Annotated in this window: 55 protein-coding genes and 2 tRNA genes (1 of these 57 only partly in view); 46 read left to right on the forward strand and 11 right to left on the reverse strand. The window is 68.2% G+C overall.

The features are described from left to right. The 3 genes from ACIOTO_RS11960 to ACIOTO_RS11970 form a co-directional block, all read left to right on the forward strand. Positions 1–686, forward strand: partial view of an ABC transporter permease gene (locus ACIOTO_RS11960; RefSeq protein ID WP_400857958.1) — the 3' portion only. 163 nt of this gene lie to the left of the window's left edge; the window shows 686 of its 849 coding nt (coding positions 164–849); its start codon lies off the left edge, out of view; the stop codon is at positions 684–686. A gap of 109 nt (positions 687–795) precedes the next feature. Continuing rightward, positions 796–2,175, forward strand: a complete 1,380-nt coding sequence (locus ACIOTO_RS11965; protein ID WP_400857959.1) for an NtaA/DmoA family FMN-dependent monooxygenase — start codon at positions 796–798, stop codon at positions 2,173–2,175. Beyond that, positions 2,168–3,052 carry a ribokinase gene (locus ACIOTO_RS11970; protein ID WP_400857961.1) on the forward strand — a complete coding sequence of 295 codons (885 nt, stop codon included), beginning with the start codon at positions 2,168–2,170 and terminating at the stop codon, positions 3,050–3,052. The genes ACIOTO_RS11965 and ACIOTO_RS11970 overlap by 8 nt, the downstream gene beginning before the upstream one ends. A 4-nt stretch (positions 3,053–3,056) precedes the next feature. Here the strand turns inward: ACIOTO_RS11970 and ACIOTO_RS11975 are convergent, their stop codons facing one another. Next, positions 3,057–3,659 (reverse strand): PadR family transcriptional regulator, encoded by a 603-nt coding sequence (locus ACIOTO_RS11975; RefSeq protein ID WP_400857963.1) that lies wholly within the window; start codon positions 3,657–3,659, stop codon positions 3,057–3,059. A gap of 102 nt (positions 3,660–3,761) precedes the next feature. Between ACIOTO_RS11975 and ACIOTO_RS11980 the strand changes: the two genes are divergently transcribed. The 3 genes from ACIOTO_RS11980 (at position 3,762) to ACIOTO_RS11990 (ending at position 5,260) form a co-directional block, all read left to right on the forward strand. Further along, a complete protein-coding gene (locus ACIOTO_RS11980; protein ID WP_105710407.1) occupies positions 3,762–4,271 on the forward strand; it encodes a flavin reductase family protein in 510 nt (169 codons plus the stop codon). After that, positions 4,268–4,696, forward strand: a complete 429-nt coding sequence (locus tag ACIOTO_RS11985; protein WP_400857965.1) for a riboflavin kinase — start codon at positions 4,268–4,270, stop codon at positions 4,694–4,696. Before ACIOTO_RS11980 ends, ACIOTO_RS11985 begins: the two co-directional genes overlap by 4 nt. A 90-nt stretch (positions 4,697–4,786) precedes the next feature. After that, complete coding sequence (locus ACIOTO_RS11990) at positions 4,787–5,260, forward strand: hypothetical protein (protein ID WP_400857966.1); 474 nt, start codon at positions 4,787–4,789, stop codon at positions 5,258–5,260. A 27-nt stretch (positions 5,261–5,287) separates the two neighbouring features. Here ACIOTO_RS11990 and ACIOTO_RS11995 read toward each other — a convergent pair whose 3' ends face one another. Next, positions 5,288–7,003 carry a GAF domain-containing protein gene (locus ACIOTO_RS11995; protein ID WP_400857967.1) on the reverse strand — a complete coding sequence of 572 codons (1,716 nt, stop codon included), beginning with the start codon at positions 7,001–7,003 and terminating at the stop codon, positions 5,288–5,290. A gap of 281 nt (positions 7,004–7,284) precedes the next feature. Between ACIOTO_RS11995 and ACIOTO_RS12000 the strand changes: the two genes are divergently transcribed. Continuing rightward, a complete protein-coding gene (locus ACIOTO_RS12000; RefSeq protein ID WP_029260981.1) occupies positions 7,285–7,929 on the forward strand; it encodes a response regulator transcription factor in 645 nt (214 codons plus the stop codon). Between the two features lie 442 nt (positions 7,930–8,371). Here the strand turns inward: ACIOTO_RS12000 and ACIOTO_RS12005 are convergent, their stop codons facing one another. After that, a complete protein-coding gene (locus tag ACIOTO_RS12005) occupies positions 8,372–9,886 on the reverse strand; it encodes a PucR family transcriptional regulator (protein WP_400857969.1) in 1,515 nt (504 codons plus the stop codon). Positions 9,887–9,983: 97 nt separating this feature from the next. Between ACIOTO_RS12005 and gabT the strand changes: the two genes are divergently transcribed. The 8 genes from gabT (at position 9,984) to poxB (ending at position 21,018) form a co-directional block, all read left to right on the forward strand. Beyond that, positions 9,984–11,345 (forward strand): 4-aminobutyrate--2-oxoglutarate transaminase, encoded by a 1,362-nt coding sequence (gene gabT, locus ACIOTO_RS12010; protein WP_029260983.1) that lies wholly within the window; start codon positions 9,984–9,986, stop codon positions 11,343–11,345. Between the two features lie 79 nt (positions 11,346–11,424). Next, complete coding sequence (locus tag ACIOTO_RS12015; protein WP_400857970.1) at positions 11,425–12,807, forward strand: flavin monoamine oxidase family protein; 1,383 nt, start codon at positions 11,425–11,427, stop codon at positions 12,805–12,807. Further along, positions 12,807–13,691, forward strand: coding sequence for a universal stress protein (locus ACIOTO_RS12020; RefSeq protein WP_105710401.1), 885 nt, complete (start codon positions 12,807–12,809; stop codon positions 13,689–13,691). The genes ACIOTO_RS12015 and ACIOTO_RS12020 overlap by 1 nt, the downstream gene beginning before the upstream one ends. After that, entirely contained in the window at positions 13,691–15,238 is a 1,548-nt protein-coding gene (locus ACIOTO_RS12025; RefSeq protein WP_105710400.1) for an APC family permease, read from the forward strand. Before ACIOTO_RS12020 ends, ACIOTO_RS12025 begins: the two co-directional genes overlap by 1 nt. Before the next feature lie 22 nt (positions 15,239–15,260). Next, a complete protein-coding gene (locus ACIOTO_RS12030) occupies positions 15,261–16,727 on the forward strand; it encodes an NAD-dependent succinate-semialdehyde dehydrogenase (protein WP_105710399.1) in 1,467 nt (488 codons plus the stop codon). Positions 16,728–16,752: 25 nt separating this feature from the next. Then, positions 16,753–18,117 carry an NAD-dependent succinate-semialdehyde dehydrogenase gene (locus ACIOTO_RS12035; RefSeq protein ID WP_400857971.1) on the forward strand — a complete coding sequence of 455 codons (1,365 nt, stop codon included), beginning with the start codon at positions 16,753–16,755 and terminating at the stop codon, positions 18,115–18,117. Between the two features lie 528 nt (positions 18,118–18,645). Continuing rightward, the gene (locus ACIOTO_RS12040; protein WP_400857973.1) at positions 18,646–19,182 is read left to right on the forward strand and encodes an endonuclease domain-containing protein; all 537 of its coding nucleotides are present in this window, start codon (positions 18,646–18,648) and stop codon (positions 19,180–19,182) included. Positions 19,183–19,293: 111 nt separating this feature from the next. After that, positions 19,294–21,018 (forward strand): ubiquinone-dependent pyruvate dehydrogenase, encoded by a 1,725-nt coding sequence (gene poxB, locus ACIOTO_RS12045; RefSeq protein ID WP_029260989.1) that lies wholly within the window; start codon positions 19,294–19,296, stop codon positions 21,016–21,018. A gap of 8 nt (positions 21,019–21,026) precedes the next feature. Here poxB and ACIOTO_RS12050 read toward each other — a convergent pair whose 3' ends face one another. Together ACIOTO_RS12050 and ACIOTO_RS12055 are read right to left on the reverse strand one after the other, a co-directional pair. Next, positions 21,027–23,825, reverse strand: a complete 2,799-nt coding sequence (locus ACIOTO_RS12050) for a hypothetical protein (protein WP_400857975.1) — start codon at positions 23,823–23,825, stop codon at positions 21,027–21,029. A 24-nt stretch (positions 23,826–23,849) separates the two neighbouring features. Continuing rightward, positions 23,850–25,673 (reverse strand): HSP90 family protein, encoded by a 1,824-nt coding sequence (locus tag ACIOTO_RS12055; protein ID WP_400857977.1) that lies wholly within the window; start codon positions 25,671–25,673, stop codon positions 23,850–23,852. Positions 25,674–25,868: 195 nt separating this feature from the next. Between ACIOTO_RS12055 and ACIOTO_RS12060 the strand changes: the two genes are divergently transcribed. From ACIOTO_RS12060 to ACIOTO_RS12085, 6 genes are all read left to right on the forward strand, one after another. Next, a tRNA-Trp gene (locus ACIOTO_RS12060) sits at positions 25,869–25,941 on the forward strand. A 40-nt stretch (positions 25,942–25,981) separates the two neighbouring features. Continuing rightward, positions 25,982–26,254 carry a preprotein translocase subunit SecE gene (gene secE / locus ACIOTO_RS12065; protein ID WP_029260992.1) on the forward strand — a complete coding sequence of 91 codons (273 nt, stop codon included), beginning with the start codon at positions 25,982–25,984 and terminating at the stop codon, positions 26,252–26,254. Positions 26,255–26,296: 42 nt separating this feature from the next. Further along, complete coding sequence (nusG, locus tag ACIOTO_RS12070; protein ID WP_400857979.1) at positions 26,297–27,340, forward strand: transcription termination/antitermination protein NusG; 1,044 nt, start codon at positions 26,297–26,299, stop codon at positions 27,338–27,340. A 282-nt stretch (positions 27,341–27,622) separates the two neighbouring features. Further along, positions 27,623–28,054, forward strand: a complete 432-nt coding sequence (rplK, locus tag ACIOTO_RS12075; RefSeq protein ID WP_017829145.1) for a 50S ribosomal protein L11 — start codon at positions 27,623–27,625, stop codon at positions 28,052–28,054. Between the two features lie 11 nt (positions 28,055–28,065). Continuing rightward, positions 28,066–28,755, forward strand: coding sequence for a 50S ribosomal protein L1 (rplA, locus tag ACIOTO_RS12080; protein WP_029260994.1), 690 nt, complete (start codon positions 28,066–28,068; stop codon positions 28,753–28,755). An 83-nt stretch (positions 28,756–28,838) separates the two neighbouring features. After that, positions 28,839–29,192: an iron chaperone gene (locus ACIOTO_RS12085; protein ID WP_400857980.1), complete on the forward strand. Its 354-nt coding sequence runs from the start codon at positions 28,839–28,841 to the stop codon at positions 29,190–29,192. 4 nt (positions 29,193–29,196) lie between these two features. Here ACIOTO_RS12085 and ACIOTO_RS12090 read toward each other — a convergent pair whose 3' ends face one another. Beyond that, positions 29,197–29,859 carry a LysE/ArgO family amino acid transporter gene (locus ACIOTO_RS12090; RefSeq protein ID WP_400857981.1) on the reverse strand — a complete coding sequence of 221 codons (663 nt, stop codon included), beginning with the start codon at positions 29,857–29,859 and terminating at the stop codon, positions 29,197–29,199. Between the two features lie 70 nt (positions 29,860–29,929). Between ACIOTO_RS12090 and ACIOTO_RS12095 the strand changes: the two genes are divergently transcribed. Continuing rightward, positions 29,930–30,874 (forward strand): LysR family transcriptional regulator ArgP, encoded by a 945-nt coding sequence (locus tag ACIOTO_RS12095; RefSeq protein ID WP_262001300.1) that lies wholly within the window; start codon positions 29,930–29,932, stop codon positions 30,872–30,874. On the opposite strand, the gene ACIOTO_RS12100 is transcribed toward ACIOTO_RS12095, so the two are convergent. Continuing rightward, on the reverse strand, positions 30,813–31,301 hold the full coding sequence (locus tag ACIOTO_RS12100) for a MarR family winged helix-turn-helix transcriptional regulator (RefSeq protein WP_105710390.1): 489 nt from the start codon (positions 31,299–31,301) through the stop codon (positions 30,813–30,815). The genes ACIOTO_RS12095 and ACIOTO_RS12100 overlap by 62 nt on opposite strands. Then, positions 31,288–33,024, reverse strand: a complete 1,737-nt coding sequence (locus ACIOTO_RS12105) for an MDR family MFS transporter (protein ID WP_400857982.1) — start codon at positions 33,022–33,024, stop codon at positions 31,288–31,290. The genes ACIOTO_RS12100 and ACIOTO_RS12105 overlap by 14 nt, the downstream gene beginning before the upstream one ends. Before the next feature lie 273 nt (positions 33,025–33,297). On the opposite strand from ACIOTO_RS12105, the gene ACIOTO_RS12110 reads away from it, so the two are divergent. The 5 genes from ACIOTO_RS12110 (at position 33,298) to ACIOTO_RS12130 (ending at position 36,278) form a co-directional block, all read left to right on the forward strand. Then, positions 33,298–33,855 (forward strand): SipW-dependent-type signal peptide-containing protein, encoded by a 558-nt coding sequence (locus ACIOTO_RS12110; protein WP_262001297.1) that lies wholly within the window; start codon positions 33,298–33,300, stop codon positions 33,853–33,855. Between the two features lie 62 nt (positions 33,856–33,917). Then, positions 33,918–34,487 carry a SipW-dependent-type signal peptide-containing protein gene (locus tag ACIOTO_RS12115; protein ID WP_258134110.1) on the forward strand — a complete coding sequence of 190 codons (570 nt, stop codon included), beginning with the start codon at positions 33,918–33,920 and terminating at the stop codon, positions 34,485–34,487. A gap of 8 nt (positions 34,488–34,495) precedes the next feature. After that, positions 34,496–35,101, forward strand: coding sequence for a signal peptidase I (locus ACIOTO_RS12120; protein WP_400857983.1), 606 nt, complete (start codon positions 34,496–34,498; stop codon positions 35,099–35,101). Then, complete coding sequence (locus tag ACIOTO_RS12125; RefSeq protein ID WP_400857984.1) at positions 35,098–35,739, forward strand: hypothetical protein; 642 nt, start codon at positions 35,098–35,100, stop codon at positions 35,737–35,739. The genes ACIOTO_RS12120 and ACIOTO_RS12125 overlap by 4 nt, the downstream gene beginning before the upstream one ends. Continuing rightward, a complete protein-coding gene (locus ACIOTO_RS12130) occupies positions 35,736–36,278 on the forward strand; it encodes a hypothetical protein (RefSeq protein ID WP_400857985.1) in 543 nt (180 codons plus the stop codon). Before ACIOTO_RS12125 ends, ACIOTO_RS12130 begins: the two co-directional genes overlap by 4 nt. 15 nt (positions 36,279–36,293) lie before the next feature. Here the strand turns inward: ACIOTO_RS12130 and ACIOTO_RS12135 are convergent, their stop codons facing one another. Continuing rightward, the gene (locus tag ACIOTO_RS12135; protein ID WP_029261004.1) at positions 36,294–36,977 is read right to left on the reverse strand and encodes a YqaJ viral recombinase family protein; all 684 of its coding nucleotides are present in this window, start codon (positions 36,975–36,977) and stop codon (positions 36,294–36,296) included. A 269-nt stretch (positions 36,978–37,246) separates the two neighbouring features. Here ACIOTO_RS12135 and ACIOTO_RS12140 point away from each other — a divergent pair, with 269 nt between their 5' ends. From ACIOTO_RS12140 to rplL, 3 genes are all read left to right on the forward strand, one after another. Further along, a complete protein-coding gene (locus ACIOTO_RS12140; protein WP_400857986.1) occupies positions 37,247–38,218 on the forward strand; it encodes a hypothetical protein in 972 nt (323 codons plus the stop codon). A gap of 362 nt (positions 38,219–38,580) precedes the next feature. Then, entirely contained in the window at positions 38,581–39,069 is a 489-nt protein-coding gene (gene rplJ, locus ACIOTO_RS12145) for a 50S ribosomal protein L10 (RefSeq protein ID WP_029261006.1), read from the forward strand. Positions 39,070–39,117: 48 nt separating this feature from the next. After that, positions 39,118–39,501, forward strand: a complete 384-nt coding sequence (rplL, locus tag ACIOTO_RS12150) for a 50S ribosomal protein L7/L12 (protein WP_029261007.1) — start codon at positions 39,118–39,120, stop codon at positions 39,499–39,501. A gap of 80 nt (positions 39,502–39,581) precedes the next feature. Here rplL and ACIOTO_RS12155 read toward each other — a convergent pair whose 3' ends face one another. Beyond that, the gene (locus ACIOTO_RS12155; RefSeq protein WP_400857987.1) at positions 39,582–40,586 is read right to left on the reverse strand and encodes a LacI family DNA-binding transcriptional regulator; all 1,005 of its coding nucleotides are present in this window, start codon (positions 40,584–40,586) and stop codon (positions 39,582–39,584) included. A 287-nt stretch (positions 40,587–40,873) separates the two neighbouring features. Between ACIOTO_RS12155 and ACIOTO_RS12160 the strand changes: the two genes are divergently transcribed. The 8 genes from ACIOTO_RS12160 (at position 40,874) to ACIOTO_RS12195 (ending at position 49,884) form a co-directional block, all read left to right on the forward strand. Next, on the forward strand, positions 40,874–42,190 hold the full coding sequence (locus ACIOTO_RS12160) for an ABC transporter substrate-binding protein (protein WP_105711389.1): 1,317 nt from the start codon (positions 40,874–40,876) through the stop codon (positions 42,188–42,190). 103 nt (positions 42,191–42,293) lie between these two features. Next, the gene (locus tag ACIOTO_RS12165; protein WP_400857988.1) at positions 42,294–43,433 is read left to right on the forward strand and encodes a carbohydrate ABC transporter permease; all 1,140 of its coding nucleotides are present in this window, start codon (positions 42,294–42,296) and stop codon (positions 43,431–43,433) included. Further along, positions 43,430–44,389 (forward strand): carbohydrate ABC transporter permease, encoded by a 960-nt coding sequence (locus ACIOTO_RS12170; RefSeq protein WP_400857989.1) that lies wholly within the window; start codon positions 43,430–43,432, stop codon positions 44,387–44,389. Before ACIOTO_RS12165 ends, ACIOTO_RS12170 begins: the two co-directional genes overlap by 4 nt. Positions 44,390–44,486: 97 nt before the next feature. Beyond that, the gene (locus ACIOTO_RS12175) at positions 44,487–45,863 is read left to right on the forward strand and encodes a cystathionine beta-synthase (RefSeq protein ID WP_400857990.1); all 1,377 of its coding nucleotides are present in this window, start codon (positions 44,487–44,489) and stop codon (positions 45,861–45,863) included. 72 nt (positions 45,864–45,935) lie between these two features. Next, positions 45,936–47,090 carry a cystathionine gamma-synthase gene (locus ACIOTO_RS12180; protein WP_400857991.1) on the forward strand — a complete coding sequence of 385 codons (1,155 nt, stop codon included), beginning with the start codon at positions 45,936–45,938 and terminating at the stop codon, positions 47,088–47,090. A 107-nt stretch (positions 47,091–47,197) separates the two neighbouring features. After that, on the forward strand, positions 47,198–48,592 hold the full coding sequence (locus tag ACIOTO_RS12185) for a multidrug effflux MFS transporter (RefSeq protein ID WP_400857992.1): 1,395 nt from the start codon (positions 47,198–47,200) through the stop codon (positions 48,590–48,592). A 31-nt stretch (positions 48,593–48,623) separates the two neighbouring features. Then, positions 48,624–49,253, forward strand: coding sequence for a phosphatase PAP2 family protein (locus ACIOTO_RS12190; protein WP_036302883.1), 630 nt, complete (start codon positions 48,624–48,626; stop codon positions 49,251–49,253). Between the two features lie 28 nt (positions 49,254–49,281). Further along, positions 49,282–49,884, forward strand: a complete 603-nt coding sequence (locus ACIOTO_RS12195) for a GNAT family N-acetyltransferase (RefSeq protein ID WP_400857993.1) — start codon at positions 49,282–49,284, stop codon at positions 49,882–49,884. Between the two features lie 103 nt (positions 49,885–49,987). Here ACIOTO_RS12195 and ACIOTO_RS12200 read toward each other — a convergent pair. Next, a tRNA-Ser gene (locus tag ACIOTO_RS12200) sits at positions 49,988–50,075 on the reverse strand. A 198-nt stretch (positions 50,076–50,273) separates the two neighbouring features. On the opposite strand from ACIOTO_RS12200, the gene mpaB (ACIOTO_RS12205) reads away from it, so the two are divergent. From mpaB (ACIOTO_RS12205) to mpaM, 8 genes are all read left to right on the forward strand, one after another. Beyond that, positions 50,274–51,320 (forward strand): daptide biosynthesis RiPP recognition protein, encoded by a 1,047-nt coding sequence (mpaB, locus tag ACIOTO_RS12205; RefSeq protein WP_400857994.1) that lies wholly within the window; start codon positions 50,274–50,276, stop codon positions 51,318–51,320. Continuing rightward, entirely contained in the window at positions 51,317–52,369 is a 1,053-nt protein-coding gene (mpaB, locus tag ACIOTO_RS12210; RefSeq protein ID WP_400857995.1) for a daptide biosynthesis RiPP recognition protein, read from the forward strand. The genes mpaB (ACIOTO_RS12205) and mpaB (ACIOTO_RS12210) overlap by 4 nt, the downstream gene beginning before the upstream one ends. Beyond that, a complete protein-coding gene (gene mpaD / locus ACIOTO_RS12215) occupies positions 52,366–53,625 on the forward strand; it encodes a daptide-type RiPP biosynthesis aminotransferase (RefSeq protein WP_400857996.1) in 1,260 nt (419 codons plus the stop codon). Before mpaB (ACIOTO_RS12210) ends, mpaD begins: the two co-directional genes overlap by 4 nt. A gap of 95 nt (positions 53,626–53,720) precedes the next feature. Then, positions 53,721–54,830, forward strand: coding sequence for a daptide-type RiPP biosynthesis dehydogenase (mpaC, locus tag ACIOTO_RS12220; RefSeq protein WP_400857997.1), 1,110 nt, complete (start codon positions 53,721–53,723; stop codon positions 54,828–54,830). Then, positions 54,814–54,948, forward strand: a complete 135-nt coding sequence (gene mpaA1, locus ACIOTO_RS12225) for an MpaA1 family daptide-type RiPP (RefSeq protein WP_258134203.1) — start codon at positions 54,814–54,816, stop codon at positions 54,946–54,948. The genes mpaC and mpaA1 overlap by 17 nt, the downstream gene beginning before the upstream one ends. A 42-nt stretch (positions 54,949–54,990) precedes the next feature. Continuing rightward, positions 54,991–55,116 carry an MpaA2 family daptide-type RiPP gene (gene mpaA2, locus ACIOTO_RS12230; RefSeq protein ID WP_258134202.1) on the forward strand — a complete coding sequence of 42 codons (126 nt, stop codon included), beginning with the start codon at positions 54,991–54,993 and terminating at the stop codon, positions 55,114–55,116. A 35-nt stretch (positions 55,117–55,151) separates the two neighbouring features. Then, positions 55,152–55,271, forward strand: coding sequence for an MpaA3 family daptide-type RiPP (gene mpaA3 / locus ACIOTO_RS12235; RefSeq protein ID WP_308737268.1), 120 nt, complete (start codon positions 55,152–55,154; stop codon positions 55,269–55,271). Between the two features lie 62 nt (positions 55,272–55,333). Continuing rightward, the gene (mpaM, locus tag ACIOTO_RS12240; protein WP_262001285.1) at positions 55,334–56,161 is read left to right on the forward strand and encodes a daptide-type RiPP biosynthesis methyltransferase; all 828 of its coding nucleotides are present in this window, start codon (positions 55,334–55,336) and stop codon (positions 56,159–56,161) included. The last annotated feature ends 8 nt before the right edge of the window (positions 56,162–56,169 follow it).

Consider the following 56,169-nt stretch of genomic DNA (forward strand, 5'->3'; position numbering starts at 1 on the left):
CGAACCCGTACGTGCTCCCCACGCTGGAGGCGATCGGCGGAAGCCTAGTCGACGACGCCGGCATGTACTGGTCGAACTTCCTGGTCACGCTGCTCGAGGTCGTGGTCGGCGCCTCCGCCGGCATCCTCGCCGGATTCCTGCTGGCGGTGATCATGGCCGAGTTCCAGATCATCGAACGGGCCGTGATGCCGCTCGTGATCATCGTGATGGTGACCCCGATCGTGGCGATCGCCCCGGCGCTGGTCGTGGCCTTCGGCTTCGGCATGGTGCCGAAGTTCATCGTGACCGGCCTCGTGGTGTTCTTCCCGATGCTCGTGAACTCGCTCGCCGGCCTGCGTGACGTCGACCAGAAGGCGCTCGACGTCTTCAAGACGCTGCATGCCTCGCGGTGGGAGATCTTCCGCGAGCTGCGCTTCCCCGGCAGCATGCCCTACGTGTTCGCGGGTCTCCGCATCGCCCTGCCGCTCGCCGTCGTCGGCGCCGCGGTCGCCGAGTTCGTCGCAGCGGGACAGCAGGCCGGCCTCGGCTCGCTCGTCACCACCTCCGCTGCACAGGCGAACCTGCCCGTCACCTGGGCCAGCATCGCGCTGCTCTGCCTCCTCGGCGTGCTCCTGATCATCGTCCTCGCCCTGGTGCGCAAGCGCGTGCTCTGGTGGAGCGACGGCGAGGTCACGGCCAAGGGCTGACGCGGCATCCGGATCCCGGGGCGGGCGCCCCACCCGCCCCGGGGTTCCTCCGGCGTGCCCGGAATCCACTCGAGAACGACCAGAACCACCCACCAGGAAGGCACCGCACATGACCGATCAGAACACCGTCAAGCCGCTGCGTCTCGGCCTCTTCGAGAACGCCCAGGCGAACGACTCCGGCACCGCGACCTGGCGGCACCCCGACAACGGGCGCTACCTGTTCGACAAGCTCGAGTACTGGCGCGACACCGCGCGCATGGTCGAGGACGCCGGGTTCGACTTCCTGTTCCTCGCGGATGCCTGGGGCTGGGCCGACGTCGCGGGCGAACGCCCCGACATCTGCTCCGTCGAAGGGCTCGATCTGCCTCGCCTCGACCCGGCGATCATCCTCGCCGCCCTCATCCCCGAGACCACGCGTCTGGGCCTCGTGGCCACCGGCTCGACCCTCCTCGAGCCGCCCTACTCGTTCGCGCGCCGGATGGCGACGCTCGACATCCTCTCCGGCGGCCGCATCGGCTGGAACGTCGTCACCACCGGCACGGCCGACACCGCGGTGCAGGGCTTCGGCGTGCCGATGGTCGGTCATGACGAGCGCTACCTGATGGCCGACGACTTCATGCAGGTCGTCTACAAGCTGTGGGAGCAGGCGTGGGAGGAAGGGGCGCTGGAGCGCGACAAGTCCGGCCGTTTCGCCGACCCGTCCAAGGTGCACCGCATCGCGCACGACGGCCCCTACTTCCGTTCGCACGGCTACGGCAACACATCGCGCTCGCCGCAGGGCACCCCGGTGCTGTTCCAGGCCGGGGCGTCGCCCGCCGGCCGGGAGTTCGGCGGCAAGCACGGCGAGGCGATCTTCGTCGGCAGCGGCTCGGTCGAGCAGCTCCGCGCGCACTCCTCGGCGATCCGCGAGGAGGCCGTGAAGAACGGCCGCGGAGCCGACGAGGTCAAGATCATGTCGGCGTTCGCCGCGATCGTCGGCAGCACGGAGGAAGAGGCGCAGCGCAAGTATGCCGAGGTCGCCGACGCGCAGAACCCCGACGTCACCGTCGCCTCCTACGCCTGGTTCACCGGGCTCGACCTGTCGGCGTACGCGCCGAACACACCGATGTCCGAGCTCAGCACCGAGCTGTCGCAGACCCAGGTTGCCCGCTTCGCCGACAAGACCGTCGGCGACGTGCTCGGAGACTGGCACGCGCACGGTGTCGGCGCCCGCCCGATCGTGGGCACCCCCGAGCAGGTGGCTGACCGCATGATCGAGCTCGCCGACGGCGCCGACCTCGACGGATTCCTCTTCGCCCCCGTGATCCCGCCGGCATCGACCGTCGACTTCATCGAGCACGTGCTGCCGATCCTCAAGGAGCGCGGCGCGATCGTCGAGCCGTCGTCGGAGCCGCAGTCGCTGCGGGAGCGCCTGATCGGCACGTCGACTCCGGCACTCGCCGATTCGCACACCGGATCGCAGTACCGGCGGACGATGTCGCGTGTCTGACACCCTCACCGGTGTCGCCGTCGTGGGGAGCGCGAACCTCGACCTCGTGGTCGAGGTCTCGCGGCCCCCACGCGTCGGCGAGACCCTCCTCGGACGAGCCGGCGGACGTTTCTCCGGCGGTAAGGGGCTGAATCAGGCCGTGGCGTCCGCCCGCAGCGGGGCGCCCACGACGTTCTGCGCGGTCGTCGGAGACGATGAGGCGGCCGACGTGCTCGAGCGGACCCTGTCGGATGCGGGAGTCGTGGCGGCGCTCCGCCGCAGTGACGCTGCTCCGACCGGAGTGGCTCACGTGCTCGCCCTCGACGGCGGGGACAACAGTATCGTCGTCGCGGCGGGTGCCAACGCCGATCTCACCCCGGAAGACGCGGTCGCCGGGATCGCAGGAGCCGGGGTCGTGCTCGCGCAGCTGGAGGTGCCCGTCGAGAGCGTGGCCGCAGGGCTGCGTGCCGGGCGCGCTGCCGGCGCACTGACGATCCTCAACGCCGCCCCCGCGCATGCCGCGACGATCGGGATGCTCGCCGATGTCGATGTTCTCGTCGTGAACGAGACCGAGTGCCTCGAACTCGGCGGCGTCGACCGCCTCCATGCGGCCGGTGCGCAGACGGTGGTTCTCACGCAGGGTGCCGGGGGAGTGACGCTCCATCGCTCGGGAAGCGATCCCGTGCACGTCGCCGCCTTCCGGATCGATCCGGTGGACACGACGGGAGCCGGCGATGCCTTCTGCGGTGCGCTCGCCGCCGCGCTCGCCCAGGGAATGGCGATCGAGGATGCCCTGGTCAGAGCCTGCGCGGCGGGAGCCGTCGTGGCTCAGCACCGCGGGGCGACCACGCCGCAATTGACGCCCGGATCGATCGCGGCGTTCGTCGACTCGCGCTGAGCCGCTACTGCGCAGGGGGCGTGGCGGGCGATGCGACCTCTTCCGTCTCGCCGGCGAACGTGTACTCACCCCCGCGCAGGCGCTCCAGCAGGTCGAGCAGCCACTGCTTCTCGGCGGTGAGGCGGGCGGTGGAGAGGTCGAAGATCTCCCGCACGTACTTCGGTGTCGTCTCGGAGCGCAGAGTGTCCTGCACGTCGAAGCCGTTCTGGGTGATGATCGCGTCGCTCTTGATGAGGCGGTGCTCGAGGCCGGCGATCACCTCCTGGCGGCTCAGCACGAACATGAACGAGGCCACGGTCATGACGGCCTGGGTGTCGAAGGCTGCGACGTTCCAGAGGTTCTCGCGCAGCATGCGCTGCAGCTCGACCTCGCCGGCTGGAGTGATGCGGTAGGTCGTGCGTGCCGGGCGCTTCCCCTCGGCTTCGGTGCCGCTCTCGGCGATGTAGCCGTCGACCTCGAGGGCGCGCAGGGCGTTGTAGATCGAGCCGGGCTGGATGTGCGCCCATTCGTCGACGTGCCACGTCATGAGCTCGCGGCGGAGGAAGTAACCGTGCACGGGCTGGAACTGCTTCACGGCACCGAGGACGACGAGGCGGGTGGTCGACATGCCCCTCATGCTAACGGCTGGTGTCCACATTCTTATTGTTTGCATGATCAAACTTGTCTATTATGAGTACTAGTCAAAGTTGACTAACGAAAGGAAGCCGAAATGACGACTGCCGTGACCGACGCCCTGCCGCGCGACCTCGCCCTCCGCCGGGCGTTCTCGGTGTATCCGACCGGCGTCGTAGCCCTCGCCGCGCATGTCGATGACCGTGCTGTCGGGATGGCGGTCAATTCCTTCACCTCGATCTCGCTCGAGCCCGCGCTCGTCGCGATCAGCGCAGCGCGTACGTCGAAGACGTGGCCCGTGCTGAGGGCGGTACCCGAACTCGGTATGAGCGTACTCGCCGCGCACCACGAGCCTCTGAGCCGCTCGCTCTCCGCCCGCGAAGGGGACCGGTTCGGTGGCCACGAGTGGCACCGAACCGAGGGTGGGGCGGTGCTCATGTCGGATGCGGCGCTCTGGCTCACCTGCCGCCTGCGCAGCACGTTCGACGGCGGTGATCACGAGATCGCGTTGTACGAGATCGCCGACATCACCCTGTTCGAGGACGTCGAGCCGCTCGTCTTCCACCAGAGCCGCTATCGGTCCATCGCGGGCTCCGAGAGCGTGTGAGTACTCCGCCGCTCACGACCATCGTCGGCGTGGTCGTGCCCGGTGATGGTCGGGGACGAGAGCTCGGCTTCCCGACGGCGAACCTGGCGCTGGACCACAGCGACCTGCCCGCCGATGGGATCTACGCAGCGTGGACGCGTATCGACGATGACCCGGAGGTCTGGCAGGCGAGCGTGAGCGTCGGAACGAATCCGACTTTCGCAGGCGACCGGGAAAGGCGGGTCGAGGTGCATCTGCATGATGTGAACCTCGATCTGTACGGTCGGACGCTGGCGGTGACGCTCGTCGCCCATATGCGCCCGACGCTGCACTTCGAGGGAATCGATGCGCTGGTCTCGCAGAGCGAGGCCGATGTCAGCCGCTGTCGACGGCTTCTGGCCGATCGCGATCAGGGTGGAGAGCGTGTGAGCCCGACGGGCGGATGATCTTCGTGAACGGCTCTGGCCGAGAGTACTGTTTTACATTTCACTCCTGTGGTACTTTCTCCGCATCACCGACGATCCGGAGGAAGACCCATGCTCGCCCGCAAGAAGACCGCTTTCTTCACGTCCGCCGTCGTGGCCCTCACCCTGTCACTGACAGGTGTGTCATCGGCTCATGGCGCCACGGGCTACGCCACCCCCGAGCCCGTGGCTGCGACGAGTGCCGGGCTGCAGGCCGCGGCGGACGAGACCGACCTCGATCCTCGCCTCGCGTCGTCGACCGACCTGGAACTGCTGCTCCTTGTCATGACGGGACGCGGAGCCCTCGCCGATGCGCACCCCGAACTGATCGCCGAGCTCGGCATCACTGTGTCCACACAGGCGCAGGCCGACGCGATGGCGGCCATCGCCGCGCAGTTCCTTACCGTCTCTCCCGCATTCTCCGCGACATGGGCGCCCGCGATCAGGAGTACCGACCCGGCCGTGAGGGATCAGGGCATCTCCGGATTCATGACGGACTTCATGGCTTACGTGATGTCGCACTGCCGACCCTCGTGCACCGTGTGAGCGGTCGGCCCACACCGCAGCGGATGCTCACTCCGGCGAGGTGCCGCGCGGCAGCTGGTGCCGGGTGCCGCCGTCACCGCGGCGACGCCCCGTCGGAGGAGGCCCCTCGTCGGAAAGCACGGTGCGGGGGACGCTCCAGCGTGCCGTGGTTCCGCGCTCCGTCCGCTGATCCAGTGTGAAGGTGCCGCCATGCAGCGCCGCACGTTCGGCGAGGTTCTCGGTCCCTCCGGGGTCGCCGAGGGACTCCGCGATCCCGTCACCGTCGTCCTGCACCGAGACGATGACCTCTCTCTCCGAGACGGCGACCGTCACGGCGCAGGTGCTGGCCTGGGCATGGTGGGCGACGTTGGCGAGCGCCTCGCGGATGACGGCGATGACGTCATCCGCGAGCTTCCCGGTGACGACCGGATCGACCGGCCCCACGAAGGTGATCGTCGGCGCGGACGGCAGCGCGGGAGTGAGTTCGGTGATCACGTCGAGCGCGCGCCGGCGCACAGGACGGTCTTTTCTCTTCACGCGGCGCGTCCGGAGCGAGAATATCCCGGAGCGGATGTCGGTGATGGCCGCGTCGATCTCCGCGACGTGCTGCTCGAGTTCTTCGGCGTGGGCGGGGTCGGTGGCAGCGAACGCCTGCAGGCTCATCCCCGTCGCGAACAGCCGCTGGATGACGTTGTCATGCAGGTCGCGGGCGATGCGGTTGCGCTCTTCGATGATGTCGAGGTGCTGCCGATCCTCTCGAGCCCAGGCGAGTGAGGTCGCGAGACCCGCCTGGGCGACGAAATCGGAGATCGCGTCGATCTCGCTCGGGGAGAAGTCGCTACCGGATGCCACTCGCGTGACGCACAGCGCCCCGATCGCATGCCCGGCAGCCACCAGGGGGACGGCCACCGTGGGCCCTGCCGCATCCTGGTCTCCGGCCAGGCTGGCGTGGGTGTCCTCATCGGTGAGGCTTCCGCTCACCACCCTTCCGCTGGCGATGGCGTGCGCGGCGACCGAGCTCGCCGCCGGGAGGACTCCGTGTTCGTATGCGGCGGACAGCGGTCCGCGGGCGGCGTCGATGCGGAGACGGTCGGCATCCACGTGGACGACGATCGTCACCAGGTCGCAGGCGACCACGTGAGTGACGCGCTCGGCCATGACGTCGAGGATGTCCTCGCGCTGAGGGGTCAGGAGCACGGCGCTCACGTCCGAGAGCGCTCGATTCAGTCGCTGCTGGCGACGAGCCTCTTCGGCCGCGCGGGCGTTGTGGATGGTGATTCCCGCGGTCGCGGCCATCGACTCGATGAGCTCCTCATCCTCGAGCGTGAAGACACCGGTTCGCCGATTCGACAGCACGAGGACGCCGCACACCTCGCCGTGGCTTCGGACCGGGACCCCGAGGAACCCCTCCATGGCAGGGTGATGCGGGGGGAAACCCGCGGACCGAGCGTCGTCGCTCATCTGGTTCAGACGGATCGTGCGTCCGCTGTCGACCACCGCGCGGAACAGAGTCCCCGGCTCGGGCGGATCGGCGATCGCGGCCGCACTTTGCTGGTCGATGCCCACGTGGATGAATCGCTCGACAGCGCCGGCCGCGTCGATCACGATCAGCGCGCCGTATCGGGCTTGGATGAGGTCGGCGGCAGCTCGGACGATGCGTGTGAGAATCCTGTCGGCGTCGAGTTGGTCCGCCGCGTCCGGCGAGAAGTCGACAAGACCGCGGAGCTGGCGGCGGGTGGCGAGGAGCCGAGGTGCGCGTGTCACGGGAGCGTCGTCCCCGTCGTCCTGCTGGGGGCCGGGCGTAATATGCGTCTGTCGGCATCTGTCCTGCATCCCTCCACCTTCCCCGGAGACCGACCGCTCTGCAACGCTCAGCCGGTATATGGCAGGCGCGTCGCCGGCAGGACTCCCGCTGCCGGAGGCCCGCTTTCCCGATCGAGCGGGGACCATGGTCCCGGCCGAGGCCGCGAAACGCCCGTTACGGTGCGAGAGACGTGCCTGGGCAGACCGGGCGAGCGAGCAGGCAGGAACGGGAGAGTGCGGGCATGACCTCAGTGTTCCTGGTCGACGATCATGAGATGGTGCGCAGGGGTGTCGCCGCTGTGATCCAGGCCACCCCGGATCTCGATGTCGTCGGTGAGGCGGGGGGCTATCGGGAGGCGACGAGGCGGATCGCGGCCACTCTTCCCGATGTCGTGGTCCTCGATGTGCACCTGCCGGACGGCAGCGGGATCGACCTGTGCCGGGCGATCCGGCAGAAGCATCCGGGGATGCGGTGCCTGATCCTCACGGCCTACGACGACGACGACGCGGTGATCGCGGCCGTGATGGCGGGGGCGGACGGGCATCTGCTCAAGACGGTGCGCGCTGCGGACCTTCCCGAAGCGGTGCGTGCCGTCGCTGCCGGACGTCGGCTGCTCGATCCCGCCACGGTGCGTCGGGCGACGGGCCAGGTCGCCTCGGGGTCGGCTGATTCCGCTGATCCCCGGTTCGCGTCCTTGACCATGCGCGAACGGCAGATCCTCGCTCTCATCGCCGACGCCCTGACGAACCGTCAGATCGCGGACCGGCTCGGTCTCGCCGAGAAGACAGTCAAGAACTACGTCACCTCGATGCTCGGGAAGCTGGGTTTCACCCATCGGACGCAGGCGGCGGTCTTCGAGCTCTCGCGGATGCACGACGAAGGCTGACGCGCGGACGAGGATCCTCCCGGCGGGAGGCCGAGGGACGAAGGGCCCTAGAGCGCTGCTGTCTTCTGAGTGAGGGTGGCAGAGGACGATCTGGAGTCAGGCGAAGGGACGAGACGGTGAGCATTGCGATGCACAGCGACGCCGGGGGACTTCGGGCGCGAGGGGTGGAGGGCGGAGCGAACGACGATGGGGGCGTTCGCCCGGTGATGGGGACTGCGTGGGTGGCCGGGGGAGCCGTCCGAGCGGTTGCGGGGCTGTGCGGGTGGCTGTGGGAGCTGCGCGGACGGCTGTCCGGGGTTGCGGATGGCGGGGGCGCCGTCCGGGGATGTGGACGGCTGTGGGAGCGGTCCACGGGTGAACGGATGGCTGTGGGGAGCTGTTCGGGCAGCGAGGGGCGGGCAGGCCACCCGCCCCTCGCTGGTCGTCCGCGAGTCGCGCGAGGTCAGTCCCGTGCCGTCTGCAGGAGGGTCCACAGTTCAGCCCGTGCGGGAAAAGTCGAGAGGTCGATGTCGAGCAGGCCTCCGGCCTGAGCGATGCGGGACCGCAGGGTGTGCCGATGCACGCCGAGTGCCGTCGCCGCGGATTCCGCCTTGGCGTCGTGCTCCAGCCAGGTGCGCAACGAGCGCTCCAGCTCGGCGCCGGTGCGGGCATCGTGCTCGCGCAGCGGCGCGAGACGTGACTCCGCGACGAGGCGGGCCTCATCGGTCGCCAGCGCGGTGAGGATGCTGGAGCCCACCGTCTCGGAGTATCGTGCCGCCCCGTGCGTTCCCTGCTGGCGAAGAGCCGTCAGTGCTTGCGCGTGCGCCCGGGCGAACGAGTCGTACCCGTCGGGATCGGAGACGCCGATGCGGATGCCGAAACGCGTGGCGACCTCGTCGAGCAGTGCTTCCTCGCCTGCGGAGACGCACATGGTCACGCCGTCCTCGGATTCGGCGAGGAAGACGGGAGTGCCGTGCTCGGAGCGATGCCGCTCCCACCATTCGCCCAGCGGACCGGCCGGGGCATCCGCGGCGACGGCCACGATCACCGGAGCGGGGGGCAGACCGCCGAGCACTCTTCTCGCCAGCGTGGGATCGTCGGCGAGCAGGGAGCCGAGGAGCTGGGCGTGCAGGCGCCGCCGGCTCCGTGCGAGCTGCTCGCTCTGCTCCATCGCGAGTCCTGCCATGGCGATCACCGACGTCACGACCGACCGGGCCTCCGGATCGAGCGCATCGAGCGCCAGCGCGATCACCCCTCGCAGATGCCCTCCGCGGCCCACGGTGAACAGCATGAACGCGTGCTCGCCGAGGGTGAGCGACTGACTCGCTTCCAATCCGCGCGTGAGGATCTCCATCACCCGCCCGCTCAGGGCGTCGAGCATCTCGGCGTGGAGGCAGTCGCGCGGGTGGGCGGCGACGACCGCGCCCGCGGCATCGAACATCCCCGCCCAGACGTCGAGGCGTCGTCCGAGTTCCGCGATGGTCGCCTCGAGCCCGCTGGGGCGGAGAGCTGCGAGGGCGAGGGCGCGCTGGGTGTCGAGCGCCCACGATCGCCGGGCGTACGCCTGAGCGGCGATCGCCTCGGAGTGGGCGCGGGCCACAGCGATGAACGGCGTGCGATACGGCACCGCGAACAGCGGCATCCCGTGTGTGGCGCACGAGGCGACGAGCTCCTCCGGAATACCCGACCGATGGACCTCCGTGCCGAAGCCGAGCCCGAGGACGCCCCGGTCGGCGAGGCGTCCCACGTAGGTGTCGATATCGATCGCCCGGTCGAACTGCGTACCCGTGGTCAGCAATGCCAGGTCCTCGGAGAGGAAGGGGGTCGGGTCTGCGAGGTCGGAACTGTGCACCCAACGCAGCGGGCGGTCGAGAGCACCCTCGGGCAGGTCCTCCTCGAGCGGCACGAGTGCGAGCCCGAGGTCCCGACGGCGCAGCAGCGCCCGTAGAGTCGGCTGCTCCGGTTCGGTGGCGGCCATGAGAAACCTTTCGGCTGTACAGTCGGGCGAACCCATCGCCTAGATTGTACAAGTTGGCTAGTGCGGCGGCCTCCATTGCCGCCGTACGCTCGCGAACATGGCACTCCTCGACACCGCAGCCCCCGCAGTCCCTCTCGGCGGACCCGACCTCCCGCAGGAGCGTCGCCTGGTCACGGACCTCCCCGGACCTCGCTCGGCCGAGATCCTCGCACGCAAGGCGGATGCCGTCGCGGCCGGTGTGGGGCACACCGTGCCGATCGCGGCCGTGGCAGCCGGCGGCGGAGTGATCGTCGACGCGGACGGCAACTCGCTCATCGACCTCGGCTCCGGTATCGCCGTGACCACGGTCGGCAACGCGCACCCCAAGGTCGCGGCAGCCGTAGCCGCGCAGGCCGCGCAGTTCACGCACACTTGCTTCATGATCTCGCCCTACGAGTCGTACGTCGGCGTCGCCGAGGCCCTCAACCGCGTCACCCCCGGCGACTTCGCGAAGAAGAGTGCCCTGTTCAACTCGGGTGCGGAGGCCGTCGAGAACGCGATCAAGATCGCCCGCAAGCACACCGGACGTCAGGCGGTCGTCGCCTTCGATCACGGCTACCACGGGCGCACGAACCTGACCATGGCGCTCACCGCCAAGTCGATGCCGTACAAGAGCGGCTTCGGTCCGTTCGCCCCGGAGGTGTACCGCGCTCCGATGTCGTACCCGTTCCGCGATGGGCTCGACGGAAACGAGGCCGCGGCCCGCGTCATCCTCCAGCTCGAGAAGCAGATCGGCGCCGACAACCTCGCCGCGGTCATCATCGAGCCGATCCAGGGCGAGGGCGGCTTCATCGTCCCGGCCGACGGTTTCCTGCCGGCGATCGTCGACTGGTGCCGCGCGAACGGCGTCGTCTTCATCGCGGACGAGGTGCAGACCGGATTCGCCCGCACCGGGCACATGTTCGCGAGCGAGATCTTCGGCATCGAGCCCGACCTGATCACCACGGCCAAGGGCATCGCCGGCGGTCTCCCGCTCGCGGCCGTCACCGGTCGCGCCGAGATCATGGACGCCTCGCACTCCGGCGGCCTCGGAGGTACCTACGGCGGCAACCCGATCGCCTGCGCCGCCGCCCTCGCCTCGATCGATGTGTTCGAGAACGACGGCGTGATCGAGCGTGCCCGTGAGATCGGGGCGACCCTCACGCAGCGTCTCACCGCGATCCAGCAGAACGACCCGCGCGTCGGCGACGTCCGCGGCCACGGTGCGATGATCGCCGCCGAGTTCGTCGACCCCGAGACCCAGGCCCCGGATGCCGCTCTCACGGCCGCGGTCGCCAAGGCCTGCATCGCCCAGGGCGTCGTCGTCCTCACCTGCGGAACCTACGGCAACGTCATCCGCTTCCTTCCCCCGCTCTCGATCGGCGACGATCTGCTGAACGAAGGACTCGACATCGTCGCTGCGGCGCTCGCCGCGGCATGACACCCCTGTCCGGTCGCGACCCCGATCGGGGGATTTCGGGTCGCGACCGGCACTGTTTCACCCAACGAAGGAGTTGCAGATGGCTGAGATCACACGCGACGTACTGATCATCGGTGCGGGAGCCGCAGGGCTCACGGCGGCGAACGACCTCCGCAAGGCCGGCCTCTCGGTCGCCGTGCTGGAGGCCCGTGACCGCGTCGGCGGGCGCCTGTGGACCGACGTGATCGAGGGCGCCATGCTTGAGATCGGCGGCCAGTGGGTGTCGCCCGACCAGGACGCGCTCAAGGACACGATCGAGGAGCTGGGGCTCGAGACCTACAGCCGCTACCGCGAAGGCGACAGCGTCTATGTCGGCCCCGACGGGAAGGCACACCGCTTCACGGGCGAGATGTTCCCGGTGGCGCCCGAGACCGAGGCCGAGATCGCCAGGGTCACCGAGATCCTCGACGCACTGGTCGCCGAGATCGACCCGGACCGTCCCTGGGCCCACCCCAGCGCCGAGGACTGGGACACGATCACCTGGGACGCCTGGCTGCGCTCGCAGACCGACGACGACGAGGCCGTGCGCAACCTGGCCTTCGCCACCGGTTCCGCGATGCTCACCAAGCCCACTCACTCCTTCTCCCTGCTGCAGTCGCTGCTGATGGCCGCGTCCGCAGGTTCCTACTCGAACCTCGTCGACGCCGACTTCATCCTCGACAAGCGAGTGGTCGGCGGTCTGCAGCAGGTTCCGCTGCGCCTCGCTGAGCGCCTGGGCGACGACGTGCTGCTGAACCAGCCAGTGCGCGGCCTCGAATGGTCCGACACGGGTGTCGTCGCCACCACCGATCAGCACACGGTGCGCGCCCGCCACGCGATCCTCGCGCACGCGCCGGTGCTCTACAGCCGCATCGCGTTCGACCCTCCGATGCCGCGCCGACAGCATCAGCTGCACCAGCACCTGTCGATGGGCTTCGTCATCAAGGTGCACGCCGTGTACGACCGGCCGTTCTGGCGCGAGCAGGGCCTCAGCGGCACCGCCTTCAGCCCGTACGAGCTCTCGCACGAGGCCTATGACAACACCAACCACGGCGACGAGCGCGGCACCCTGGTCGGCTTCGTCTCCGACGCCAACGCCGACGGCGTGTTCGAGCTGTCGGCCGAGGAGCGCAAGGAGCGCATCCTCGAGTCGCTGTCGCACTACTACGGACCCGAGGCCAAGAACCCGGTCGTCTACTACGAGAGCGACTGGGGCAGCGAGGAGTGGACGCGCGGCGCCTACGCCGCGAGCTTCGACATGGGGGGCCTGCACCGCTACGGCGCGGACCTCCGCACGGCGGTCGGCCCGATCCACTTCGCGTGCAGCGACATGGCCGGCGCCGGGTACCAGCACGTCGACGGGGCGATCCGCATGGGCCACCTCGTCGCATCGAACATCGTCGACGCGAGTCGCGACGCCGGCGCTGTCGAGAGCGGCAGCTGATGACCGGCTCGGTCGTCGTCGGATACACGGCGACGGACGCGGGAGCGGATGCCGCGGCACTCGGCGCCCGGCTCGCTCGCAGCCTCGGTGCGACCCTGCACCTGGTGATCGTGCTGCCGAACGAGGGCACGCGCAGCGCGGCAGTCCCACCGGAGCGCGCGTACGAGGAGCACATCAAGGCGCAGGCGCGGCAGTGGCTCGCGGACGCCGTGGTCCGGCTCCCGCAGGAGCTGACCCGCAGCGGTCACGTGCGCTTCTCCGAATCGTTCGCCGAGGGCCTGATCGCCGCCGGCGAGGAATTCGGCGCCAGGGTGATCGTGATCGGCGCGGCCGGGGGCGGCATCTTCGGACGCCACCGTCTCGGCAGCGTCGCCTCCGAGCTGCTGCACTCATCGACCATTCCGGTGGCGCTCGCGCCCGTGGGCGCCGCCCAGCAGGACGATCACGTCCTGCCGCGCGTGACGGTCGCCGTCGGATCCCGACCCGGTGCCGACGCCCTCCTCGACGAGGCCGTCGCGCTCGCCGGAGACAGCGGTGTCGACCTCCGGCTCGTATCCCTCGTTCCGTTCGACGTTCCCCCCGGACTCGACACCGGAGCGATCCGCACGGTCGGCGACACCCACGGCCAGGAGGTGCTCGCCGTCGCCGCGGAGTTGCTGCCGGACGGTCGCACGGCCGCGGTCGAGAGGGCACCGGGCGACTCGGTCGAAGACGCCGTCGCCCATCTCTCCTGGCTTCCCGGCGAGGTCGTCCTGGTCGGCTCCAGCCGGCTGGCGCAACCGCGTCGTCTGTTCCTGGGCTCCACGGCAGCGAAGATGCTGCACGAACTGCCCGTTCCCATGATCGTCGTCCCGCGTACCCGCAACGAAGCAGGAGACCGCTGATGAGCAGCACGAACCGGGCGACGGAGCCCGAATCCGGTGTCACGACCGGCATCTCCACCAAAGGCTTGAGCGCCGGAACGGTCGGCCTGATCGGCGCGGTCGTGATCGGCATCTCGTGCATCGCCCCCGCGTACACCTTCACCGCCGCCGTCGGCCCCACGGCATCCGAGGTCGGGGCGCAGATCCCGGCCATCATCCTCGTCGGCTTCATCCCGATGCTCCTCGTCGCCTTCGGCTACCGCGAGCTCAACAATCGGATGCCGGACTCCGGCACGTCGTTCACCTGGGCGGCCCGAGCGTTCGGACCGTGGGTCGGCTGGATGGCCGGCTGGGGTCTGGTCGTCGCGACGATCCTGGTGCTGTCGAACCTCGCCGGCGTCGCGGTCGACTTCCTCTTCCTGCTGCTGTCGCAGATCACCGGGAACCCGGAGATCGGCGACCTCGCCGGTGTCACCTGGATCAACATCGGTGTCTGCCTGCTGTTCATGCTCGGTGCGACGTGGATCTCGTATCGCGACATGCAGACGACGCAGAAGCTGCAGTACTGGCTCGTCAGCTTCCAGATCCTGGTGCTGGTGTTCTTCGCCGTCGCGGCCATCGTGCAGGCGGTGAACGGCAACGGCTTCGACTACCAGCCGTTCGACCTGAACTGGTTCAACCCGTTCGCGATCTCCTCCTTCAGCGCGGTCGCCGCGGGCCTCTCGCTCTCGATCTTCATCTTCTGGGGCTGGGATGTCACCCTCACCATGAACGAGGAGACCAAGGATCCGGAGAGGACACCGGGTCGCGCGGCCACCGTCACGGTGCTCACGATCGTGTCGCTGTACCTGCTGCTCGCGGTCGCGATGATCATGTTCGCCGGCGTCGGCACCGGGGCGCTGGGGCTCGGCAACGCGGACATCCAGGAGAACGTGTTCTTCCACCTCTCCGGCCCGATCCTGGGGCCGCTCGCGTTCCTGGTGTCGCTGGCCGTTCTGACCAGCTCCGCGTCGTCGCTGCAGTCCACGTTCGTGGGCCCGGCGCGCACACTGCTGGCCATGGGGCACTACGGCGCACTGCCGAAGGCGTTCGCGAAGGTCAGCCCCCGCTTCTTCACGCCGGGGTACGCGACCATCATCTCGGCGATCGTGGCCTCCGCGTTCTACGCCGTCATGCGCGTCGTCAGCGAAGACACGCTGTGGGACACGATCCTCACGCTCGGCATGATGATCTGCTTCTACTACGGGATCACCGCGTTCGCGTGCGTGTGGTACTTCCGCAAGCAGTGGTTCGACTCGACGCGGAACGTCTTCTTCACGTTCCTCTTCCCGCTCGTCGGTGGCGCGATCCTCGCGGTGCTGTTCTTCACGACGCTGATCGACTCGATGGACCCGGAATACGGTTCCGGATCGCAGATCGGCGGGGTCGGCATCGTCTTCATCCTCGGGATGCTGATCATCGTCGTCGGCATCGCGGTCATGATCTGGAACGCGGTCCGCCGGCCCGCCTTCTTCCGCGGCGAGACGCTGGGCATCGACGCACCGCCCAGCCGACGCAAGCGCGCATAGCCCTCCTCACAGAAAGAGAATCATGAGCACTCAGACCGAACAGGCGCTCCTCGACAGCATCCCCACCGGCCTCTTCATCGGCGGGCAGTGGATCGACGGCGAGACCGGCGGCACCTTCGACGTGCAGGACCCGGCGACCGGCACGGTGATCCGGACGATCGCCGACGCGACGCCGGCCGACGGCATCCGTGCCCTCGACGCCGCGGTCGCCGCTCAGGACGAGTGGGCGGCCACCGCCCCGCGCGTGCGCAGCGAGATCCTCCGCACGGCGTTCGACCTCGTGCAGGAGCACAAGGAGGACCTGGCGCTGCTCATGACGCTCGAGATGGGCAAGCCCCTCGCCGAGGCCCGTGGCGAGGTCGTCTACGGCGGCGAGTTCCTGCGCTGGTTCAGCGAGGAGGCCGTGCGCATCAGCGGTCGCTACGGCATCAACCCCGAGGGCACCGGCCACATGGTCGTGTCGCAGCGTCCGGTCGGACCGTCGTTCTTCGTGACGCCGTGGAACTTCCCCTTCGCGATGGCCACCCGCAAGATCGCTCCGGCACTCGCGGCCGGGTGCACGGTCGTCATCAAGCCCCCGGCGCTGACTCCCTTGACGACGATCTTCTTCGTCTCGCTGCTCGAGAAGGCAGGGCTCCCGGCGGGCGTCGTCAACGTCGTGCAGACGTCGAAGTCCAGCGCGCTGTCGGCACCGATCATCGCCGACCCGCGGCTGCGCAAGCTCTCCTTCACCGGATCGACCGAGGTGGGGCGCAAGCTCATCGCCCAGGCGGCCGAGGGCGTGCTGCGGGTGTCGATGGAGCTCGGCGGCAACGCGCCGTTCGTGGTGTTCGACGACGCCGACCTGGACAAGGCGGTGGAGGGTGCACTCGCCGCGAAGTTCCGCAACATCGGCCAGGCCTGCACCGCAGCCAACCGCTTCATCGTGCACAAGGACGTCGCGGGTGAGTTCGCCAAGCGTGTCACCGAGCGCGTCAACGGCATGAAGATCGGTCGCGGCACCGAGGAAGGTGTGGCGATCGGACCGCTCATCGACGCGGATGCCGTCGCCAAGGCGGGCGAGCTCGTCGACGAGGCCGTCGGTCGCGGTGCGACTCTGCTCGCCGGTGGCAAGGCCGTCGAGGGCACCGGCACGTTCTACGAGCCCACCGTGCTCACCGACGTCGTCGCCGGCAGCGCGATCCTCCGCGAGGAGATCTTCGGCCCGGTGCTCGCGATCGCGACCTTCGAGACCGAGGACGAGGCCGTACACCTGGCGAACGACACCGAGTACGGGCTCGTCTCGTACGTGTTCACCGAGAACCTGCAGCGCGGCCAGCGGATGATCGACAAGCTCGAGACCGGCATGATGGGTCTCAACGTGGGCGTCGTCTCCAACGCCGCCGCACCCTTCGGCGGAGTGAAGCAGTCCGGCGTCGGACGCGAGGGCGGGTTCGAGGGCATCCACGAGTACCTGTCCACCAAGTACACGCTGATCCCGGTCTCCTGACCGAGCAGCCAGAGGAGGAGAGAACATGACCGACTACGCCGTCATCAACCCCGCCACCGGAGAGACGCTGGCGTCCTTCGACACCTTCACCGACGCTCAGATCGAGGAGGCGGTCGCCGCCGCCGACGAGGCCCACCGCGAGTGGTCCCGTTCGTCGACCGTCGCTGAGCGTGCAGCCCTCGTCCGCCGCGCGGCCGAGCTGCACCGCGAGCGTCGGGAGGAGCTCGCCGACATCTTCGTGCGCGAGATGGGCAAGCCCCGCGAGGCCGCCCTCGGGGAGGTCGACTTCGCCGCCGACATCGCCGAGTACTACGCCGACCAGGCGGAGTCGATCATGGCCGACCAGCCGATCGCGATCCTGGGGGAGGGGTCGGCCATCATCCGCCGCTCCTCGCTCGGCCCGCTCGTCGGCATCATGCCGTGGAACTTCCCGGCATACCAGATCGTGCGCTTCGCGGCTCCGAACCTGATCGTGGGCAACACGATCCTGCTCAAGCCCGCGCCGCAGTGCCCGGAGTCCTCGTCCGCGATCGAGGCGATCTACCACGATGCCGGCTTCCCGAAGGGTGCCTACCAGAACGTGCTCGCCACGAACGAGCAGATCGCGACGATGATCGCCGACCCGCGCGTGCAGGGCGTGTCGCTCACCGGGTCCGAGCGTGCCGGGGCCGCCGTCGCCGAGATCGCCGGTCGCAACCTCAAGAAGGTCGCCCTCGAGCTGGGCGGGTCAGACCCGTTCATCGTGCTCTCGACAGACGACCTCGACGCGACGGTGCAGGCCGGCGTCGACGCGCGGCTCGACAACAACGGTCAGGCGTGCAACGGCGCCAAGCGTTTCATCATCGTCGACGGGCTGTACGACGCGTTCGTCGAGAAGTTCACGGAAAAGATGGCCGCTGTCGAGGCGACGGATCCGACGCTCGACGACACGGTCCTCGGACCGGTGGCCTCCGAAGCCGCGGCCGAGAACCTGCAGAAGCAGATCGATCAGGCCGTCGAGCAGGGCGCGACGCTGCTCACCGGCGGCACCCGCGACGGAGCATTCTTCGCGCCGACCGTGCTCACCGACGTGACGCCCGAGATGAACGTGTACCGCGAGGAGCTCTTCGGTCCCGCAGCCGTCGTCTACCGCGTGGCCGACGAGGACGCGGCGGTCGAGCTCGCGAACGACACCACCTTCGGCCTCGGCTCCTACGTCTTCACGACGGATGCCGAACAGGCCGAGCGCGTCGCCGACAAGATCGAGGCGGGCATGGTCTACGTCAACCTCGTGCTGGCAGACAGCCCCGAGCTGCCTTTCGGTGGCGTCAAGCGCAGCGGCACGGCCCGCGAGCTGGGCCACCTGGCCGCCGACGAGTTCGTCAACAAGAAGCTGATCCGCATCGGCTGACGCTTCTCGCCCTGAGGGGTCAAAGAACGCCGCCTCCCGGTCTCAGGAGGCGGCGTTCTTTGGCTCCTCACCTGCTGCTTATGTCGCTCTACACGGCAGAGCACGAGGGAGGGGTGTGCACAGCACATGGGGCTGACGCACACCCCAGGCATGCGCAGAGGTCAAGATCGGCGGATGCATCCACCGCCATTGCCCTCCGGAACTCCGATCGGCTTCACCGTCCCCGATGCGCTCGCACGGGGAGTCACCCCGCGCCGTCTGCGAGCGAAGGATCTCTCGAGACCCTTCCACGGCACGCGCGCTCGCAGACCGCTCGTCGGTGCGGAGACCGTATCCCTGCTGTTGGCAGCGCTTCCGCCGCACGCGTTCGTGTGCGGCACGACGGCCGCTTGCCTGTGGGGTGTGCCACTGGCTGCGCAGCAGGAAGCGGAGGCCTGGGCGCGACCACGAATCGGCGTGCCCTCTGAGGAGACCCGAATTCGCAGGACGGGTGTTCTCGGTCATCGGCTCGCGTTGGAAAGTGGCGACGTGGTCCTCCGCCGAGGTCTTGCCGTGCTGTCGCCTGCGCGGATGTGGGTGGACGTGTCTCGCGTCATGCGTCTGCCGCGGTTCCTCGCCCTCACGGATGCGCTCCTCAGCACCCGGCATCCGCTCGTCTCGGCAGAGGAACTCGCATGTCATCACGAACGATTCGCGGGTGGGCGCGGGGCGAGGGTGCGGCAGCGCGCGCTCGAACTGGCAGATGGTCGTGCCGAGTCCCCGCGCGAATCCATGGTGCGGCTGATTCTGATCGAGGCGGGGCTCCCGCGTCCGGAGTGCAACGTCGAGATCTGGCACGATCGCCGATTCGTGGCGCGAGTCGACATGCTCTATGCCGACGAACGGCTCATCATCGAATACGACGGGGATCACCACCGAGACCCTGATCAGTGGAGTCGGGATCAGATCCGCCGCGCCGAGCTCGAATCGCTCGGCTATCGCATGATCGTGGTCACCCGCCGAGACTTCGACGATCCCGATGCGCTCGTGCGCCGGATCCGTCGTCTGCTCAGAGCGGCACGTTGAGGTGAGGAGCCAAAGGAAGTCGGATGCCGCGGTGTGCGAGCGACGTTTCTTGACCTCTCAGCGTGGGCGTAGCCCCGCCCTGCACGAGCACACCGGGCGTAGGGTCGAAGCATGGCCAACGTCGCTGAGAACATCGTCAAGACTCTGCATGCCAACGGGATCGACCGTGTCTACGGCATCCCCGGGGACTCGCTGAACGGCTTCACGGACGCGCTGCGCAAAGACGGCACGATTCGCTGGGTGCACGTGCGGCATGAGGAATCCGCCGCCTTCGCGGCCGCCGCGGATGCCGCCACCACGGGAGAGCTCGCGGTTGTCGCCGGCTCGTGTGGTCCGGGCAACCTGCACCTCATCAACGGCCTCTACGACGCCAACCGCTCGCGCGTGCCCGTGCTCGCGATCGCCGCGCACATCCCCACCACCGAGATCGGCACCGGGTACTTCCAGGAGACGCATCCGCAGGAGCTCTTCCGCGAGTGCAGCGTCTACGTCGAGTACGTCGCCGACCCGAAGCAGATGCCGAGACTGCTCGAGATCGCCATGCGCGCGGCCATCGAGGAGCGGGGCGTCGCGGTACTCGTGATCCCGGGCGACGTCGCCCTCGCCGACATCGCCGACGACCGCGCCGTCGTGATCGAGCGCGCGCTGCCCGTGGTGGTACCCAACCCGGCAGAGCTCGAGAAGGCGGCGACTCTGCTGAACGCCGCGAAGAATGTGACGATCCTCGCCGGGGCCGGTGTCGAGGGTGCGCACGACGAGGTCATCGCGCTCGCCGACAAACTGGGCGCCCCCATCGTGCACGCGCTCCGTGGCAAGGAGTTCATCGAGTACGACAACCCCTTCGACGTCGGGATGACGGGCCTGCTGGGCTTCGCCTCCGGCTTCCGGGCCATGGAGGCCGCCGACGCCCTGCTGGTGCTGGGCAGCGACTTCCCGTACGAGCAGTTCTACCCGGATCACGCCAAGACCATCCAGGTCGACATCCGCGGCGCGCAGCTCGGCAAACGGCATCCGCTCGATCTGGGGCTGGTCGGCGACGTGCGTGCGACGGCTGACGCGCTGCTGCCGCGAGTGGCGAGGAAAGACGACCGCGGCCATCTCGACGACGCGATCGCGCACTACCGCAAGACGAGGAAGAAGCTCGACGAGCTCGCCGTCCCCGCCAAGGGCAACCGGCCCATCCACCCCCAGTACCTGGCTCGACTTCTGGACGAGCACGCGGCCGACGACGCGATCTTCACCGCCGACGTGGGGTCACCGACCGTGTGGGCGGCGCGCTACCTCTCGATGACCGAACAGCGTCGCCTGATCGGCTCCTTCACGCACGGCTCGATGGCGAACGCCCTGATGCACGGCATCGGCGCGCAGGTCGCGCATCCCGACCGTCAGGTGGTCGCGCTGGCCGGCGACGGCGGGCTCGCGATGATGCTCGGGGAGCTCCTCACGCTCACGCAGAACAAGCTGCCGGTGAAGACGATCGTGGTCAACAACTCCTCGCTGAACTTCGTCGAGCTCGAGATGAAGGCCGCGGGCTTCGTCACCTACGGGACCGGCCTGGAGAACCCGAGCTTCGCGGCGATCGCCGAAGCCATGGGCATCTTCGCGCGTCGGGTGGAACGCAGCGAAGACCTCCCGGACGCCGTGCGCGAGGTGCTCGCACACGACGGGCCCGCCCTGCTCGACGTCGTCACCGAGCGGCAGGAACTCTCCATGCCGCCGGCGATCGAGGCCGCGCAGGTCAAGGGGTTCGCGCTCTATGCGATCCGCACGGTGATGTCCGGCCGCGGCGACGAGCTCCTCGACCTCGCGAAAGCTAACTGGCGCCAGCTCTTCTGACCCGCAGGTCAGCTCTGGACGAGGGCCCGCACCTCGGCCGCCTCACCGTGCCGTCCGAGCGACTCGAGCACGTTGCCGAGCTCGAGGGCTGCGACCTGGAGCAGCGGAGGGTGGTCGGCGGCGTGGTCGATGGTGCTGCGGTAGAGGGGTACGGCATCGGCTGCGCGGTCGTTCCCTGCCAGCACGCGGGCGGCGAAGAGCTCGGAGCCGCCGGCCGAGCCGAGGTCGCCGAGCGCGGCGAACCCGTCGGCCGCGGTGAGGGCGGCGGCAACCGCTTCGTCGATCCGGCCGAGCTCGGCCAACGCACGTCCGCGGGAATCGGTGACGTCGGCGAGAAGCCACTCGGCCTCGTGCTGCTGTGCGAGGGCGGCGACCTCGTCGAAGAGCGCGAACGCGCGTTCGTCGCCGCGTCCGCCGTACGCCTGGCCGAGGCTGTGCAGCACTTCGCTCAGCGCGCCCACGGCCTCGGGCGCGCGCCGCACGGTCTCGGCGGCGGACTCGAGCAGTTCGATCGCGTCGTCGTGCTCGTCGAAGCGGGCGAGGATCTTGGCCTGCTCGGTCATGGACATCGCCTGGTCGGCGTGTTCCTCTGCCTGTCCGAAGAGCTCGGAGGCGTAGCTGTGAGCACCGACGGCCTGGCCGAACTCACCGGCCGCGCTCAGTGACCGTGCCAGCATCGAGGCGGTCATCGCGCGCGAGCCGGCGGCCACTTCCGCTTCCTCCTCGCGCTGCAGGACGTCGCCGAACAGCTCTGCGGCCTCTTCGGCGTCGCCGGCGCGCAGCATGACCCGGGCGAGTCGGAAGTCCACGCCGGTCGAGTCGCCTTCGCTCTCACCCGCAAGACGCGCGGCGAGGCGGTAGCGGGAGACGGCCTTCTCCGGCTCGTCCGCGTCTTCCCAGAGCGCCCCGGCGAGCAGGTGCGCATCGCCGAGAGCGCGGGTCGCGCCCAGTTCCGCGAGCAGCCGGCATACCTCGTCGGCGTCGGCAGCGCCCTCGGCATAGCTGTTGCCGCCGCCGCGCACGCGAGCCCTGGTCTGCAGGGCCTGCGCGCGATGTCCGGTGCTGAGGTCTTCCTGCGAGAGGAAACGGTCGAGCAGTACGGTCGCCGCCTCCATGTCACCCTTGCGCAGCACGGCCGAGATCGCCACCAGAGTCGTCGTGTTGGCGAGCCGCGTGTCCTCCGCCTCCGCGAAGGAGCGCGCGGCGAGCTCGGCGAGGTCCAGCGCGGCGTCCGCCTCCCCGGCCTGCAGGTGCAGTGCGGCGCGGCTGAGGGCCAGGTCGCCGCGCGACCAGGCGGGCAGCGACGCGGCATCGGCGATCGCGTCCTCGAGGTCGGCCGTCGCCTCCGGCGTGTCGATCCCGAAGGTCGCAAGGCCCAGACGCTCCTCCAGCGCGGCCTGCTCATCGCGCCCGGCGGCGCGGAGTGCGGCGATGCGCTGGGGAAGCAGCTCCAGGGCTTCGTCGGCGCGTTCGAGGGCGATGAGGATCCCGAGGCGCATGGAGAGCAGCTGGGCGCGCTTGTACGGGTCCTCGACCTCGAGGGCACGGGGGAGGGCGTCGAGGGTCTCGTGCTCCGCACCGAACTGGGCGAGCTGCATGGCGCGCTCGAACCACCCGTCGGCGTCCACCGGTGCGGTCGAGGGGGCAGGGGCCACGAACGCGTCCGAGCGGATCGGCACGTCGTACTGCTCGTCGGAGAGCGCACGCATGCGCCCCAGGCTGCGTGCGTGGCCGTCGGTGCCGTCGCGCTCGTCGAACGCGGTGGCGATGCGGTCTGCGGCCGTCCAGGCAGACGCCGCGAGTTCGGCGGCGCTCCAGCGGCCCTCATGCTCGCCGAAGAACGGCACGAGCGCCGGCGAATCCGCTCCGCGTACCGGGGTGTCGCCGTGGCCGGCAGCCGTGACGCGGTCGAGCGCGACGGCGAGGGCGGCGAGGGCGGCGAAGTGCGCGTCGACGTTCAGCCCGTCGTGGGCGAGCCAGGCGATGTGCTTCTCGACGAGTGCGAGCGCACGGGCCTCGTTCCCGGTGAGCGCCGCGAAGACGATGTTGTTGGCGACGATGCGCAGGTTGTCGGGGTTGTCCTTGGCCAATCGGTAACTGCGCAGGTGCGCGGTCTTCGCCTCGTCGAAGCGCCCGGCGCGGAGGTAGGGGAGGAGCACGCGGGAGAGGGCGTGCTCAGGCTCCTCTCCGCAGGAGAAGCCGCCCTCGATCATCTCTTCCACCAGGACGATGGCCTCCGCGTCGCGGTCGGTGTCCGCGAAGAAGCCCGCGATCTGGCTCCGACCGCAGGCGTCGCAGTGGCTGTGGTCGTCGCGCGGTGTGGCTTCCAGCTGCACCCGCAGCGTCTCCGCTTCGTCCATGCGTCCGGCATCCCAGGCGTCCTCGAAACGGGCGGTGAGCACACCGCTCAGGCCGAGGCCGCCGGCGCGGTAGTGCTTCTCCATGTCGTCGAGCACGGCGGCGATCTGGTCCTGGGAGAACGCCGGCGAGGAGCGCAGAGACGCCGCCATCCACTTGAACTGCCACATCAGGTCGGCGCCGCCGTTGTCGAGGTCGGCAGGGAACCGCTGCGGGTCGGTCTCGTGGTGCGCGAGGCACCAGGCGAACGAGTTCAGCATCACATCGGTCGCGCCGCCCATGTTCGCCGAGGCCGTCTGCCGCATCCGCGCCTCGTACTCGAGTCGCTCGTCGCCGATCTCCACGGCCAGCGCCACCGCCTCCGAGACCAGGGCCTGCTCGGCGGGCCCCCACGGGGTGCGGTCGATCTCCTCGATCAGCTGCTGGAAGCGCTTCTTCGGACGTGCCATGGGGGAACCCTTCGGTGGGATGTGTCAGCGGACGTCGCTGAAGGGGATCTGGTCCCCTTCGATGCCGGCTGAGAGCGAGACGAGGTCGGCGAGCGCGCTGGTCATCAGCGCACGGTCGGCGTCGGCGAGCGGATGATGTCCGGCGAGCAGGGCCTGGATGTACAGGAGCTGCACGGTGCGGGCGAAGACGGCGTCGTCCTGCACGCGCACCAGGGCGCGAACCACCCGGTTCGACCAGTTCAGGCACAGGCGCGCGCGGAGATCGTCGTCGCGGGCCGCGGACAGGGTCTTGTCGATGCGGTCCAGCACGCCTCCCCACAGTGCGCCGGTGACGCCCTTCGTGCGGCCGCGGTCGATCGCGCGCAGCACCTCCGGGTCGGCGACGTAGAGCCCGGCGAGATCGGGCCGGTCGATCGAGCGCACGACCACCGAGCAGTCGGATGCGGCGAGCACGGCGCCCGCGCGCGTCTCCAGCGCCACGGCGGCGTCGCGGTCGTCGAGCGGGGGTGGATCGAGGCGGTCGAGCTCTCCGGTGACATCGACCTGCTCGACGGTGACGTGCGGGTACAGGTCGGGCAGCATCCGGATCAGGCCGGCGTCGTACAGGTATCCGCCGTTGACGAGCACCTCTCCGGCGGGGGAGATGCCGGCCACCTGACGGAACTCGTCGACGGTCTGCGCATAGCGGATGTGCGGGTATCGCTCGACGAGGTCGCCGATCCGCACCGTGCCGTGCGTGGTCTCGACCGTCAGCCAGCGGGAGATGAAGTGTGCCAGCTCCTCGTCGTGGCGTACGAGGGACTTGAGTCCGACCTCGTGCACGGCGACGAACTGAGCGAGGCGATGCGGCTCGCTCAGCCCCAGCTCCAGGACCCAACGGCGGATGCCGGCGCCGAGCTGTGCGCGGACCCGCTCGAGCGCCGCATCGTCGACGAGCGACTCCCTGCTCGCGGTGGGGGCGAGCCCGGTGGAGTCGATCACGGCGCGGACGAAGAACGCCCATTCGGGGAGGACGTCGTCGACGCGCTCGGAGAGCAGCATCCGTCCCAGGTACATGCGCGTCGCCTGACGTGCGCCCGGCGGCGGAGCGTAGGGCAGCACGTATGCGAGGCCGCGGGTGCCGGTGGCGGGCTCGCTCAGCTCGATCACGTCGAGCGGACTCGCTCCGAGGAGGTCGCGCCCGTACTGCACGGCGGACTCCGGGTCCTGGGCGGCGTCGAGGAACGGCGCGTCCCTGGTGAGGTCGATGTCGCCGCCGGCGGTGTCGATCGTGACCCGCACGGGCAGGAACTCGCCGAACGTCGTCGCGAGCTCGTGCACGGCGGCGGGGCGCAGCAGATCGTCGGCGTCGAAGCGCGGCACGAGGTGCACGCTGGTGCCGATGGGGAGCTCCTCGTCGATCTCCGCCACCTGGAACGTGCCGTCGGCGCTTCCCGTCCACTCGACCGAGGCGCCGCCGCGGGCGCTGCGGGAGCGGATGACGATGGTGTCGGCGACCATGAAGCAGCTGAGCAGACCGATGCCGAACTGACCGAGGTAGTCGCTGCGCGGGAGGTCGAAGATGTCGCGCTTGGAGCTGCGCCCGACGGTGGCCAGCAGATCGGCCACCTCGGTGACCGTCAGGCCCACGCCGTCGTCACGCAGGACGAACTCGCCGTTCTCCGCGGTCAGCGGGGTGATCCGGATGCGTCCGCCGCCGCCGTCGACCTCGCGGCGTGCAGTGATCGCGTCTCGGGCGTTCTGCAGGAGTTCCCGCAGGTACACCCGTGGACTGGAGTAGATGTGTCTGCTGAGCAGATCGACCACTCCGCGCAGATCCACCTGGAACTGCTGCACCTCAGCGCTCACCGGCGCTCCCTCCTCCTGCATACGCTCGCTGAGCCTAACAAGAACACGCCTTCGCGATCCCGGTTCGGCGCCACCGGATCGATGCCGTATGCTTGTGGGGCAGTTGTTCTCTGCATTCTTTCGCCATGCCTGGGGTCTCCCGATCACAGCCGCGGTGGCAGAGTGGAGAGAGAACCCCGAGACCTCCCGGTCTCTAGGGCGGTAGCTCAATTGGCAGAGCAGCGGTCTCCAAAACCGCAGGTTGCAGGTTCGATTCCTGTCCGCCCTGCGCGTCAGCGCAACGCTGACACACGAAAGGTACATTCAGGATGGATCAGGACGAACCGCGCGGCGAGGTCGTCGCGGCCGGCGCCACCCGCGAGAAGAAGGGCAACCCCTTCTCACGGTTCTTCGGGGGTATCGCCCTGTTCATCCGCCAGGTCATCGCCGAGCTCCGCAAGGTCGTCACCCCGACTCGCAAGGAGCTGTTCAAGTTCACCCTGGTGGTGCTCGTCTTCGTTCTGATCGTCATGGGCATCGTCTACGGCTTGGACACGCTGTTCGCGTTCTTGACGCACTGGGTGTTCGGAATCCCTGGCTGATGACCCCCGCGGCTCGCGCCGCAGCTATGGAGAAGAAACAACGTGTCTGAACGATATTCCGACGACGCCGACTGGGCGACCGCCGCAGAGCAGTCCAGCGAGGAAGACGAAGCCCAGGAGGGCAACGTCCTCGCTGAGGAAGAGCTCTCGGCCACCCCGGCCGAGCACATCGCGGTTCACGTCGAAGACGAGGACGGCGAAGAGGATGACACGGCTGACATCGACATCGACATCGACGACCCGGAGGCGGACGCGATCGTGAACGACGCTCTGAACCTGGACGAAGCGGCTGAGTCTGAGGCTGCCGCTGAGGTCCTCAACGAATCTGTGGCCGAAGAGGCCGCCGACCTCGACGCGGCTGCGGCCGACGAGGTCACCCCGTACGACGGCCCCGAGCTCGGTGCTGACGACGTGCAGGACGACGAGGACTCCTCCGCCGATGAAGATGACGAGGACGCCGAGGAAGACCCGTACGAGGCCTTCCGCATGGACCTCCGCATGCTCCCGGGCAAGTGGTACGTCATCCACTCCTACGCCGGCTTCGAGCGCAAGGTGAAGGCCAACATCGAGCAGCGCAAGTCGACGCTCGAGGTCGAGGACGAGATCTACCAGATCGAGGTCCCGATGGAAGACGTGGTCGAGATCAAGAACGGCCAGCGCAAGATGGTCACCCGCGTGCGCATCCCCGGCTACGTGCTGGTGCGCATGGAGCTCACGGAAGACACCTGGTCGGTCGTGCGTCACACCCCGGGTGTCACCGGCTTCGTGGGCAACGCCCACAACCCGACGCCGCTGCGCTTCGAAGAGGCCTTCAACATGCTGAAGTCGCTCGTCGAGGTCAAGGACGTCCCCACGGCCAAGAACATCGCGTCGAAGGGCGGCGTCGCCGTCGCTCGTCCGCTGCCGGCCGAGGTCGACTTCGAGGTCGGCGAGACCATCACGATCAAGGAGGGCTCGTTCGCGGGTCTTCCCGGTTCGATCAGCGAGATCAAGCCCGAGAGCGGCAAGCTCACGGTCCTCGTCTCGCTCTTCGAGCGTGAGACCCCGGTCGAGTTGTCGTTCGACCAGGTCACCAAGATGGTCTGACACACATCCTCACGAGAACGGCCGTCCCTTTCGGGGCGGCCGTTCTTGCGTTCGCTCCCTTCTTGCGAGGGGTCAGAACACGCCGCAGCACGTCGGGCGATTGCGGCGTGTCTTGGCTCCTCAGCTCGGCGTGATGCGGCGTTCGTGCTGTGCGGCAGGATCAGGTAGACTTGCGTGGTTTGTGTGCCGCTTCGGCGTGCGCAGAGACGACCACGGTCCGGAAACGCCGGATCTGTGGGAGAAGCGGATGCTCCGGCATCCGATTCGATGAAAGGAAAGAGAATGGCACCGAAGAAGAAGGTGACCGGCCTGATCAAGCTTCAGATCAACGCCGGTGCAGCCAACCCGGCGCCGCCGATCGGCCCCGCGCTCGGTCAGCATGGCGTCAACATCATGGAGTTCTGCAAGGCGTACAACGCCGCGACCGAGTCGCAGCGCGGCAACGTCATCCCCGTCGAGATCACCGTCTACGAGGACCGCAGCTTCACCTTCGTCCTGAAGACCCCGCCGGCGGCGGAGCTCATCAAGAAGGCCGCAGGCGTCCCCAAGGGTTCCGCGACCCCGCACACCGTCAAGGTCGCGAAGATCACCAAGGACCAGGTCCGCCAGATCGCCGAGACCAAGCAGGCCGACCTGAACGCGAACGACATCGAGGCCGCGATCTCGATCATCGCCGGCACCGCCCGTTCCATGGGCATCACGGTCGAGGGCTGAGGAGAATAATCATGGCTACCAAGTCCAAGGCTTACAAGGCTGCCGCCGAGAAGATCGAGGCAGACCGTTTCTACACTCCGACCGAGGCAGTCGCCCTCGCGAAGGAGACCGGCTCGTCGAAGTTCGACTCGACCGTCGAGGTCGCGCTGAAGCTCGCCGTCGACCCCCGCAAGGCAGACCAGATGGTGCGCGGCACCGTCATCCTGCCCCACGGCACCGGTAAGACCGCCCGCGTCATCGTCTTCGCCACCGGCCCCGCGGCCGAGGCAGCGATCGCTGCAGGTGCGGATGAGGTCGGCGGCGCCGAGCTCATCCAGAAGGTCGCCGATGGCTGGACCAACTTCGACGCCGCGGTCTCCACCCCGGAGCTCATGGGCCAGGTCGGTCGTCTCGGAAAGGTGCTCGGACCGCGTGGTCTGATGCCGAACCCGAAGACCGGCACCGTGACCCCGAACCCGGCCAAGGCCGTCGAGGAGATCAAGGGCGGAAAGATCGAGTTCCGCGTCGACAAGCACGCCAACGTGCACTTCGTCGTCGGCAAGGCGTCCTTCACCGCAGAGCAGCTCGACGAGAACATCGGCGCAGCGCTCGAGGAGATCGTCCGCCTCAAGCCGTCGAGCTCGAAGGGCCGTTACATCCAGAAGGGTGCGGTGTCGACCACGTTCGGCCCCGGCATCCCGCTGGACGTCAACTCCATCTGAGTCTGACTCGCAGAAACGCCCCCGGGTTCTCCCGGGGGCGTTTCTGCGTTGTCGGAGCGGGGCCGGGGTGGCAGGATGCCGTGATGGGCACTGTCGACGACTATCTCGAAGAACTCGTTCCTGCGGATCGTGACGCGATCGACCGCGTGTACGCGGTCGCACGTCGGGAGGCTCCGGATGCCGAGCAGGGCAAGGGCTACGGCATGCCGGCCCTCGTCCACGCCGGGAAGCCGCTGCTGTCGGTGATGCGCGCCAAGAAGCACATCGGCATCTATCCGTTCAGCCCCGATGCCGTCGCGGCCGTGGCGGGAGCGCTGGAGGGTCATCCGGGTGTCAGCGTCGACAAGGGGACCATCCGGTTCCAGCCGGAGCATCCGATCCCCGATGGCGTGCTCGAGCAGCTGGTCCGGGCGCGGGTGGCGCAGATCGACGGCTGATCGGTCAGCCGCCCAGTACCGGCAGCACGAGACTGATCGCGATGGCGATCATGATCACGGCGATCACCGCATCCAGGATGCGCCAGGAGCGCGGTGTACGCAGCCAGCGTCCCAGATAGCGCGCACCGAACCCCAGCGCCGTGAACCACAGGATGCTGGCGGCCATGGCGCCGCCCGCGAACAGCCAGCGTTCCTCGCCGTGAGTGGCTGCGATCGAGCCGAGCATCAGCACCGTGTCGAGGTAGACATGCGGGTTGAGCCACGTGAGCGCGAGCGTGGTCAGGACGACAGGCGCCAGCCGGGTGCGGGTGAGGGTCGCCGTCGCGCTGCCCGGCGTCGCCGAGGCCGAGTCGGCGGCATCCGCTCCGTCCACCTGGAGCTCTTCGCCGCCGCGCCAGGCGCGGCGCGCGGCCAGGATGCCGTAGCTCAGCAGGAACAGCGCCCCCGCCCAACGTGCCACGACGACGAGCCACGGGGCGGCCGACAGCACGAATCCGAGCCCCGCGACGCCCGCGGCGATCAGAGCGGCATCCGACAGGGCGCAGATGATCACGACAGCCCACACGTGCTCGCGGCGGATTCCCTGGCGCAGCACGAAGACGTTCTGCGCGCCGATGGCGACGATGAGGGAGAGGCCGAGTCCGAGGCCGGCGAGAACGGTGAGCATGGGTCCAGCCTAGGAATCTCGCATCGTGAAGAGAAGCGAAGATTCCTACCGAACCATTAGCATCGCTTATGTGAGGATCGACCCGGAACTCGCAGCCACGCTCGCCGCGATCGTCGACGAGGGCACGCTCGACGCCGCTTCCAGGCGACTGCAGATCACGCCGTCGGCGGTGAGTCAGCGCCTGAAGACGCTGGAGCAGCAACTCGGTCGGATCCTGGTCGTGCGTACGAAGCCCGCGCAGTTGACCGAGGCGGGGGAGGCCGTCGTCCGCCTGGCCCGCCAGATAGCTCTGCTCGAGCACGACGCGCTCCTCGGCGTGGGGATCGACGAGGTCGCGGAGAGCCGGCGGATCAGCATCCCGCTCGCCGTGAACGCCGATTCGATGGCGACGTGGTTCCTCGCGCCCCTCTCCCGGCTCGCGGCCGGCCACGACATCGACTTCGATCTGCACCGCGACGACCAGAACTTCACCGCCCGGCTCCTGGAATCCGGCACCGTGATGGCCGCGGTCACGAGCGAGGCCGCGCCGGTCGCCGGATGCTCGGTGTCGCCGCTCGGCGTACTCGAATACCGGGCGATGGCGGAACCGGGGTTCGCAGCGCGCTGGTTCGCCGACGGAGTGACGGCGGAGGCCCTGAGGGCCGCACCGTTCGTCGACTTCGACCGGCGGGACACGCTGCAGCACGAGTGGCTCCGAGCGATGTCCGTCAGCGAGGCGGGGGTGCCGCGGCACTACGTTCCGGCGTCCCATGACTATGCGCTCGCCGTCGGGCTCGGGCTCGGGTGGGGGATGGTCCCGCTCCTGCAGGAGTCCTCCGGGCTGATCCCGTTGGGCGGCCCGACGCTTCGGGTCCAGCTCTACTGGCAGCAGTGGAATCTGCGCTCAGAGCTGCTCGACACCATCGCTGCCGAGATCGCCGCCGAGGCACGTCGGGTGCTCGGGGAGACGCCCCTCACTCCGAAGCGATCGCGTCCGGGCTCGCGCCCGAAGCGAGGGCGTGCAGCAGGCGGGTGAGGCTCCCGATGTCGGCGAGGCTCCAGTCCTCGAGCGTGCGGAGCAGCCGGCCTTCCTGAGGGAGCCGCGCGGCTGCGAGGCGCTCTTCCCCCAGGGGCGTGAGCTGCAGCAGGAAGGAGCGCCCGTCGGCGGGATCGGTCGAGCGTTCGACGAGATCGAGCTCCTCGAGCTCGCGCACCATCCGACTGACCTGCCCCTTGTCCAGCAGCATCCGCTCGGACAGCGACGACACCGTGACGGTCTCGCATCGGGCGATCGTGGTGAAGATCTTGTACGCGCCCGGCAGCAGGCCGGGACTCACGCGGTTCGCGTTCTCCGAGATCACCCGACGGAAGTGCGTGATCAGTTCGCCGAACTCCGCCTCGAGGGCGCGGACTGCAGCGGCCCGCGCCTCGGGGGTGTCGGAGAGGTGATCAACGTCCGGCATCGGCGGCCGTATCGTCGTGTGCGTCGCGTGTGCGACCGGCCACGGTGACGGTGCCGGTCGTCGGCGCGCCGGAGAGTGCCGTCACGTCGGCGATCGCGACGTCGGCCGCGTCGTCGACCGGGGTACTGCCGTCGTCTGCCGGCGAGTCCGCCTTCGCCGCATCCGCCTGTGCCCGTTCGGTGGTCGTCATCGTGGTGAGCGGACGGTTCGGCAGGAACAGGATCGCGATGAGGCTGATCACCGCGAGCGGGATGCCGATCACGAACGCGTGCGAGATGGCCTGCGCGTAGAAGTCCTCGATGATCGAGCGCACCGGCTCCGGAAGCAGCCGGACCTCGGGCAGCGTTCCGCTGGAGAGCTGCGCGGCGACATCGGCGCCCTTGTCGCCGAGCTGGGCGATCGCCGCCCCGATGCGCTCCTTGCCGTCGCTGAACAGGCTGGTGAGACTGTTCGCCAGTACGGCGCCCATGACCGAGACCCCGACCGTGCCGCCGAGGCTGCGGAAGAACGTCACGCCCGAACTCGCGACACCCATCTCACTCGGCTTCGCGACGTTCTGCACGATGAGGACGAGGTTCTGCATGGTCATGCCGACGCCGGCGCCCATCACGAACATGTAGATCGAGACGAGGGCGAAGTTCGTGTCGTAGTGCAGCGTCGACAGCATGACGGAACCGGCGATCAGCAGCACGGAGCCGAGGATCAGATAGCCCTTCCACTTGCCGAAGCGGGTCACGAGCTGGCCGATGACCATCGACGAGATCAGGAGCCCCGCCATCATCGGCAGGGTCATGAGGCCGGCCTCGGTCGGCGTTGCGCCACGGGAGAGCTGCATGTACTGCGCGAGGTACACCGAGGTGCCGAACATCGCGACGCCGATCGAGATCGATGCCAGCACCGACAGGGTGAACGTGCGACCGCGGAAGAGCGTGAGCGGGATGAGGGGCTCGCGGACCTTGAGCTCGACGATGATGAAGGCGATGGCCGAGACGATTGCGCCGCCGACCATGAGCACGGTCTCGGTGCTCCACCAGTCGAACGTCGAGCCGGCGTTCGTGATCCAGATGAGGATCAGCGACACCGCGGCCGAGAGCAGCACGATGCCGACGTAGTCGATCGACACCTTGCGGGTGCGCTCGGTGCTGATATGCAGCGTCTTCTGCAGGATGATCAGCGCGGCCACGGCGAAGGGGAGCGCGACGAAGAAGTTCCAGCGCCAGTTCGCGACATCGGTGATCCAACCGCCGAGGAGCGGGCCGCCGACGGTGGCGACGGCCATCACGGCGCCGAACAGCCCCATGTACCGGCCGCGCTCGCGCGGGCTGATGATGTCGGCCATGATGACCTGGCTGAGGGCGGCGAGCCCGCCACCGCCGATGCCCTGGATGGCGCGGAAGGCGATGAGGGTGTTGGTGTCCTGCGCGAATCCGGCCGCCGCAGTCGCTCCGACGAAGATGACGATCGCGATCTGGATCAGGAGCTTGCGGTTGAAGAGGTCGGCGAGCTTGCCCCAGATCGGCGTGGAGATCGCTGTCGTCAGGAGGGTCGCGGTGATGACCCAGGTGTATGCGGCCTGGTCGCCGCCGAGGTCATGGACGATGACCGGCATCGAGGTGGAGACCACCGTGGTGGCGATCATCGAGACGAACATGCCGAGGAGGAGCCCGGTGAGGGCTTCGAGCACCTGGCGATGCGTCATCTTGACGGGGGAGTCCGTGGTCATGCGAGACCTTTCGCGGTCGGAAGGACAGATGCTGCGACAGCTCTGGCGCGCGCAAGATGGTTGAACTGCGTCAACTATATGGGAATCGTTGATCTACGTCAACCATTGTGGTGGGAAATGCGGTGCGCGCGATGTGCTTCGGACGTGCGCGAAATCGCCTTGTTCTGGGGGAAGGCGTCAGTGAGGATGAGGGCACGGCGGGGATGCGGGGCCTCTGCGAGGCGGTCGTTCTCAGGCATTCACGCGATCGCCTGATTCCTGAGGGGGACTCCGATGGCTACCAAAGACACGCAGCGCAAGGTTCTCGCCGTCCTGGCGGGCGGACTCGTCCTCGGGGTGGGGGTGGCCGTCACACTCGCCGCGTGGAACGACTCCGAGTTCGCGAACGGCACCTTCACCGCCGGATCCTTCACGTTCACGGGCTCCACCGACGGAACGACGTTCAGCGAGCACGCGACCGACGACGCGGCAGCTTCGCTGACCTTCGAGCTCAACCCGACGAACCTCAGCCCGGGCGACGTGGTGTACGCGCCGTACGCCCTGCGTCTCGGCGGCACCTACGACGCCACGCTCGACGCCGTCGCTCCCGTCGGGGCAGGCGACTTCGTCACCGCGGGCAAGCTGACCTACGACGTCGTGTCGACGGGGACGACCTTCGGCTGCGACGAGACCGCGTTCGCCGCGGGAACCGCGGTGCCTGCGACGATGACGCCGGGCACGGACGTCAACCTGTGCATCCAGGTCACCGCCGCCTCCGGTGCCGGCGGGATCGAGCAGGGCGACACGGGAACCGTCACATGGCAGTGGAACGCGACCTCGGTGCAGCCGTAGCGCCCACCCGCCGCTCGTTGCGCGCGTCCGTTCGCCCGCGGCCCTCGCGTGCATTTCGGCGCGTGCGGGCCCTGCTCGCCGGCGGGCTGGTGCTCGGCGTCGGCGCGACGATGACGATCGCGGCGTGGACCGACCAGGAACTCGCGACGAGCACGGTCAGCGCCGGGAGCTTCTCGATCGTGTCACGGTCCGATCAGGGGGCATTCGCGTCGCACGGACCCACCGAGACCGTGCTCACCGTGCCTCTCGACGCGACGGGCCTCTACCCCGGGGTGAAGAAGGCGGCGTATGTGCAGGTGCAGGCGTCGGGCACCCTGGGTGGCACGGTCAACCTCACCGCCGTCGCTGTGACGAACAACGCGGGCACGGCGCCGACCGGAGCGGACCTCGCGCTGCAGAACGCGATCAGGGTCAACATCGCCGTGGTCGCTGCACCCGCCAACTGCACGACGACGGCGACCGCGACGGCCGCTCTGACCGCGGTTCCCGCGCTTCCCGCGCAGACACTCACCGTGACCCCGCTCAACACGATCACGTATTGCATCGTGCTCGAGCTGCCCTCAGATGCGACCGGAACGGCGCAGGGCGGCACCGTGAAACCGACCTGGACCTTCACCGGAAGCACGAGCTGAGAGACGACATGGCCACCATCGCACGGGGCGCCCGCGCAGTGGGACGCGGAGTGCGCGAGGTGCTGCTCACTCTGGCAGCCATCGGCGGTGTGATCTGCATCGTGCTCGTGATCATGGCCTTCACCGGTGGCTATTCGCTCATCATGTTCAAGACCGGGTCGATGGCGCCGACCATCCCTGCTGGATCCGTCGCCCTCGTGCAGGAGATACCCGCCTCCGACATCGCGGTCGGTGACGTCGTGACGGTGGATCGGGATGCGGCCCTGCCGATCACGCACCGTGTCACCGGGGTCGAGCCGGCGGGTGCGGGCGACATGCGCACCCTCACCATGAAGGGTGACGCGAACGACGTCGAGGATCCGGCGCCGTACATCGTGTCCGACGTCCGCATCGTCCGCGGCTCGGTGCCCGCCCTCGCGAATGTCATCGTCTGGTTCGGCAGCCCGTGGGTGCTCGGCGGGGTCACGCTCGGTGCATCGCTGCTGGTCGTGTGGGCGTTCTGGCCGCGGAGGGAGCGCGTGGCGCCGGAGGAATCCTCCGACGATGTCGAGGGTCCAGCGGCTCCGGACGCGCTGGTCGCGGCGGGGGCCAGACGGAGGGATCGGCGCCCATGAGACGCCTGAGCGTCGGAGTCGTCGTGCTCTTCATGCTGCTCGGCTCGGCGGCCCCTGCGTGGGCGTCGCCGACGACGGAGATCATCCAGGGGCGCATCCTGCGGCTCGTCTCGGTGGCGGACTGGGAAGCCGCCGGATCGCTGCTCCCCGGGCAGCAGGTGCGATGGGATGTCGCCGTCAGTGCTGTGGCACCGGATCCGGGGGTCGTGACGATAGCCCTGAGTGCCACCGGCGAAGCGCCGCTGGTCCTCGACGTGTCCATCTGTCTGCGCGCCTGGGAGGGGAGCGCATGCCCCGGCGGTGCCGTTATCGTGCGCTCGGCATGGCAGGTGCCGCGCGACGGCGGCGAGGTGCGGCTCGGCGAGGTCACCGACACCGACGTCGCGCACGTCCGGCTCTCCATCGGGCTCGGCGAAGAGGCGGCGGGCTCGACGACTCTCCGCCTCCATGCCAGCGGCATCGGTGAAGACGTGATCGTCGGTCCCGGTGGAGGCCTGGCAGCGACCGGTCCGACGCCGCTGCCGCCGTGGGTGCTCGCCGGTGCAGCGGCGCTGGTCGTCGTCGGTGTCCTGCTCGTCGCTCGTCGTCGTGCCGTGGCGATCGGTGTCGAGCCGCGTGAACCCGGCGGTGTCCGATGAGTCCCGAGAAGCGTCTGCGGTCGGCGGGCGCCGTGCTCGGAATCTCGCTGCTGATCGGGGTCGGCCTCGCCCCGACCGTCCCGTCGACCGAGGCGGCGTGGACCGATGCCGAGCAGGCGACCGCGACCGGAACCTCGATCAACGTCCCGGAACCCATCGCCTCCGCATCTCCCGGCTGCGTGGCGAGTAGCGGACTGCTGGGCGCCAACCCGAAGGTGACCATCTCCTGGCGGGCGCCGGCCGCCGCGACGGGGTACGACCTGACGAAAGCCGAGTTCGGGCAGATCGTCAATCAGGGCCTCCTCGAGCCGATCCTGAGCAATCTCCTCGGGAACGTCCAGACGACGGGATCCGCGGCTGCCTACGTCACCGTCATCGACGGGGGCCTGCTCACGGGGCTTCTGGGGGCGACGAAGACCTTCGGCATCCGCTTCACCGGGCCGGGCGGGTGGAAGTCCGACTGGCTCGTGGCGAACGCGACCATGGGACTGCTCGGCGCGAACCCGCAGTGCACGATGGGCACCGCAGCCAGCTACTAGGTCGAAGCCGAGACGTCAGTCGGCGAGTGCCAGTGCGCGGAACGCGTCGCGTTCGCGGAGCTGCTCGCGGCGGCTGGCTGCGGCATCCTCCGGAGTGAGGCTCGGGACCTGCCGGCCGGTGGTGCGTCGGTAGAGCTCGTCGATGAGGTCGGTGGCGAGGCCGACCAGCTTGGCGATCTCGCGGTCGTCGCGGTCGATCCATACACAGCGCGGCTCGTCGTGGATCGGGGAGAAGTCGACGTGCTCCTCCCAGACGAACAATGTCCGCTCGGCGCCGAGGACGTGCTGCTGCCACCAGATCTGGCGGAGGTAGGTGCGCGGGATGCCGCGGAACGCCTTGTTGGTCGTCTTGATCTCGGCGAGCTTCACTCGCCCCTCGGCGTCGACCGCGATGCCGTCGGGCGTGGCCAGGTGCCGGTGCTCGACCTCGGCGCGGAACAGGGCAGAAGAGGGGAGGATGCCGTGGGTCGCTGCCACCCACGCCGCGATCTCGGGCTCCCGCCGCCGGCCGTGATCGGTGTAGGCGTTGCCGCCGAAGCGGGGGCCTCCGCCGAGCTTGGAGTCCGCCGCGCGAGCGATCGACTTCTCGGAGGTGAGTCCGGCGACGTCGGTGGCGGTGATCCCCCGGGAGCGTGCGCGCATCCACGCCACGCGGTCGCGAGAATCCGCGACGATGCGGGCGGCGAGTTCGGGGGTCACCCTTCGACCCTAACCCCGCCCGCCGACCCTCCCTCGCACACACGCCGCCCTCCCGCCTCCGCATCCCCGGCCCTCCCCTTCCGCCGAGTGCACGGCTTGATGCCGAGCGCACGGCCCGTTCGCGCGTGTAGCCCGTGCGCTCGGCAGCATCCGGTGCACTCGCGGTGTGGCACTCGTCCTGCACAACGACCCGGGGGCAGTAAGAAGAGGGGAGAGGGTGGGGAGAAGGGACGTGTAGACGGCGGAGGGCAGAACTATGAGGCATGCCGATGACAACTGTGCCTGTCCTCACCCAGCTCGTCCGATCGCGGGCAGATCTCTTTCTGAACGGGTGGACGGATCGGAGGATCGCCGCCGCGCTGCAGAGCGGAGTGCTCTTCAGCATCCGGCGAGGGTGGTTCATGGACGCCGCCGATCGGGAGTCTCTGCGGCCGGAACAGCGGCACCACGCGCACGTCATCGCTGTGGCCCGAGATGCGAGCGGTTCCGCGGTCATGTCCCATGCGTCGGCGGCCGTGCTGTGGGGACTGCCGCTGTACGCGATGCGCCTCGCCCGTGTCCATATGACCACTCCGTCGCCGCGGAGGATCTCGAGTGCGCCGGACGTGTTCCGTCATGTCGCGCCGCTCCCGATCTCCGACGTCACAGTGCGCAGCGGCATCCGGTGCACCACCTTGTCGCGCACGGTGTTCGATCTCATCCGCGCATTGACGCCGCCCGCGGCCGTGGCACTGGCGGATGCTGCGGAGCGGCAGATGGCGGAGCGGCAGTGGGAGTGGGACATGGATGCCGTCCTCTCCTGGCGGCGTGAACTTGCAACCAGGTTGACCGCTGCCGGGGGAGCGCGGGGGATCCGTCAGGCGCGGTGGGTCGCGGACTTCGCCGACGGGCGGGCGCAGCTTCCCGGTGAGAGTGTGAGCCGGTTGCATCTGCACAGACTCGGCTTCGCCGCCCCGGACCTGCAGGTGCCGGTGGACGGGCCCGGCGGCACTCGCTACTTCGTCGACTTCGGGCTCGCCGATGTCCGCAGTTTCGGAGAGTTCGACGGCAAGACGAAATACCTCGACGAGGCTCTGCGCTCGGGGCGCACGCTCGAGCAGGTCCTGCTCGCGGAGAAGCAGCGTGAGGACTGGATCCGGGGTCGGACGCAGTGGCGCTTCGCCCGATGGGGGTCGGAGCACATCGGGTCGCCCGCCGCCCTCGCCGCGCGCCTCGCCACCTTCCACATCAGTCCTCCCTGACCCTCGCCGCCCCATCGAGACGCCGAGTGCACGGCTTGCCGCCGAGCGCACCGCGTATTCACGGCAACAACCCGTGCATTCGTCAACAACCCGTGCACTCGGCGAAGAGGGAGGGAGAGGAGGGGGGAGAGGAGGGGGGATTTGGGGGAGAGGAGCGGGTGAGGTAGAGTAGTGGCAACCGAAGACCGCTGGTCATCAGGCGTGCGCAATCACGCAGGATCGAAGCTCTGCACAGCAGGGGCCCGCGCAGGACACGAACTTCTCAAAGCTCCGTGCGCTTGCGCCGGAGCTTTTTTCTGTGCAGGTGGTCCAGGTCGGCGCCCCACCACCGTGCGGCGCCTCGTACACACCAAGGAGTGACCATGGCGCAGAAGGATGCATCGGTCGCCGAGCTCACGAAGTCATTCGAGAACTCGAACGCCGTCCTGCTGACCGAGTACCGCGGTCTGACGGTTGCCCAGCTCAAGGAGCTGCGCAACAGCATCCGTCAGGACGCTGAGTACGCCGTGGTGAAGAACACGCTGACCAAGATCGCCGCCAACAAGGCTGGCATCTCCGCGCTGGACGACGACCTCAAGGGTCCGTCGGCTGTCGCGTTCGTGCACGGTGACTTCGTCGCCACCGCCAAGGCTCTGCGTGACTTCGCCAAGGCCAACCCGCTTCTCGTGATCAAGTCCGGCATCTTCGAGGGCAACGCCCTCACCGCGGACGAGGTCAACAAGTACGCCGCGCTCGAGAGCCGTGAGGTTCTGCTGGCGAAGGCTGCGGGCATGATGAAGGCGACGATGGGCAAGGCTGCCGCCACCATCGATGCTCTTCGCGAAAAGCTGGAGACCGCAGAGGCCGCGTAAGCGACCTGCGATCTCGTCTACAAACCCCATCTATCTAGGAGATACATCATGGCTAAGCTCACCACTGAGGAGCTGCTCGAGCAGTTCGCCGGCCTGACCCTCGTCGAGCTCAACGACTTCGTCAAGGCGTTCGAGGAGAAGTTCGAGGTCACCGCTGCTGCTCCCGTCGCCGTTGCCGGTGCTGCGGGTGGCGCAGGCGCCGCTGAGGCTGAGGAAGAGAAGGACTCCTTCGACGTCATCCTCGAGGCTGCTGGCGACAAGAAGATCCAGGTCATCAAGACCGTCCGCGAGCTCACCTCGCTGGGTCTCGGCGAGGCCAAGGCTGTCGTCGACGGTGCCCCGAAGGCTGTCCTTGAGGGCGCCAACAAGGAGACCGCCGAGAAGGCCAAGGCTGCTCTCGAAGAGGCAGGCGCCACGGTTACCCTCAAGTAATCGCGACGCTCACGCGTTTCTGATCGAAGGCCCCGGGTTCGCCCGGGGCCTTCGTGCGTCTCCGGCGCTTTCCGAGCAGGTCAGCGCGGCGGAGCGGTGGAGTTGCGCACCACGAGGGCGGATGCCGCCGCCACATGTTCGAGCGGAGCATCCGGCCTGTCGATCCGCTGCATGAGGAGGCGCACGGCCTCGTGTCCCTGTTCGCGGGGCGATTGCCCGATCGTGGTCAGGGCGAACATGTCGGCGTGCTGATGGTCATCGATGCCGACGACGCTGAGTTCGGTCGGCACCGCGATGCCCAGGCGACGCGCGGCGATGATCGCGCCGATGGCCGCCTCGTCGCACACCCCGACGATCGCGGTCGGGCGGTTCCGACGGTCGCCGAGCAGACCGGCCGTCGCCGCGTAGCCGCCCGGCATTGTGGGAGTGGCGCCCGCGACCCGCGCGTGCTCGGTGAGTCCCGCGGCGCGCAGCGCGCCGCGATAGCCGTCCAGTCGCCGGGCGTCGCCGAGGCTCAGCGCTTTCCCGTCGGACGCGCCGCCGACGAAGGCGATATCGGTGTGACCGAGTTCGATGAGATGCTCGGTGGCGATGCGGGCTGCGGCGGCGTCGTCGATGGAGACGGCAGTGGATCCTTCGCTGTATGGACCCACGCTCACCAGCGGACGCCCGGTGAGCTGCAGGCGTTCGAGCTCGAGGGCGCTGGGCTGGATGTCCACGGCGACGATGCCGTCGAATCGTCGCCCGGGAAGCACGCTCTCGAACAGCCGATCTCGCATCTGCGAACCTTCGGGCACGCCGTAGAGCGCGAGGTCGTAGTCGAGCGTCAACAGAGATTCCTGGATGCCCGCCAGCAGTTCGGCGAAGAACCAGCGGTCCACGGGCGGCATCACGACGCCGACGGTCTGCGTCCGACCGGTGGCCAGGCTCGTCGCGGAGGAGTGCGCGACATACGACAGCTCGCGCGCCGCATCCGTGACGCGGGCACGGGTGTCCTCCGAGACATAACCGCGCCCGCTCAGCGCACGGCTCGCGGTGGCCTTCGACACCCCGGCGCGCGCAGCGACGTCCGCGATCGTGCTCATCGGTCCTCCTCGACCTGATCACGCGGTTGCGTGGGTGGCGGCGCGGTCGCCGCGCCGGGTGACAGCGTAGTCCTCGACGCGCTCAAAAGGAACCGGTTCCACACTGTGCGCGAGGGAGCGCTCCCATCGACGGCGTCGATCTGAGTCGAATGGTTGTGAGCTTGTGACCCTTCCGTGTTGTGCCGGGATATCGATCGCCAGTAGGTTGGCCTGGAATCGGTTCCCTACCGGTGCCGCGGGGTGGCATCGCATCAGGTGGGACCCTGTACTCGAAGAGGAGAATTCACATGGCTCTGTCACAGCGTTCCCGGCGTTACGCGCCGCTCGCCCTGCTGGGGGTCGCGGGCATCGCGCTCGCCGGATGCGGGGCTCCCGGTGGGACCTCCGGAGGCGGCGGTGGTGGCGGCGGAGACAACACCGTCACGATCTACGGCACGATCGTCGAGGGCGAAGCAGAACTCCTCGCGGAATCCTGGGCGGATTTCGAGAAGGAGAACGACATCGAGATCAAATACGAGGGCAGCCAGGACTTCGAGACGCAGCTCGGCACCCGCGCACAGGGCGGCAACCCGCCCGACATCGCGATCTTCCCGCAGCCCGGCCTGTTCGCGGACTACGCGTCGCGTGACCTGCTGAAGCCGGCTCCGGAGGCGGTCAAGAAGAACGCCGAGGAGTACTGGACGCAGGGCTGGGTCGACTTCGGCACCTACGACGGCACGTTCTACGGCGCACCGCTGATGGCGAGCGTCAAGGGGTGGGTCTGGTACTCGCCGACCAAGTTCGCCGAGTGGGGTGTCGAGGAGCCGACCAGCTGGGACGAGCTGCTGACGCTGACGCAGACCATCAAGGACAAGAGCGGTGCCGCCCCGTGGTGCGCCGGCTTCGAGTCGGGCGTCGCGACCGGCTGGCCGGGCACCGACTGGATCGAAGACCTCGTGCTCCGCAACGCGGGTCCCGACGTCTATGACCAGTGGGTCAAGAACGAGATCCCCTTCACCGATCCGCAGATCAAGGAGGCGTTCGACGCCACCGGTGAGATCCTGCTGAACCCGGAGTACGTCAACGCCGGCTTCGGCGACGTGCGTTCGATCAACTCCACCGCGTTCGGTGACGTGGCCGCGAAGGTCGCGAGCGGCGAGTGTGGGCTGACCCACCAGGCCTCGTTCCTGTCGGGCTTCTACCCCGAGGGCACGAACTTCGCCGAGGACGGCGATGTCTGGGCGTTCCTGACGCCGAGCCCGAACCCGGACGAGACTCTCATCACCGGTGGTGGCGAGATCGTCGGCGCGTTCAGCGACTCGGAGGCGACGCAGAAGGTGCTCGAGTACCTGTCCAGCCCCGAGTGGGCCAACAGCCGTCTCGCCCTGGGTGGCGTGACGTCGGCCAACAAGGGTGTCGACCTCGACGTGGTCGAGGACCCGATCCTGCAGGAGTCGATCAAGCTCCTCCAGGACGACTCGGTGACGTTCCGCTTCGACGGTTCGGACCAGATGCCCGGTGCTGTCGGCTCCGGAACCTTCTGGAAGGGCATGGTCGCCTGGATCAACGGGACCTCCACCGATGAGGTGCTGACCCAGATCGAGACCGGCTGGCCTTCCAGCTGATCGGATGAGGAGGGCCGCCCCGCGGGGCGGCCCTCCTTCTCACACCCGGTCCGCGCATCGCCGCGCCGACCGCTGATCAGCTCCGTCTCATGAAGGGGAATCCATGAACGCGACTGTGTTCTTCCAATGGATCGGGACACTCCCGCCGATCCTCCAGGCGCTCGCCGTGGTCATCGCGTTCGCGGTGGTCGTGGTGGTGATCCTGCTGCTCGTCGACATCGCCCCGCGCAAGGGCGCTCTCTACACCGGCATCCGCCTCGCGATGTGCCTGCTCATCCCGCTCGCGGTGATGTGGTTCTTCAACTCCTATTACTGGGCGATGGGAGTCGCGGTCGCCGTCGGTGCACTGTTCTTCTTCCTGGACTACCGGTCCCGCGACGGCGCGGGCTACCTGATCCAGCTCGTGGCCTTCATGGCTCCGGCGATGCTGCTGCTCCTCGCCGGCCTCATCCTGCCGTCGATCCAGACCGTCTATGCGTCGTTCTGGAACTCGACCGGCAGCGACTTCGTCGGGTTTGCCAACTATCTCTGGATCTTCACGCAGTCGGACGGCGTGACCTCGGTGATCAACACGATCGTGTGGGTGCTGCTCGTCCCGACGCTCTCCACGATGATCGGCCTCGGGTACGCGGTGTTCATCGATCGGACCCGCGGCGAGAAGATCTACAAGTTGCTGGTGTTCATGCCGATGGCGATCTCGTTCGTCGGTGCCAGCATCATCTGGCGCTTCGTGTACGCCTACCGTGGCCCGGAGTTCGAGCAGATCGGTCTGCTCAACCAGATCCTGGTCTGGTTCGGCGGCGAGCCGCAGCAGTTCCTGCTGAACAGTCCGTGGAACAACCTGGCGCTCATCGTGGTGCTGATCTGGGTGCAGACCGGTTTCGCGATGGTCGTGCTCTCGGCGTCGATCAAGGGCGTGCCGGCTGAGCTGCTGGAAGCGGCGGAACTCGACGGTGCGAACGCCTGGGAGCGTTTCAAGTCGGTGACGATCCCGTCGATCCGTCCGGCGCTCATCGTCGTGCTGACCACGATCTCGATCGCCTCTCTGAAGGTGTTCGACATCGTCCGCACGATGACCGGCGGAAACTACGGCACGTCGGTGCTGGCGAATGAGATGTACACCCAGTTCTCGAAGTTCGAGGCGGGTCGCAGCGCTGCGCTCTCCGTCATCCTGTTCATCCTGGTGCTGCCGATCGTCATCTACAACGCACGCCAGATCAAGAAGCAGCGGGAGATCCGATGACCGACACCGTGAAGACAGACACCGGCGACAGCACGCGGGCCATCACGACCGCGGGCCGGGTCGAGGCTTCGGCCGGTCGCACACGCAAGCGTCTCAGCCGGCCCTGGGCGAGCGTCGCCGCTATCATCATCGCCGTCGTGTGGACCGTTCCGACGCTCGGCCTCTTCATCTCGTCGTTCCGCGACCGGGAAGCGATCGAGACCACCGGTTGGTGGACGGTCTTCACCGACCCGAGGCTGACGCTCGACAACTACGCGGCGGTGCTGCAGTCCGGCACCACGCAGTTGACGATCCTGGAATCCTTCTTCAACTCGATCGTCATCACGATCCCGGCGACGCTCATCCCGCTGATGATCGCGGCGATGGCGGCGTATGCGTTCTCGTGGATCGAGTTCAAGGGTCGCAACGCGCTGTTCATCTTCGTGTTCGCGCTGCAGATCGTTCCCATCCAGATGGCTCTGGTGCCTCTCCTGTCATCGTTCTCCCGAGGGATCAACCTGTTCGGTGTGCAGGTGACGGAGGGGCTCGATGTCGCCGGCGGCTATGCGCAGGTGTGGATCGCCCACACGATGTTCGCGCTGCCGCTCGCGATCTACCTGCTGCACAACTTCATGTCGGAGATCCCCGGCGAGATCATCGAGGCCGCGCGCGTCGACGGCGCGTCCCGCGGACAGATCTTCTTCCGCGTGGTGCTTCCGCTCACGATGCCGGCGATCGCGTCCGTGGCGATCTTCCAGTTCCTCTGGGTCTGGAACGATCTGCTCGTGGCGCTCGTGTTCGCCGACGGTGCCGCCTCTCCGATCACGAAGGTGCTCGCCGAGATCACCGGACGTGGTGAGGGCTGGTACCTGCTCACTGCGGGTGCGTTCGTCTCGATCATCGTCCCGCTCATCGTGTTCTTCGCGCTGCAGCGGTACTTCGTACGCGGCCTGCTGGCGGGGTCGACGAAGGGCTGACGCTTCGGAAGACACAGGGGGCCTTTCGTGACAACGGATGCCGCGGGTGGGCGAAACACAGCCCCGCCCGCGGCATCCGCGCGTCTACCCTGAAGTCATGAAGTACGCAGACTCGATCGTCGACCTCGTCGGCGACACGCCCCTCGTGAAGCTCACTCGCGTCACCGAGGGTGTTGCGTGCACGGTGCTCGTCAAGCTCGAGTATCTGAACCCGGGCGGCTCGTCGAAGGATCGCATCGCCGCGAGGATCATCGACGCCGCCGAGGCATCGGGAGACCTGAAGCCCGGTGGCACGATCGTCGAACCCACCAGCGGCAACACCGGAGTGGGCCTCGCGCTGGTGGCGCAGCAGCGCGGCTACAAGTGCGTGTTCGTGCTTCCCGACAAGGTGGGCGAGGACAAGATCGACGTGCTGCGGGCCTACGGCGCGGAGGTCGTGGTGACGCCCACGTCGGTCGCGCCGGACAGCCCGGAGTCGTACTACAGCGTCAGTGATCGACTCACCCGCGAGATCCCCGGCGCGTTCAAGCCGAACCAGTACGAGAACCCCAACGGTCCGCGCAGCCACTACGAGACCACAGGACCGGAGATCTGGCGCGACACCGAGGGGCAGGTCACGCACTTCGTGGCCGGCGTCGGCACGGGCGGCACGATCACGGGGACCGGGCGCTACCTCCGCGAGGTGTCGGAGGGGCAGGTGCGCATCGTCGGCGTCGATCCCGAGGGCAGCGTCTATAGCGGCGGCACCGGTCGTCCCTACCTCGTCGAAGGCGTCGGGGAGGACATCTGGCCCGGTGCCTACGATCCGACCGTCCCGCACGAGATCGTGGCGGTGGGCGACGCGGACTCGTTCGCGATGACGAGGCGGCTCGCCCGCGAGGAGGGCATCCTCGTCGGCGGATCGAGCGGCATGGCCGTCGTCGGCGCGCTGAGGGTGGCACGGGATCTGCCTGCGGATGCCGTGATGGTCGTGCTCCTCCCTGACGGCGGCCGCGGCTACCTCGGCAAGATCTTCAACGACGGATGGATGCGCTCCTACGGGTTCAGCGATGTGGAGGAGGGCGAGACCGTCGCAGACGTGCTCACCGCGCGGCCGTCGCGCCAGGGGGAGCGGATCCCCAACCTCGTGCACGCGCATCCGACCGACACGGTTCTCGAGGCCATCGGGATGATGACGCAGTACGACGTCTCGCAGCTGGTCGTCCTCAGCGCCGAACCGCCCGTCATGATGGGAGAGGTCGTCGGCACTGTCGACGAGAAGGGGCTGCTCGACCTGCTGTTCCGCGGCGAGGCGAGCGCGACCGACACGGTCGGAGCGCACGTGGGGGAGCGACTCCCGCTCATCGGCATCCACGCCTCCGTCGCCCAGGCGAAGACGGCGCTCGCCGACGCCGATGCCCTGCTGGTCACGGAAGACGGCAAGCCGCACACGGTGCTGACACGACAGGATCTGCTCGGGTACCTCTCCCGCTGAGCGCTCCGACGGCGGATGACCCCGGGCGTAACGGGAGGGCCTCGGCTGTGGGGGCGGTCGTAGGCTGAGGGCATGTCCGACCACGCCTTCGCCACTCGCGCCATCCATGCAGGACAAGCTCCCGACCCGACGACGGGGGCGATCATCCCGCCGATCTATCAGTCCTCCACACACGTGCAGGACGGCATCGGCGGTTTCCGCGAGGGCTACGAATACAACCGTGCCGGCAACCCCACGCGGTCGTCGCTCGAGACGCAGCTGGCCGCGCTCGAGGGCGGCGCGAGCGCACTCTCCTTCGCCTCGGGTCTTGCTGCGGAGGATGCGCTGCTGCGCGGCATCCTGAAGCCGGGCGATCACGTGCTGCTCGGCAACGACGTGTACGGCGGCACGTATCGACTGCTCACCAAGGTGCTCTCACCATGGGGCATCGACACGACGACGGTCGAGCTCTCGGATGTGGATGTGCTCCGGGCCGCGATCCGCCCCGAGACGAAGATCGTGTGGCTCGAGACGCCGAGCAACCCGCTGCTGAAGATCGTCGACATCGCCCTGATCGCCGAGATCGCGCACGAGTCCGGTGCGATCGTGGTCGTGGACAACACCTTCGCCTCGCCCGCGCTGCAGCAGCCCCTCGCGCTCGGCGCCGACCTGGTCGTGCACTCCACGACGAAGTACCTCGGCGGCCACTCGGACGTGCTCGGGGGCGCCGTCGTGTTCGGCGACGACCGTTTCTTCGATCAGGTGAAGTTCCAGCAGTTCGCGGTCGGTGCCGTCTCCGCGCCCCTGGACGCCTGGCTCACCACGCGGGGTATCAAGACGCTGGCGCTGCGGATGCGGCAGCACTCCGAGAACGCGCAGGCGATCGCCGAGTGGGCGGCGGCGCGCCCCGAGTTCGCGCAGGTGTACTACCCCGGACTCGCCTCGCACCCCGGTCACGAGATCGCCGCGAAGCAGATGAGCCGCTTCGGCGGGATGCTCTCGCTCGGGCTCGCCGCGGGCGCTGACGCCGCACGGGCCTTCGCCGAGAGCACCTCGCTGTTCCAGCTGGCCGAGTCGCTGGGCGGCGTGGAATGCCTCATCGGGTACCCGCCGGACATGACGCACGCGTCGGTGCGCGGCACCGAGCTCGCCGTCCCCGAGAACGTCGTGCGACTCTCGGTCGGGATCGAGGACATCGGCGACCTGCTCGCCGACCTCGAGCAGGGTCTGGAGCGCATCGCGCGCTGACCTCCCGCCCGGAGCCATCGCGGGGGTGGGGTCGGGTCGGCGGTAGCATGGGTTCTTTCCCCTGGCGAATCGATTCGACCACGCACCCCGAACTCTGGAAGGACGTCGTGTCCGACGCTCCCCGCACTGACTCCATCTCCACCTCGCGACCCGATGCATCGGAGGCTGCTCCGGCCGCAGAGCCCGAGCGCACCGCCACCGGCAGCATCCGCATCTCCACCGCGACCGGCGCCATCCGCACCCTCGGCGCCAACCCGGCGACAGCGCCCATCATGCTGCACCCGGGGGATGCGATCTCCCTCGGCCGTCGGACGCTGTACATCATCCTGCTCGGCGCGCTCACGGCGCTCGGGCCGTTCACGATCGACCTCTACCTCCCTGCCTTCCCGGTGCTGGAAGAGGACTTCCAGACCACGGCCGCGGCGATCCAGCTGACCCTCACCGGCACGATGATCGGCTTCGCCCTCGGGCAGCTCGTCGTCGGTCCGCTCAGCGACAAGGTCGGCCGCCGGGTGCCGCTGATCGCGGTCACCGCCCTGCACGTGTTGGCCAGTGTCGGAGCGGCGTTCGCGCCGGACCTCGGTCTGCTCAGCGCCGCGCGCGTCCTCATGGGCGTAGGAGCCGCGGCCGGTGGCGTGGTGGCCATGGCCATCGTGCGCGACCTGTTCGGGGGCCGCCGCCTGGTCGTCATGCTCTCGCGTCTCGCGCTGGTGTCGGGCGTGGCCCCGGTCATCGCGCCCCTGATCGGCTCGTGGCTGCTGACTCTCATGCCCTGGCGGGGGATCTTCGTCGTCCTCGCCGCCTACGGCATCGTGATGCTGGCCTCGGCGATCCTGTTCATCCCGGAGACGCTGCCCGTCGCCCGCCGACAGGATCGCGGTGGCGCGACGATGCTGCAGCGCTATCGCTCGGTGCTCTCGGATCGGGTCTTCCTCGGTGTGCTGGTGATCGGTGGCATGACCTTCTCGGGGCTGTTCTCCTACCTCTCGGCTTCGCCGTTCCTGTTCCAGGTCACGCACGGACTCGATGCGCAGCAATACGGCCTGCTCTTCGCCGTGAACTCGCTCGGCGTCGTCGCGGGCGTCCAGACCGCGTCTCGTCTCGCCGCCCGGTTCGGACCGCAGTGGGTCATGGCCTACTCCACCGCCGTGCTGCTGCTCGCCGGCGTCGCGATCATCGTCACAGATCAGCTCGGTCTCGGGCTCTGGGGAACGGTCATCCCGCTCTTCGTGTTCATGACCGCCTGCGGTTTCACGTTCCCCAACGTGCAGGTGCTGGCGTTGGACCGCCACGGGAAGGCGGCCGGCACCGCGGCCTCCATCATCGGCGCGACGAACTTCGGTGTCGCCGGGCTCATCTCACCGGTCGTCGGATGGCTCTCCCACGACGCCGGGATCACCGCGACCACCATGGCCTCGGTCATGGTCGGCTGCGCCGCCATCGGCATCCTCTCGCTCTGGTTCGTCGTACGTCCGCGGACCGTCGGGATGCTCAATCCCTGATCGGCAGGGCCTCGTCCCGCAGAATGGGACGATGGACAGGCGGATGCTGCTGTGGTGGGGAGTGGGCCTCCTCGCGCTCGCGACGGTGCTCGGTGCCCTGGTGGTGTTCGTGTATCCGGAGACGCCCGGCTTCGACCACTGGTGGAACGAGACGGTCGCCGGCATCCGGGGTGACTGGCTGCTGCAGTTCGCGCTGGTCATGGACTGGATCGGCGGCGGCTGGGTGGCGATCCTCGGGGTGCCGCTGCTGGCGATCCTCGTGCTCGTGCTCGCACGACGCTGGCGTGGTGCGGTCTTCGCGGCCGTGTGCTTCGCCGCGAGCGCCGGTGCGGTGCAGCTGCTCAAACAGCTCTTCGGAAGAGCGCGCCCGGAAGACATGCTGGTGGTGAGCGACTACGGCTCGTTCCCGTCGGGCCACACCGCGAACGCGGCGACGATCGCGCTCGTGGTCTGGGTGCTGTTCCCGCGGGTCTGGACCGCGATCCTCGGTGTGCTGTGGGTGCTGGCGATGGCGCTCTCGCGCACCTTCCTGTCGGTGCACTGGGCCACCGACACGCTCGGAGGTGCGCTCGTCGGCGCCGGCGTCGTGCTCGTGCTGGCGGCCTGGCTGCTGCCGTGGGTGCAGCAGAAGAAGTCCGAGGTCGAGGCGCCGATAGGCTGAACCGGACCGTTCAGTCAGAGGAGCCTTCGTGTCGCGCATCCGTCCCTACCGCCCCACCGATCGTGCCGCGCTGTACGAGATCTGCATGCGGACCGCCGACGCGGGCGGGGATGCGACCGGCATCCTCTCCGACGACTCGCTGTGGGGCGACCTGTTCGCCGTTCCCTATGCCGAGCGGCATCCCGACCTCGCCTGGGTGGTCGAGAGCGACGACGAGCGCACCATCGGGTACATCGTGGCGACGGACGACACCGACGCGTTCTACACCTGGTTCCGCGACGAGTGGTGGCCCGGGCTGCAGGAGCGATACCCCCGGTCTGCGGAGCCCGCGACCCGGGAGGAGCGGATGGTCGAGTACGGCTACGAGCGAGCCCCTGGCATCGAGCCGAACGCCGCCGAGTACCCCGCCCATCTGCACATCGATCTGCTCCCCGAGACGCAGGGGCAGGGGCTGGGGCGCGGTCTCATGGAGACCCTGTTCGCCGAGCTGACCCGCCGCGGGGTGCGCGGACTGCACCTGGGGATCGACCCGACCAACGCCGGAGCGGCCGCGTTCTACGAGCGGCTCGGGATGACGCGCCTACCCGCAGCGCCCGGTGGGCAGATCTACGGCGTGCGCTTCGACGGCTGAATGAGCGGGGGCGGATCCCCGGTACTCGCTCCTCCCCGAATCCCCGTACTGGAGAGAAACGCACGAAGGGCCCCCGCTAGTGCGGAGGCCCTTCTTGCTTTTCTGGCGGTGACGGCGGGATTCGAACCCGCGGTTGCTTGCACAACACACGCTTTCCAAGCGTGCTCCTTCGGCCGCTCGGACACGTCACCAGGAACAACCTGTCCATCCTATCCGATCGGGGGAGGGTGGCGTGACAGAGCCGTCGCGCGCAGCTGTGGGCGGATCCTCGTCGTGCTGTGGGCAGAATATTGCATGTCACACGTCAGCTGTATAGCCTCAGATGAGGACAGATCGTGTTCGATCAAGGTCCTCGTCTTCTGGGGGAGAGTATGCAGGACAGCGCGACCATGGGCTCACGGCCTAGCCACCGCACGGCCACCGCGTTCAAGCAGTACGTCAGCGGAAGGCGGGGAATCGTCGAGGGCGCCGTGTTCTTCCTCGAATCCGGAGACCACATCGCGGAGGTGCTGCGCGCGGCGGAGCCCTGCGACATCGTGATCGCCCCCGTACGACATGCCGATCCGCGGACCATCGCGTACGACGGTTCCTTCCTCGAACCCGGCGATGAGATCACCCTCGGCGGGCGCCACACCTTCGAACTGCAGGACTACGTCGCTGTTCCCTTCACCACCTTCGCCGGTCCGACCGTCGTCCGGCAGTTCTCGGCAGTGGGGATCGCCGCCTTCCTGAGCGATGCCGACACGGCGCGGAACTCCGGCGTCTTCGTGGGTCAGCTACTGAACACGGAAGTGCTGTTGGATTCCTGGGCCTCCTGTCTCGCGGCGGACCTCATCGGCGACTCACTCGGTCGGGTCCACGTCACGCGTCATGGGGAGTATCGAGACGGGCCTGACGGGCTTCGGCTCGGGAGCGTGGGCGATGAACGGGCCGATATCGAGGCGACGGCCGCGGCGGGAGCAGGGCGAGGGCGCTCGTTTGCCGGGGTCGTCGACCCTCGCGTCCTCGAGGCGGACCTCGACGACCGCCCGTGGTTCGGGCGGTATCTGGCGGCTCTCGATCTGATGCGAGGGTGGGAGGGCGCACCGCCTCGTGCTGCCATCTCCGGATTCGGCCGCCACCTTGTCGCGGTGCTCGACGAGGGTGGGGCATATCCCTCGATACTGGCTGCCGATGCACCCTTCCTCGTTACAGGGGACGGCGAGGAGTACATCCTGGTTGATCGAGTGAGCCACAGACGTCTCCGACTCGGAGTCGATTCCGCGAGGGCTGCGGAATGCCTGATCGCGACCTCGGAGGAGTTTGAGGCGACGGCCCTGCTCGCCACCGAACTCGGCACGCGGGTGAGCAGGGTCGCTCCGCTGGTGCGTGCGCTGCAGGACAGGTTTGCGGCGACGGGATTCGACGTCACCGGCTACCGGCGGCACGGGTCATGACGCGCGACGAAGAAGGGTCGGTCGATATCGAACGCGTCGGAGCCCGGGCACTGCGTGAATGGATCACCGGAGTGCGCGATCAGCACACGCGGGTGTACCTCGTGGATGTCGGAGCCTCGGCACGGAACCTGGACGCGGTGACCAGTAAGGACGACGTCATGCTGTTGCCGACAGGAAGCGATCCGTACAGAGGACCTGCCGCGGCCGTCCATTACAACGGCGCACTGCGCGACCCCGGAGACGAGCTGTTCTTCGGAGAACGTGGAGTCGAACTCCAGGACTATTCGGCTGCGGAGTTCGTTCAGATCGTCGGCCCCACTGCGGTGTGCTTCTTCGATGAGTCGAGCTGGCGCGCCTTCCTCGATGACGCTGAACTCGCCCGACGGACGGGCATCTTTCCCTCGACTCTGCTCGACCCCCGGATTCTTCTCGCGGACCGCAGAGCGCTTGCCGACCCCCGCGGACTGGAGACTCCGAGCGCCATCCGCTTGAGTTCCGATGGCAGAGTGAGCATCGGTGTGCGCGGCGCCGACATCGGCCATGTCGATGACCTGCCGGCGGTGCTCACGATCCCGCTTCCGGGTGTCGCCGCGTGGGACGACATCGCGCCCAGAGATGTGCTCCTCGCCGACCTCGCGAATCGGGAGTGGATCGGTCGATACCTCCAGGCGACGGATCTCATGAAGATGCTCCGGCTTGCCAACGGTGCGGCGAGAATCACGGGGTTCGGCTGGTCCCTGGTCGACGACAACCTCTCCGATGCCGAACCGCCCATCCGCGATCCATTCCTGCTCGAGACGGCAGACGGTTTCATACTGGCCGACCCCACCACACTGCGTCGCCAGCTGCTGTCGCCCATGACTGCCACGGTGGTCGCCGTCGCCCAGACTTCCAGCACGCTCACCCTCGCGGCTGAGCGGGTGGCGCGAAAACTCGGCATCTCTGTCTCGGAAGCGGAGACCCTGTGCCGTGCAGCCCTCGCAGCTCTCGGCATCCACTCCGGCAGACGCGCTGCCGCCGCACCACGCCCCACGGGAGTCGACGCATGACCGACCCGCACGCGCTGTGGACCTCGATGCTCCCGGCCGACGTCACCTTCGCGCCTGACCGAGTGGCCGTCGGCGCGTCAGGAAACCGCATCGAGTTCGCTGACGGATCCACGCGCCTCTGTGCGACGAGCGGGCTGTGGAATGTCCCCCTCGGCTTCGGCAACGCTGCGGTGACCGAAGCGGTGAGCAGAGCGACACATGATGCCTCGTACCTGTCCCTGTTCAGAGCGCCGCACAGGTATGCGGAAATCGCGGCGGAGGCTCTCATCGAACTGGCGAAACCGAGCAGGTACCGCCGTGTCATCTTCTCGACGTCGGGCGGGGCGGCGAACGATGCCGCCGTGAAGCTGGCGCGACAGTACTGGGTGCAGAAGGGCTCCGGGTCCCGATCGCTCGTCGTCGGACTGAAGGGTAGCTATCACGGCACCATGTACGGCAGCCATGCACTGAGTGGCGATGAACTCCACCAAGCGGTCTATTCGGTCGATCGCAGATCGGTGAGGCACGTGTCGCACAGCGATGACGGGGAGGAGCTGGCGACACTGCTCTCACGCGAAGGGTCGCGGGTGGCCTCGGTCGTCGTCGAGCCCGTCCTGGGCAGCGGCGCGTACGCGCTCTCAGATGCCTTCGTGCACCGTCTTCTCGCTTTGAGGGAGGAGTACGGGTTTCTGATCGTCGCTGATGAGGTCGCGACGGGATTCGGCCGCACCGGGACGATGTTCGCTACCGACCGCTGGGCGGCCGCGCCCGACGTCCTCATCCTCTCGAAGGCACTGACGAACGGCGCGATGGGCGCCGCAGCACTCCTTGTCGGGCATCGCGTGGCCTCCGAGTTCGTCCGAGGAGGCTGGACGTTCATCCACGGCGAGACGCAGGCGGGGACACCAGGGTGTTCGGCGGCGATCGTCGCCGTCATCGAGGAGCTGCACCGCATCGACGCGGAATCGGTGACCATGTCACTGGCAGACGAGTTGTCACAGCTCACGACACGATTGGTGTCGGACGGCATCGTCACCGGGGTCACGGGACGCGGCTGCTTTCTCGGGCTGGAACTCTGCGACCAGGATGGGAATCCGCTCTCCGGTCCCGAGGTTCTTCGCGTCGTCTCCGCGGTCGCAGCGAACGGCGTCCTTGTGCAGCCGGGGCCGAGCTCCATCGAACTGATTCCGGCGTACGGGTTCACTCCCGGGGAACTCGTGGAAATGGATACGGCGGTGCGTGCGGGTGTGGCGCAGTCACGGGAGACCTCCGCATGAATAGGGGCTTTGCGGGGCGCGTTCCCACGCTATGGCACGGAAGCGGGATCGCACGGGAGACGGTGGGGCGCCTCACGGCGGGACGGGAGACCTTGGTGATCGCTGATGCGGCCGTCACGGTTCCCTTCCTGGACGACGGCAACGCCAGGATGATCGACATCGACGCCCTCGCCTCAGACGTCACGACGGTGGTAGCTATCGCGCGCGAGATCCTTCGCCGCCCTCCACGCGTCATCGTGGCAGTCGGTGGAGGGAGCGTACTCGACGCCAGCAAGCTCGCCGCGCTCGCGCTCGCCCAGGGGCGGGTGTTCGACTACGCCGTCGAACATGCGTCGAGGGCGCCACTGACATTCCTGCCCGATGCTCCGCCGCCCGTCGACATCGTCACCATGCCGACGACGCTCGGCACCTCGTCGGAGACGAACAGTGTCGCCATCCTCAGAAACGAACACGGCAATCGCCTCATCGTCGGGCGCTCCCTGAGGCCGCGTCACGCCATCATCGATCCCTGCAATTCGGTCACCCTCCGGCCGACTTCGGTCAGGGAGGGAGCGCTGGAGGCGTTCCTTCGCCTGGCAGGGGCGTCGACGAGTCCGGGAAGGAGTGCGAGGGCGAACAGCGACGCCGTCACGCTCGGTAGGGCACTCCTCGAGACCGCCGCTGGTCACTCGGGTTCCCCCATGGGAAGGTTGCGCGTCGCGCGTCTGAGCGCAGCGACCCAGCGCACCGCAGCGCTCAGGGGCCCCGACCCCTACAGCGCCCGTCATTGGTACCTGGCGAACGAAGTCGCGTTCGTGCTCGGGGTTCGCAAGATGGTCGCGACGGCTGGCATCATCGCTGCCGTGTGGCGGCGAATCTGCTCGGGTGAGTCACGCTGGGGAGATCGTGAGAGCCTCCAGGATTTCTGGGCCGGGGTCACCGCCGGGACCGGGTTGCCTCTCGATCCGCCCGCCGGCGCGGCTGCGCTCGTCGACGGGTGGGGGATCCCGTGCCCGGCGAAGCCGACGGTTGACGAGATCGGTCGCATCTCCACGGCCACCGAGAAAGCGTGGGGGCATCGCCAACCGATGCTTCGCGGACTTCTTGCGGCGGACTTCCGTGATGTGCTCCGCGATTCGTGCTGGAACGCTCAGCCCGTTGGCACCCCCATGCCAACCTCTCACGTTCGACATGAAGGAGGTGAATTCAATGAACAACGGTGTTGAAAGGCAGATCTGCTTTCAAGAACTCGACGAAATGGAAGCCCCCAGCTGGGAGAGCTTCTATGAGGGCGCGATCGGCGCACTGATACTCATCGGAATCGGCGCAGCCGCAGCGACGTGATCTCGTCGACCCGATGAGGGTGACGAAACGAAAGGAGGAAATATGCAAGCCACTATGCCGAAGCTCGAGTTCACCGAACTCGAGGCCATGGAAGCGCTGAACGACGGCGAGGACTTCCTGCGGGGATTCGCCGCGGGCGTCATCATCGGGATTCTCGCGCTGACGTAGTAGTCGTATCCGACTACCGATTGAGGAGGTACCAAATGCTGACGAGATCGCTGGAATTCCAGGAACTCGAACAGATCGACGCACCACTCGAATGGTGGGAGCACGCGGGCTACATCATCGCCATCATCGGCGGTGCGGCAGCGATCGCAACCTGACCGAGGGGTGCGGGCGGACCACACCCGCCCGCACTCCACTGCTCACGCTGAGAGGCCATCGAATGCCAGGACTGATCACCGAAGCCATGCAGGCGCGACTCGACCTTGTCGGGGCGCGTCCCCGGGAACAAGACCTGTACGAAGGGGAGGGCACCGACTTCTATGAGCGACTCGTCGGCCCCGACCGTGCCGAGATTCGAGAGATGCTGGCACTCGCGAGAGATGCCGCGGGGCCTGTACTCGATCTCGCCGCGGGAAGCGGGAGAGTGACGATCCCGCTGGTGAGATCCGGCAAGCGAGTCACCGCCATCGACCTTTCGGACGACATGCTCGCCCACCTGCGACGCGCCTTGCCGGAGCGGTCGGCCGTCGAGTGCATCGTCGCGGACATGCGTCACTTCTCGCTGGAGGCTCGGTACGAGCTCGTCATCATCGGCGCGACGTCCATCACCTTGCTCGATCACGAAGGAAGGTCGCTTCTCTACGCGAACGTGCGGCGTCACCTCGCGCCCGGCGGCGTCTTCGCCTTCACCGTCGCCGCAGGTGCGTCTGCGCAGAGTCTCGCCGTGCCGACAGAGCGTGAGATCAGAGTCCCCGGTAGAGGCCAAGACGACATCTATCTCTTCTCCCAGCAGGTGGAAGCGGACGGCGCGGCGCGGGTGGTCAATTGGGTCCGTGCCTCAGACGTGACCCCAGGCGGCGAAGTCACCGTCCTCACCAGCCGATTGCAGCTGCTCAGCCACGAGGTTCTCGCGAGAGAACTCGTCGAAGCCGGCTTCCACGAACCTGCCGTATCTCCTGTTCGAACGCACCTCGGAGCGGAGATCCTCCTTCTCAAGACGTCGTGGGCGGGGGCCTGGGGAATGGCGGATGGCGATGTTTCCGACTAGTTCCCTTC

The sequence above is a fragment of the Microbacterium sp. NPDC087592 genome, assembly GCF_044743585.1.
Taxonomy (GTDB): Bacteria; Actinomycetota; Actinomycetes; order Actinomycetales; family Microbacteriaceae; genus Microbacterium.

Coding starts and splice junctions, on each gene's coding strand:
- ACIOTO_RS11965 (WP_400857959.1), top strand. CDS start 796: ATGACCGATCAGAACACCGTCAAGCCGCTGCGTCTCGGCCTCTTCGAG.
- ACIOTO_RS11975 (WP_400857963.1), bottom strand. CDS start 3,659: ATGTCGACCACCCGCCTCGTCGTCCTCGGTGCCGTGAAGCAGTTCCAG.
- ACIOTO_RS11980 (WP_105710407.1), top strand. CDS start 3,762: ATGACGACTGCCGTGACCGACGCCCTGCCGCGCGACCTCGCCCTCCGC.
- ACIOTO_RS11990 (WP_400857966.1), top strand. CDS start 4,787: ATGCTCGCCCGCAAGAAGACCGCTTTCTTCACGTCCGCCGTCGTGGCC.
- ACIOTO_RS12000 (WP_029260981.1), top strand. CDS start 7,285: ATGACCTCAGTGTTCCTGGTCGACGATCATGAGATGGTGCGCAGGGGT.
- ACIOTO_RS12005 (WP_400857969.1), bottom strand. CDS start 9,886: ATGGCCGCCACCGAACCGGAGCAGCCGACTCTACGGGCGCTGCTGCGC.
- gabT (WP_029260983.1), top strand. CDS start 9,984: ATGGCACTCCTCGACACCGCAGCCCCCGCAGTCCCTCTCGGCGGACCC.
- ACIOTO_RS12015 (WP_400857970.1), top strand. CDS start 11,425: ATGGCTGAGATCACACGCGACGTACTGATCATCGGTGCGGGAGCCGCA.
- ACIOTO_RS12020 (WP_105710401.1), top strand. CDS start 12,807: ATGACCGGCTCGGTCGTCGTCGGATACACGGCGACGGACGCGGGAGCG.
- ACIOTO_RS12025 (WP_105710400.1), top strand. CDS start 13,691: ATGAGCAGCACGAACCGGGCGACGGAGCCCGAATCCGGTGTCACGACC.
- ACIOTO_RS12030 (WP_105710399.1), top strand. CDS start 15,261: ATGAGCACTCAGACCGAACAGGCGCTCCTCGACAGCATCCCCACCGGC.
- ACIOTO_RS12035 (WP_400857971.1), top strand. CDS start 16,753: ATGACCGACTACGCCGTCATCAACCCCGCCACCGGAGAGACGCTGGCG.
- poxB (WP_029260989.1), top strand. CDS start 19,294: ATGGCCAACGTCGCTGAGAACATCGTCAAGACTCTGCATGCCAACGGG.
- ACIOTO_RS12050 (WP_400857975.1), bottom strand. CDS start 23,825: ATGGCACGTCCGAAGAAGCGCTTCCAGCAGCTGATCGAGGAGATCGAC.
- secE (WP_029260992.1), top strand. CDS start 25,982: ATGGATCAGGACGAACCGCGCGGCGAGGTCGTCGCGGCCGGCGCCACC.
- rplK (WP_017829145.1), top strand. CDS start 27,623: ATGGCACCGAAGAAGAAGGTGACCGGCCTGATCAAGCTTCAGATCAAC.
- rplA (WP_029260994.1), top strand. CDS start 28,066: ATGGCTACCAAGTCCAAGGCTTACAAGGCTGCCGCCGAGAAGATCGAG.
- ACIOTO_RS12085 (WP_400857980.1), top strand. CDS start 28,839: ATGGGCACTGTCGACGACTATCTCGAAGAACTCGTTCCTGCGGATCGT.
- ACIOTO_RS12090 (WP_400857981.1), bottom strand. CDS start 29,859: ATGCTCACCGTTCTCGCCGGCCTCGGACTCGGCCTCTCCCTCATCGTC.
- ACIOTO_RS12100 (WP_105710390.1), bottom strand. CDS start 31,301: ATGCCGGACGTTGATCACCTCTCCGACACCCCCGAGGCGCGGGCCGCT.
- ACIOTO_RS12105 (WP_400857982.1), bottom strand. CDS start 33,024: ATGACCACGGACTCCCCCGTCAAGATGACGCATCGCCAGGTGCTCGAA.
- ACIOTO_RS12110 (WP_262001297.1), top strand. CDS start 33,298: ATGGCTACCAAAGACACGCAGCGCAAGGTTCTCGCCGTCCTGGCGGGC.
- ACIOTO_RS12120 (WP_400857983.1), top strand. CDS start 34,496: ATGGCCACCATCGCACGGGGCGCCCGCGCAGTGGGACGCGGAGTGCGC.
- ACIOTO_RS12125 (WP_400857984.1), top strand. CDS start 35,098: ATGAGACGCCTGAGCGTCGGAGTCGTCGTGCTCTTCATGCTGCTCGGC.
- ACIOTO_RS12130 (WP_400857985.1), top strand. CDS start 35,736: ATGAGTCCCGAGAAGCGTCTGCGGTCGGCGGGCGCCGTGCTCGGAATC.
- ACIOTO_RS12140 (WP_400857986.1), top strand. CDS start 37,247: ATGACAACTGTGCCTGTCCTCACCCAGCTCGTCCGATCGCGGGCAGAT.
- rplJ (WP_029261006.1), top strand. CDS start 38,581: ATGGCGCAGAAGGATGCATCGGTCGCCGAGCTCACGAAGTCATTCGAG.
- rplL (WP_029261007.1), top strand. CDS start 39,118: ATGGCTAAGCTCACCACTGAGGAGCTGCTCGAGCAGTTCGCCGGCCTG.
- ACIOTO_RS12155 (WP_400857987.1), bottom strand. CDS start 40,586: ATGAGCACGATCGCGGACGTCGCTGCGCGCGCCGGGGTGTCGAAGGCC.
- ACIOTO_RS12160 (WP_105711389.1), top strand. CDS start 40,874: ATGGCTCTGTCACAGCGTTCCCGGCGTTACGCGCCGCTCGCCCTGCTG.
- ACIOTO_RS12165 (WP_400857988.1), top strand. CDS start 42,294: ATGAACGCGACTGTGTTCTTCCAATGGATCGGGACACTCCCGCCGATC.
- ACIOTO_RS12170 (WP_400857989.1), top strand. CDS start 43,430: ATGACCGACACCGTGAAGACAGACACCGGCGACAGCACGCGGGCCATC.
- ACIOTO_RS12175 (WP_400857990.1), top strand. CDS start 44,487: ATGAAGTACGCAGACTCGATCGTCGACCTCGTCGGCGACACGCCCCTC.
- ACIOTO_RS12180 (WP_400857991.1), top strand. CDS start 45,936: ATGTCCGACCACGCCTTCGCCACTCGCGCCATCCATGCAGGACAAGCT.
- ACIOTO_RS12190 (WP_036302883.1), top strand. CDS start 48,624: ATGGACAGGCGGATGCTGCTGTGGTGGGGAGTGGGCCTCCTCGCGCTC.
- mpaB (WP_400857994.1), top strand. CDS start 50,274: ATGGGCTCACGGCCTAGCCACCGCACGGCCACCGCGTTCAAGCAGTAC.
- mpaB (WP_400857995.1), top strand. CDS start 51,317: ATGACGCGCGACGAAGAAGGGTCGGTCGATATCGAACGCGTCGGAGCC.
- mpaD (WP_400857996.1), top strand. CDS start 52,366: ATGACCGACCCGCACGCGCTGTGGACCTCGATGCTCCCGGCCGACGTC.
- mpaA1 (WP_258134203.1), top strand. CDS start 54,814: ATGAACAACGGTGTTGAAAGGCAGATCTGCTTTCAAGAACTCGACGAA.
- mpaA2 (WP_258134202.1), top strand. CDS start 54,991: ATGCAAGCCACTATGCCGAAGCTCGAGTTCACCGAACTCGAGGCCATG.
- mpaA3 (WP_308737268.1), top strand. CDS start 55,152: ATGCTGACGAGATCGCTGGAATTCCAGGAACTCGAACAGATCGACGCA.
- mpaM (WP_262001285.1), top strand. CDS start 55,334: ATGCCAGGACTGATCACCGAAGCCATGCAGGCGCGACTCGACCTTGTC.